Source organism: Nocardioides potassii (assembly GCF_021648885.1).
GTDB classification, from domain to species: Bacteria; Actinomycetota; Actinomycetes; order Propionibacteriales; family Nocardioidaceae; genus Nocardioides; species Nocardioides potassii.
The window spans coordinates 396556-454226 of record NZ_JAKJHZ010000009.1 but is presented as its reverse complement, the minus strand read 5'-3'; the positions used below and the strand labels follow the sequence as shown (position 1 = coordinate 454226).

Sequence of the window (57671 nt, the reverse complement as noted above, 5' to 3'; positions counted from 1 at the left end):
CCTCGATCAACGGGATGATCTTCCAGCGCGGCAACCCGATGGACTACGAGCGCTGGGCCGCCGACCCGGGCATGGAGGCGTGGGACTACCGCCACTGCCTGCCGTACTTCAAGCGGATGGAGTCGCTGATCCTCCCCGACGGGATGATCGGCGCCGACCCGTGGCGCGGTGGGTCCGGTCCCCTCAAGCTGGAGCGCAGCCCCGCCACCAACCCGCTCTTCAGCGCGTTCTTCGAGTCCGCCCAGCAGGCCGGCTACCCGCTGACCGACGACGTCAACGGCTACCGCCAGGAGGGGTTCGGGCGCTTCGACCGCAACATCGTCAAGGGCGTGCGGATGTCCGCCGCACGCGCCTACCTCCACCCGGTGATGAACCGCAAGAACCTCACCGTCGAGACGTTCGCGCAGGCGACGAAGGTCCGGTTCGACGGCACCCGCGCGGTGGGCGTCGACTACCTCCGCGCGGGCCGGCGGCACCACAGCGTCGGGGCCGGGGAGGTGATCCTCTGCGGCGGTGCCATCAACACCCCGCAGCTGCTCCAGCTCTCGGGCATCGGCAACCTCGAGCACCTGCAGCCGCTCGGGGTGGACATGGTGCACGACCTGCCGGGCGTGGGGGAGAACCTCCAGGACCACCTCGAGGTCTACATCCAGTACGCCTCGCTGCAGCCGGTCTCGATCGTCGAGGGCCTCAAGTGGCGCAACCGCCCGCTGGTCGGCCTCGAGTGGCTGCTCAAGCGCACCGGGACCGCTGCGTCCAACCACTTCGAGGGCGGTGGCTTCTGCCGGTCCAACGAGGACGTCGACTGGCCCAACCTGATGTTCCACTTCCTGCCGATCGCGATCCGCTACGACGGCTCCGCGCCGGCCGGGCAGGACAAGTACGCCCACGGCTACCAGGTGCACATCGGCCCGATGTACGCCGACACCCGCGGGTGGGTGCGCATCGCCTCGACCGACCCTCGGCAGAAGCCGAAGATGCTCTTCAACTACCTTTCCACCCCCAACGACCGGCGCGAGTGGGTCGAGGCGGTGCGGGTGGCACGCGACATCCTCAACCAGCCGGCGTTCGCCCCGTTCAACGGCGGCGAGATCTCGCCCGGGCCAGCGGTCGAGACCGACGAGGAGATCCTCGAGTGGGTCCGCAAGGACGCCGAGACCGCGCTGCACCCGTCGTGCACCGCCAAGATGGGCATCGACGAGATGTCCGTCGTCGACCCGTCGAGCATGAAGGTCCACGGCACCGACGGCCTGCGGGTCGTCGACGCCTCGGTCTTCCCCTACGTCACCAACGGCAACATCTACGCCCCCGTGATGATGGTCGCCGAGAAGGCCGCCGACCTCATCGCAGGTCGTACGCCGCTCCCCGCGGCCGACGTGCCCTACTACCGCCACCGTGGCGGCACGCCGCTCCACCCACCCGGCGACCCGCGCAACCAGGAGACGGCATGAGCGACGCAGCCTTGAAGGTGAACAACCTCTGGAAGATCTTCGGCAAGGGCTCCGACAGGATCATCGGCTCTCCGGACGCGGACCTCTCGCGGGCCGAGCTGAAGGAGAAGACCGGCTGCGTCGTCGGCGTGAAGGACGTGTCCTTCGAGGTGGCTCCGGGCGAGGTGTTCGTCGTCATGGGGCTCTCGGGCTCGGGCAAGTCGACGCTCATCCGGATGCTCACCCGGCTCATCGAGCCGACCGCGGGGGAGATCGTGATGGGCGGTCGCGACGTGGTCAAGGCCAGCGAGGCCGAGCTGCGCGACCTGCGTCGTACGCACACCTCGATGGTGTTCCAGCACTTCGGCCTGCTGCCCCACCGCCAGGTGATCGACAACGTCGCCTACGGCCTCGAGGTGCGCGGCGTCGGGAAGAAGGAGCGTCGCGAGAAGGCGATGGAGATCGTCGAGCTCGTCGGCCTCAAGGGCTACGACAAGTCCTACCCCGACCAGCTCTCCGGCGGCATGCAGCAGCGCGTCGGCCTCGCCCGCGCGCTGGCCAACGACCCCGAGATGCTGCTGTTCGACGAGCCGTTCTCGGCCCTCGACCCCCTGATCCGCCGCGACATGCAGAACGAGGTCATCCGCCTGCACCGCGAGCTCGGCAAGACGATGGTCTTCATCACCCACGACCTCGCCGAGGCCCTCAAGCTCGGCGACCGCATCCTCATCCTGCGCGACGGCGAGATCATCCAGGTCGGCACGCCCGACGAGGTCGTCGCCCGCCCGGCCGACGACTACGTCAAGGACTTCGTCTCCGAGGTGCCCAAGTCGCACGTGCTGACCCTGAAGTGGGTGATGCGCGAGCCGAGGCCGGGGGAGTCGCTCGACGGGCCGGCGCTCCCGGTCGACACGATCGTGCGCCAGGCCGCCCGTACGGCGATCGCCTCCGAGCACCCGATCCGCGTGATGGACGGCGAGACGATGCTCGGCGTCGTCGACGAGGAGGACATCATGCGCGTGGTCGTCGCCGAGGAAGAGGCGCACGCATGACCACCACGGCACCCGCGCCGCCACGCCCCGTGGAGCCGGGCGCCGCCCCGCCGGTGGTCCCCGACTCCGGCATGAGTCGCTGGATCCCCGCCGCCGCGGTCGTCGTCCTGTGGGTCGTCGTGTGGGCCCTCACCAAGGGCAGCGACACCCTCGACCTCCCGGCGCTGTCCCGCACCGGCCTGCACGACCGGCTGACCGAGATCCAGAACGGGCTGCTGGAAGGCCGCGCCACCAACCCGGTCATGCAGTTCACCAACGCGATCGCCGACGCGTTCCGGGCCACCGTCGCCTGGTTGCAGGAGCTGGTCTCCAAGCCCGCCTTCCCCCGGCCCGTCCCGCAGATCGGCTGGCTGGGCGTCACGGCGATCGCGACCTACGTCGCCCTGGTCGTCGCGAGCTGGCGGATCGCCCTGCTCGTGCTGGCGTCGTTCCTCTCCTTCGGTGTCCTGGGCTTCTGGGACGAGTCGATGGACACGCTCATCGTCGTCGGCATCTCGGTGCTGCTGGCGGTCCTCATCGGGATGCCGCTCGCCGTCTGGATCGGCACCAACGCCCGCGCCAACGCCGTGGTGACGGTCTTCCTCGACCTCATGCAGACGATGCCGACGTTCGTCTACCTGCTGCCGATCGTGCTGTTCTTCGGCATCGGCACCAGCGCCGCGGTCGTCGCGACCCTCATCTACGCCCTGCCGCCGATCATCCGCATCGCCGGCTTCGGGATCCGTGAGGTGTCCACCACGACGATCGAGGCCACCGACTCGGCCGGCCAGACCTACTGGCAGCGGCTCACGAAGGTGCAGCTGCCGATGGCGCGCAAGACGATCATCGTGGGCCTCAACCAGACGACGCTGGCCGCCCTGTCGATGGCCACGCTCGCCTCGTTCGTCGATGGTCCCGGGCTCGGCAAGCCCGTGCTGCAGGGCCTGCGCGTCAACGACGTCGGCACGGCGTTCGTCCCGGGCGTGCTGATCGTCGTGATGGCCGTGATGCTCGACCGCACGACCACCGCCGCCAGCGAGCGCTCCGAGCGCGTCGCCCGCGGTGGCGACCGGAACCCGCTCCGGCGACGCATCGAGGTCGTCGGCGGCGCGGTCGTGGCGCTCGTCGCGGTCTACCTCTCGCGCACCTACGTCAGCCTCGCCGACTTCCCGACCTACTCGATCGGGAGCAGCATCAGCCAGGCCGTGAGCGATGCGGTCGAGTGGGTGACCACCACCTTCGGCGGCGTCACCGGCGGCCTCAAGGACTTCGTCTCCACCTACCTGCTCAACCCCGTCCAGTCCGTCCTGGCCGAGTCCCCGTGGTACGTGTCGTTCGCGGCGATCGCGCTGCTGGCCCTGGTGTTCGGGGGCGTCCGCGCGCTGGTCATCACCGTCGTGTGCCTGCTCGGCATCCTCTGGCTGGACCTGTGGAACGACGCCATGGTCACCCTCAACATGACCCTCGTCGCCACCGTGCTCGTGATGGCGCTCGCGCTGGTGTTCGGTGTCTGGATGGCCCGCGACCGGCGGGTCGACCTCGGCATCCGCCCCCTGCTCGACGCGGGCCAGACGATCCCGCCGTTCGTCTACCTGATCCCCGTCCTCGCGCTCTTCGGACCCGGCCGCTTCACCGCCATCGTGGCCGGCATCGTGTACGCCGCCCCCGCAGCGATCAAGCTCGTCGCGGACGGCGTGAAGGGGGTGTCGCCGACGACCATCGAGGCGGGTCGCTCGACGGGCCAGACGACGTGGCAGGAGATCACCAAGGTCCAGCTGCCGATGGCCAAGGGCTCGATCGTGCTCGCCACCAACCAGGGCCTGCTCTACGTCCTGTCGATGACCGTGATCGGCGGCCTCGTCGGCGCCGGGGCGCTCGGCTTCGACGTCGTGTACGGCTTCTCCCGCAGCGAGGCGTGGGGCAAGGGCGCGGCCGCGGGACTCACCATCGTGCTGCTCGGCGTGATGCTCGACCGGATCACCCGTGCCGCGGCGGACCGGCGACGCGACGACGGCCCCGGGACCCGCCGCGCCTTCAACATCCGGCTGCCGATCGGGCCACCCGGCAGTTGAGCCACCACGACGTCGTACGACCAGCAAGGACGAACCGACAGCACCACCAGGAACCCACGAAGGAAGAGGAGAAGCACCATGCGCACGACCACACGCCGAGGAGCCCGACTGGGAGTCCTCGCCACCGCCGCCGTCCTGGTGCTGTCCGCCTGCGGCGGGGGCTCCATCGACGAGCAGACCAAGGCCAACGAGGAGCAGGCCGCCGACAGCGGCGGCGAGTGCGGCGAGCTCAACATGGCCGTCAACCCGTGGGTCGGCTACGAGGCCAGCGCCTACGTCGTCGGCACGGTCGCCCAGGAGCAGCTCGGCTGCACGGTGAACTACAAGGAGCTCAAGGAGGACGTCTCCTGGCAGGGCTTCGGCACCGGTGAGGTCGACGTCGTCATCGAGGACTGGGGACACCCCGACCTGGAGAAGAAGTTCTTCGCCGACCAGGGCGACGGCAGTGCCGAGGACTTCGGGCCGCAGGGCAACGTGGGCATCATCGGCTGGTTCGTCCCGCCGTGGCTCGCCGAGGAGCACCCGGACATCCTCGAGTGGTCCAACCTCAACAAGTACGCCAAGGAGTTCGCCACCTCGGAGTCCGACGGCAAGGGCCAGTTCCTCGGCGCCGACCCGTCCTACGTCCAGTTCGACGAGGCGATCGTGAACAACCTCGACCTCGACTTCAAGGTCGTCTACTCCGGCTCCGAGGCCGCCTCGATCGAGGCGTTCCGCAAGGCCGAGGAGAACAAGGAGTGGGTCATCGGCTACTGGTACGAGCCGCAGTACTTCAACGCCGAGGTGCCGATGCAGCGGGTCTCGCTCCCGGCCTACGAGGACGGCTGCCAGGACGACCCGCAGAAGGTGGCCTGTGACTACCCGGAGACGGAGCTGAAGAAGATCGTCGGCACGGACTGGGCGGCCAGCGACTCGACCGCGGTCAACCTGGTGAAGAACTTCGAGTGGACCAACGACGACCAGAACGTCGTCGCGGGCTACATCGCCGCCGACGGCATGTCCCCGGAGGACGCCGCGAGCAAGTGGATCGAGGAGAACCAGGACAAGGTCGACGCCTGGCTGCAGCAGTGATCCGACCGGTCGCCGTGCGGTGACCGGCACTGATCGGTAGTACCGTTCCCGCCCCCGGGTGAGCCTTGACTCTCGCCCGGGGGCGGAGCAGTATCCGCCACGTTGCAAGACACGCACTTCGTTGCGCACAACGCAACGGGATCGGGAGAGCACCATGGCGATCAAGGAACCGGTCGGCGAGTCCGTCGTCCCACCGCACGAGCCGCACAGGCACGACTTCCCGCTCGACAAGGTGACCTTCGGGGTCGCCGCCGGGGTGGCCGTGGCCTTCCTGGTGTGGGGCACCCTCGACTCCACCGGCATGGGCGAGACCACCGGCACGATCCTGGGCAAGCTCACCGAGCTGTTCGGCTGGCTGTTCATCCTCGTCAGCGCCCTGTTCCTGCTGTTCTCGGGCTACCTCGCCCTGTCCCGCTACGGCAACATCAAGCTCGGCCCCGACGACTCCGAGCCCGAGTTCTCGACCTTCTCGTGGGTCTCGATGATGTTCGCCACCGGCATGGGCATCGGCCTGATGTTCTGGGGGGTCGCCGAGCCGCTGACGTACCTGACCGCCGAGAGCGCCGCCAGCACCCCGCCCGGTCGCGGCGACCCGAACACCCCGGACAGCGCCCGCGTCGCGATGGAGTACGCCTTCTTCCACTGGGGCTTCCACCCCTGGGCCATGTACGCCGTCATCGGCCTGGCCATCGGCTACTTCGCCTACCGCAAGGGCGCCGGCAACCTGGTCTCCGGCGCGTTCGGACCGCTCCTGGGGCGGCACGCCACGGGCGGCCCGGGCAAGGCCATCGACGTCGTCGCGATCTTCGCCACCCTCTTCGGCTCGGCGACCTCGCTCGGCCTCGGCGCCCTCCAGATCACCGGCGGTCTCGACGACGTCTTCGGGACCGGCAAGTCGAAGTGGCTCACGGTCGTCGTCATCGCGGTGCTGACGCTCTGCTTCGTCCTCTCGGCCGTCACCGGCATCGAGAAGGGCGTCCAGCTGCTCTCCAACGCGAACGCGATCGCCGCGGTGCTGCTCGTGTTCTTCCTCTTCGTCGTCGGTCCGACGGTGTTCATCCTCAGCACCTTCACCGAGTCGCTCGGCGGCTACCTCACGCACCTGCCCACGATGGCGTTCCGCACCGGCGCCTTCGGCGACAGCGAGTTCCTCAACACCTGGACGATCTTCTACTGGGCCTGGTGGATCTCGTGGACGCCGTTCGTCGGCATGTTCATCGCTCGCATCTCCAAGGGCCGCACGATCCGCCAGTTCGTCGTCTACGTGATCCTCGTGCCGAGCGTCGTGTCGTTCGCGTGGTTCTCGATCCTCGGCGGCGCCGCCTTCGACCTGCAGCTCTCCGGGGCCAAGGACTTCACCTCCGACCTCGCGGCCGGCAGCGAAGGCGCGCTCTTCTCGATGCTCCGCCAGTACCCGCTCGCGAGCATCACCGTCGTCCTGGCCGTCTTCCTGGTCGCGATCTTCTTCATCACCGGCGCCGACTCGGCCTCGATCGTGATGGGGATGCTCAGCCAGAACGGCAAGGAGGAGCCGATGCGGTGGCTCGTCATCTTCTGGGGCGTCGCCCAGGGTGCGGTGGCCGCGGTGCTGCTCTTCTCCGGCGGGCTGAGCGCGCTGCAGACGCTCGTGATCATCGTGGCCGGGCCGTTCATGCTCGTCATCTGCGCCATGTGCGTCTCGCTGATGAAGGCACTGCGTGCCGAGCCGTTCGAGTCGACCCTGCCGCCGCGCGTACGGCGTGCCGTGCAGCACGCGCAGCAGTACGACTCGATGGAGCACCACACGGTCGCCCTGGCGGCGTACGGCGCCGAGCCCGAGGAGGTCGCCGAGTCGGGCGACACCCCGCCGGACCGGCCGACCTGACGCCTGGCCGCCGACGGCCGTCCCGCCGCCCCCGAGCCTCCTTGACAGTGCTTGGGGGCGGCGGCGTACATTTGGCGCGTCGCACATAGCGCAACGTGTTGCGCGATGTGCAACTTCCAGAACTCACCGCTCCGCCCAGGAGGCACCCCCATGGCAGAGGTCCCCGCGACCGCCGACGTCGTCGTCATCGGAGCCGGCATCGTCGGCAACAGCCTCGTGCACCACCTCACCCGCCTCGGGTGGAAGAACGTGGTGCAGATCGACAAGGGAGCACTGCCCAACCCGGGCGGCTCGACCGGTCACGCGTCCAACTTCATCTTCACCGTCGACCACTCCCGCGAGATCACCGACATCACGCTCGACTCGGTCGCGCAGTACAAGGAGATGGGTGTCTTCACCGAGTCCGGCGGCTTCGAGATCGCCCGGACCGAGGAGCGCATGGAGGAGCTGCGCCGGCGCATGTCGAGCGCGCGCGCCTGGGGCATCGAGGCCGAGCTGGTCTCGCCCGCCTTCGTGAAGGAGAAGGTCCCCTTCATCGAGGAGGACCAGTTCATCGGCGCCTTCTGGACCCCCGGCGTCGGCGTCGTCGACTCTCTGCGCGCCGGCACGATCATGCGCGAGCGTGCCCAGGCGACCGGTGAGCTCACCGTCGTACCCACCGTCGAGGTCATCGGCCTCGACACCGAGGACGGCCCCCACGGCACCCGCCGGATCACCCGCGTCCGCACGACGGGCGGCGACATCGAGGCGAAGACCGTGGTGATCGCCGCGGGGGTGTGGAGCCCGAAGCTCGGCGACATGGCCGGCATCAGCATCCCGCTGACCCCGGCGGTGCACCAGATGATCAGCGTGGGCCCCTGCCCCCAGCTGACCGAGAAGGAGGGAGAGATCTCCTTCCCGATCATCCGCGACATGGACACCTTCTGCTACGAGCGCCAGCACGGCGCCGACATGGAGGTCGGCTCCTACGCCCACCGCGCGATCCTCCACGAGCCGGAGGACATCCCCTCGATCGAGCAGGCCAAGCTGTCGCCGACCGAGATGCCGTTCACCGAGGACGACTTCGACCCGCAGCTCGAGCAGGCCTACGAGCTGATGCCCGAGCTCCTCGGGGCCGAGGGTGCCGAGATCCGCTACGCCATCAACGGCCTGCTGTCGCTGACCTGCGACGGCAACCCGATCCTCGGCGAGAGCGAGGTCGCGGGCCTCTGGACCGCCGCCGCCGTGTGGATCAAGGAGGGCCCCGGCGTCGGTCGCGCGGTGGCGGAGTGGATGACCCACGGGCACTCCGAGATCGACCTGCACCACAGCGACATCGCTCGCTTCCACCAGCACCAGAAGCGCCGCGAGCACACCCGGCTGCGCACCACCGAGTCGTTCATCAAGACCTACGGCATCGTCCACCCGGCCGAGCAGTACGAGTCCGACCGCGACCAGCGGCTCTCCCCGATGCACGACTCGCAGGCCAAGCTCGGCGCCGTCTTCTTCGAGACCGCCGGCTGGGAGCGGCCCTTCTGGTACGAGTCCAACGCCGACCTCCTCGAGCAGTACGGCGACGCCGTGATGCCGCGCGAGCACGAGTGGGACTCGCGGTGGTGGAGCCCGATCATCAACGCCGAGCACCTCCGGATGCGCGAGGCCGCCGCCGTCATCGACCTGTCGGCCTTCTGCATCTTCGACATCGAGGGCCCCGAGGCGCTCGACGTCGTCCAGCGCACCTGCGTCGCGCAGTGCGACGTCGCCGTCGGCAAGGTGATCTACACGCCGGTGCTCGACGCGAAGGGCGGCTTCCGGTCCGACCTGACCGTGATGCGACTCGGCGACGACCACTTCCGCGTGGTCACCGGCGGCGCCCACGGCATGGCCGACCGCGCCTGGTTCGCAGGCCACCTGCCCGAGGGCGGTACGACGACGCTGACGGACCGCACCGACGACGTCTCGACCATCGGCATCTGGGGTCCCCGCGCCCGCGACATCGTCTCCTCGCTCACCTCCGACGACGTGTCCGACGAGGGATTCGGCTTCCTCACCTGCCGCGAGATCACGTTGTCCCCACCGTCTGGGGCCGGCATCACCGTCCTCGCCTCGCGCATCTCCTACGTCGGCGAGCTCGGCTGGGAGCTCTACGTCCCGATGTCGCAGGCGGCCGACCTGTGGGAGGCGCTGCTCGAGGCCGGTGCACCCCATGGCGCCCGCCCCGCCGGCATCGGGGTCTACGGCACGACCGGTCGCATCGAGAAGGGCTACCGCGCCTACGGCGCCGAGCTCGACGGCGAGCGCAGCATCGTCGAGGCCGGCATGCAGCGCCCGAAGGTCAAGGCGGCCGACTTCGTCGGCAAGGAGGCCTACCTGGCCCAGCGGGAGGCGGAGCCGAAGGCGGTGCTCTGCACCTTGACCGTCGACGACCACACCTCGGCGTCCGGCATGAAGCGCTACATGCTCGGCGGCGAGCCGATCCTGACCCGCGACGGCGGGGCGCTGGCCGACGGCCACGGCCACCACCCCTACGTCACCAGCGCCGGCTCCGCGCCGTCGCTCGGCAAGCACGTGCTGCTCGCCTACCTGCCGCCCGAGCAGGCGACGATCGGCAACGAGCTCGCGGTGTCCTACATGGAGGAGCTCTACCCGGTGACCGTCGGCTCGATCGACGCCACCCCGCTCCTCGACCCCACCAACGAGCGCATCCGATGACGAATCCACTGGTCTGCGTGAAGCGGGTCGTCGACTCGTCGGGCGAGGTCGTCCTCACCGAGGACGGCCAGGGCGTCGACGGCCGCTACGCCGGCTTCACGATGAGCGCCCACGAGGAGTGCGCGGTCGAGCTCGCCGTCCAGGTCGCCGGCGCCACGGACGGCTCCGCCACCGTGATGACGCTCGGCGACGCCGACGCGGTCGAGCAGCTGCGCACGGCGCTCGCGGTCGGCTGCACCGCGGCGACCCACGTCGTCGCTGACGCCCAGGCCTACGGCCCGGCCGACGTCGCGCGCGAGATCGCGGCCGTCGTACGGGACCACGAGGCGGCGGGCACGCCCCACGAGCTGGTCCTCCTCGGCAACGATGCCGCCGACAGCGGGGACTTCCAGGTCGGGATCCGGCTGGCCTACGAGCTGGGCTGGCCCGTCGTCAACGGCGTCAGCACGGTGTCCGTCGCCGACGGCGAGGTGACCGCGAGCGGCGCCGGACCCGACGGCCACGAGACCTACCGGCTGCCGCTCCCCGCGGTGGTCACGATCCTCGAGGGCGGTGTCGAGCCTCGCTACCCGACGGTGCCGGGCCGGATGAAGGCCAAGAAGGCGCCGGTCGAGGAGCGTGAGCCGGTCGCCGCGCCCACCGGCACGGGCCGGTTGCGGCTCGTGCTGCCACCACCGACGCCGTCCAGCGTCGAGATCCTCGGCGAGGGCGCCTCGGCGGCGCCCGCTGTCGTCGACCTGTTCGAGCGGTTGGGGGTGCTGGCGCGATGATCCTCGTCCTGGTGGAGGTCTCGCCCGCGGGCGAGGCCGTCGAGACGTCTCTGGAGGCCGTGACGTTCGCGCGCGACCTCGCGGCGGCGGGTGGCGGCATCCCGATCGACGCGGTCGCGGTCGGCACGCCGGGCGACGACGTCGTCAAGGCGCTGGCCGCCCACGGCGTGCGCCGGATCCACGCCCTCACCGGTGCGGCGTACGACGCCTACTCGGGCGCCGCGTGGGCCGCCGGCGTGATGGGCGTGCGGGAGAAGACGGGCTCGGTCGTCGTGATGGCCTCGGGCACGCCGCGAGGCATGGAGGTGCTCGCGCACGTCGGCGCGCGCACCGGGCTGCCGATGGCGGCCAACGTGGTCTCCTTCAGCAGCCTCTCGCCGTTCACCGTGACCCGGCAGGTCGTCGGCGGACAGGCGCGCGAGGAGATGCAGCTGTCCCAGCGCCCCGCCCTCTTCACCGTCGCCGGCCACGCCGTCCAGGCAGAGGCGGCCGACACCCCGGGCGTCGGCGAGCTGGTCATCGAGACCCCGGACGTCGCCGAGGCCGACCTGGTCGCCCGCGTGGTCTCGACCGAGGAGCCCGAGCCCGACCTCTCCGGCAACCTCAAGTCGGCGCGCGTCGTCGTGGGCGCCGGTCGCGGGGCAGGCTCGGCGGACGGCTTCGGCGACCTGCTCGAGCTCGCCGACCTCCTCGACGCCTCGCTCGGCGTCTCGCGAGTCGTCACCTCCCTCGGCTGGCGCCCGCACCACGAGCAGGTCGGCCAGACCGGCAGCCGGATCTCGCCCGACCTCTACATCCCGTGCGGCATCAGCGGCGCCATCCAGCACTGGGCCGGGTGCAGCAGCGCGAAGAACATCCTCGCGATCAACACCGACCCCGACGCACCGATGGTCACCAAGGCCTCGCACGCCGTCATCGGCGACCTGCACGAGGTGATCCCCGCGATCAACGAGGAGATCAGGCGCCGCCGGGGCTGACAACCTCCGGCGCTGCTCATGCGGGTCAGACCGAGCCCGGCGCGCCACCCTCGACCAGCAGGGCAGCGCCGCAGCCGAGGACGACGTCGGGCTCGGGTCGAGGAACCGCCGAACCAGCGACGCGGGTCGCACGAGGCCGTCCTCGATGGGCGCCTCGTGCCGCAAGTCGAGGGCCATCTCGCGGACACGTGTGGCGGTGGTGGTCCTCGGAACGGCTGACGGAGGGCCACCTCGCGGACACGTGTGGCGGTGGTGGTCCGAGCGGCACCCCTTCACTTCGCGCTGGTGCGCGAGCTCGTCCCCGGCACGCTCCCCGCGAACGGGCCCACGACCGAGCCGGCGATCTCGTCGCGAGCTGTCGCGCGATCGCCGCCGCCATCCGGCCGGAGGGCGCCTGGGTGCCGTCCGGCGGGTGAGCCGGGCGCGCGGCACCGTCAAGGGTGAGTGACGACCATCTCTCCAAGGCGTAACCTCTCGCTCGCATGTCCGTTGGTACTCAGCAGTAGGACGGCGAGGAGGGTCGGCGTACATGGGTGTCGAGATCGTGGTCAACGACCTCTCGAAGTCGTTCGGGAAGCAGTTGATCTGGGGTGACGTCACCCTGACCATCCCGGCGGGCGAGATCTGCGTCATGCTCGGTCCCTCAGGAACGGGCAAGTCGGTCTTCCTCAAGACCCTGATCGGCCTGCTCAAGCCCGACAAGGGCTCGATCATCATCGAGGGCACCGACATCGCGAGCTGCTCGGAGCGCGAGCTCTACGAGATCCGCAAGCTCTTCGGCGTGCTGTTCCAGGACGGCGCGATGTTCGGCTCGATGAACCTCTACGACAACGTGGCCTTCCCGCTGCGCGAGCACACGAGGAAGTCCGAGTCCGAGATCCGCTCGATCGTCATGGAGAAGATGGACCTCGTCGGCCTGCTCGGCGCCGAGGACAAGCTGCCCGGCGAGATCTCCGGCGGCATGCGCAAGCGCGCCGGCCTCGCCCGTGCCCTGGTCCTCGACCCCGAGATCGTGCTCTTCGACGAGCCGGACTCCGGCCTCGACCCCGTGCGTACGGCGTTCCTCAACCAGCTGATCGTCGACCTCAACGCCCAGATCGACGCGACCTTCCTGATCGTCACCCACGACATCAACACCGCGCGGACGGTGCCCGACAACATCGGGCTGCTCTACCACAAGCACCTCGCGATGTTCGGCCCGCGCGAGCAGCTGCTCAGCTCCGAGGAGCCGGTGGTGCGCCAGTTCCTCAACGCGCAGAAGGTCGGCCCGATCGGCATGTCGGAGGAGAAGGACGCCGACGAGCTCGCGGCCGAGGCCGACCAGGAGCTGCCGGCCCTCCCGCCGATCCCGCTGCAGCTCGACCCGTCCAACGGCATCCCGCGTCGCAGCCAGCGTCCCGCGGGGGAGTGGTGCAGGGAGCACGGCGTCACCCCGCCGCCCGGATCCTTCGAGACGGCCAACGCCGGCCTCGCGCCGGGGGCCTGACGACCCGTGTCCACCTCGATGTCCTCGCGGGCGCTTGCCCCCGTCGCGGTCGCTGGCAACCTCTTCGCCTTCGCCCTCGACGTGCTGCGCGCGCTCTTCCGGCGCCCGTTCCAGCTGCGCGAGTTCATCCAGCAGGCCTGGTTCATCGCCTCGGTCACGATCGTCCCGACGGCGCTGGTCGCCATCCCGTTCGGTGCGGTCATCGCCCTGCAGGTCGGCGGGCTGATCAAGCAGTTCGGCGCCCAGTCGTTCACCGGCTCCGCGTCCGTGCTCGCCGTGATCCAGCAGGCGGCGCCGATCGGCACCGCGCTGCTCATCGCCGGCGCGGGCGGCTCCGCGATCGCCGCCGACCTCGGCGCCCGCAAGATCCGCGAGGAGCTCGACGCGATGATGGTGCTGGGCATCGACCCCATCCAGCGCCTCGTCGTCCCGCGCGTGCTGGCCTGCATGCTCGTCGCGTTCTTCCTCAACGGCATGGTCAGCGTGGTCGGCGTGACCGGCGGCTACGTCTTCAACGTGATCCTCCAGGACGGCACGCCCGGCGCCTACCTCGCCAGCTTCACCGCGCTCGCCCAGCTGCCCGACCTCTGGATCGGCCTGATCAAGGCACTCGTCTTCGGCGTCATCGCGGCGATCGTGGCGTCCTACAAGGGCATGAACGCCAACGGCGGTCCGAAGGGCGTCGGCGACGCGGTCAATGAGTCGGTGGTCATCACCTTCCTCCTGCTCTTCGTCGCCAACTTCGTGCTGAGCCTGATCTACCTCCAGATCATCCCGCCGAAGGGAGGATGACCGTGGCCATCAAGCCCCTCGCCTCCCTCGAGACCCTCGGTGGCCAGCTCGCCTTCCACCTCGGCGTGCTCAAGGCCATCCCGCGCTCGGTCACCCGCTACCCCCGCGAGATCATGCGGATCCTCGCCGAGGTCACCCTCGGCACCGGTGCCCTCGCGGTCATCGGCGGCACGGTCGGCGTCATCATCGGCATGACCTTCTTCACCGGCGCCCAGGTCGGTCTGTCCGGCTTCGCGGCCCTCGACCAGCTCGGCACGGCGGCGTTCTCCGGCTTCGTGTCCGCCTACTTCAACACTCGCGAGATCGCGCCGCTCGTGGCCGGCATCGCCCTGGCCGCCACCGTCGGGTGTGGCTTCACCGCCCAGCTCGGCGCGATGCGCATCTCGGAGGAGGTGGACGCCCTCGAGGTGATGGCGATCCCCTCGATGCCGTTCCTCGTCGCCACCCGCGTGGTCGGCGGCCTGATCGCGATCATCCCGCTGTACGTCGTCGGGCTGCTGTCGTCGTACTTCGCGAGCCGGCTGGTGGTGACCCAGTTCTACGGGCAGTCCGCCGGCACCTACGACCACTACTTCAACGCGTTCCTGCCGCCCGGCGACGTGCTGTGGTCCTTCGGCAAGGTCCTGGTCTTCGCGGTCACGGTCATCCTGATCCACTGCTACCACGGCTACAACGCCTCCGGCGGCCCCGCCGGGGTGGGTGTCGCCGTGGGCCGCGCCGTCCGCTCGAGCATCGTGGCCATCAACGTGCTCGACCTGCTGCTCTCCATGGCCATCTGGGGCGCCTCGACCACCGTGCGGCTGGCGGGGTGAGCGGTCGATGAAGCTCAAGGCACTCGGCGTCGTCTTCGTCGCCCTCATGCTCGCTGCGGTGTGGGTCACCTACGGGGTGTTCACCGACAAGTTCTCCGACTACGACGAGGTGACGGTCAAGGCGTCCAAGATCGGGCTGCAGCTGCCCAAGCGGGCAGACGTCAAGATCCGCGGCGTCATCGTCGGCGAGGTGCTCGACTACGAGCCCACCCAGGACGGCGCCGACATCACGCTGGGGCTCTACCCGGACCGCACCGCCGAGATTCCCGAGGACGTCACCGCCTCGATCCTGCCCAAGACGCTGTTCGGCGAGAAGTTCGTCTCGCTCATCCCGCCCCAGGGCGGGTCGTCCGCCCGCCCGATCCGGGCCGGCGACGTCATCCAGCGGACCGACCTGTCGATCGAGGTCGAGAAGGTCCTCAGCGACCTCTACCCGCTGCTCCGCGCGGTGCAGCCCGCCGACCTCAACACCACGCTCAACGCGGTCGCCACCGCCCTCGAGGGCCGCGGCGAGCAGGTCGGGCAGACCATCGAGACGTTGGACGACTACCTGACCCGCTTCAACCCCGAGCTGCCCGGCCTCGTGGAGGACCTGCGGCTCACCGCCCGGGTGTCCGACACCTACGCCGACGTGCTGCCCGAGGTCGCGACCATCCTCCGCAACACGATCACCACCACGACGACGCTGGAGGACCGCGAGGAGAAGCTCCAGGCGCTCTTCAACGACGTCTCGAAGTTCTCCGCCGTCGCCGAGCGGTTCACCCGCGCCAACGGCGACAACCTCGTCCGGCTCGGCCAGCTGGGGGCCGCCCAGCTCGCCGTCCTCGCGAAGTACGCGCCGGAGTACCCCTGCCTGCTGGGCGGCATCGTCGGCGCGGGCAAGCTCCAGGCCGAGGCGTTCCGCGGCTTCACGTTGCACATCGTGCTCGAGACGCTCCCCAACCAACCGCGTGGCTACGGCCCGCAGGACGTCCCGGTCTACGGCGCGAAGAACGACCCCTACTGCGGCACCCTGCCCAACCCGCCGTGGACGCAGGCCAACCCGTTCCGCAACCAGCCCGACTTCGTCGACGGCGTTAACTCGCCGACCGGCAAGGGCACCAGCCGCGTCGCTCCCGGCTGGTCCGGGACTGCGGCGGGCTACGCCGGTGGCCGCGACGAGTCGGCGCTGCTCAAGGGGCTGCTCGCACCCGGCCTCGGCGTCGGCGCGGACGACGTACCCGACCTCGGCGTGCTGCTCGTCGCCCCGATGGCGCGTGGGGCGGAGGTGTCGCTGCGATGAGCCCCGTGCTGGACAAGAAGACCTCCGTCGACCTGGTCAAGCTCCTCGTCTTCGTCGTCGTCACCTCGCTCGCGACCGCCGTCCTCGTGGTCACGATCGGCAACCTGAGCTTCGCCGACTCGCGCGAGTACAAGGCCGAGTTCACCGACGCGACGGGGGTCAACAAGGGCGACGACATCCGGGTCGCCGGCGTGCGCGTCGGCTCCGTCGACAAGGTCGAGATCATCGACCGCAGTCGCGCGCTCATCAGCTTCACCGTGGACCAGCGCACGTCGGTCAACGGCGGCACCTTCGCCTCCATCCGCTACCGCAACCTCGTCGGGCAGCGCTACATCTCCCTGACCCAGGAAGTCGGCGACACCCAGCGGCTTCCCGCCGGTACGACGATCCCCGTGTCCCGCACGCGACCCGCGCTCGACCTCACCATCCTGTTCAACGGCTTCAAGCCGCTCTTCCAGGCCCTGTCGCCCGACGACGTCAACAAGCTCTCCTTCGAGCTCATCCAGGTCTTCCAGGGCGAGGGCGGCACCTTGGAGGGTCTGCTGGCGCACACCGCATCGGTCACCAACACGCTCGCCGACCGCGACGAGGTCATCGGTGACCTGATCGACAACCTCTCGCTCGTGCTCGACCACGTGGCCGACCGCGACAAGCAGCTGACCCGGCTGATCCAGTCCTTCCGCACCCTGGTCGGCGGCCTCAAGCAGGACCGCAACGCGATCCTCGGCTCGCTCGACGACGTGTCGGCCCTCTCGGTCGAGACCGCCTCGCTGGTCGACGGCATCCGCGAGCCGTTCGTCAAGGACATCAAGGAGCTGCGGACCGTCGCGGGCAACATCGACAAGAACAAGGCCGAGCTCGACCGCGCCCTGCAGGTCCTGCCCATCAAGCTCAACAAGATCGGCCGCACCGCGATCTACGGCTCGTTCTTCAACTTCTACCTCTGCGAGTTCCAGGGCCGGGTCAACCTGCCCAACAACGTCTCGCTCCCGGTCAAGTACCAGACCGGCTCCGACAGGTGTGATCTCGGATGAAGTCACCCCACGCCGTTCTACTCCTCCGCTCCGCTCCCCCGAACAACGCCGAGGGGACCCCGACATGAAGCCGTTCCGGGAGCGCAACCCGATCCTCGTGGGCGCCGTGAGCATCGTCGTGATGGCGATGCTGCTGGTGGCCGCGCTGCGCGCCGACGACCTGCCGATCATCGGTGGCGGGGACACCTACCACGCCATGTTCAGCGAGGCGGGCGGCCTGAAGGCCGGCGACGAGGTCCGGATCGCCGGCGTGCGCGTCGGCAAGGTCGACGACATCGCCCTCGACGACGGCCAGGTCAACGTGACCTTCAAGGTCGACGAGTCCGCCGACTTCGGGTCCGAGACCCGGGCCGCCATCAAGGTCAAGACGATCCTCGGCGCCATGTTCCTCGCCCTCGAGCCCGCCGGCAGCGGTCAGCTCAAGGAGGACGGGACCATCCCCGCCTCCCGGACCTCCTCGCCGTTCGACGTGGTCGAGGCGTTCGAGGGCCTCGCGTCCACCTCGGAGAAGATCGACACCGACCAGCTCGCCGAGTCCCTCACGACCCTCGCCGACCTGACCCGCAACACCCCCGAGGAGTTCCGTGGGGCGCTGTCGGGCCTGAGCCGTCTCTCGGCCAACATCGCCGAGAAGGACGAGCAGCTCAACACGCTGCTGGTGAACCTCGAGCGGGTCTCGACCGTCCTCGACGAGCGCGACGACGACATCATCAAGCTGATGGAGGACAGCGACGTGCTGTTCCGCGCGCTGGTCGCCCGCCGCGACGCCGTCCACCAGCTCCTGGTCTCGACCACGAGGCTGTCCAAGGAGCTGTCCGCGCTGATCGCGGACTCCCGAGAGGACCTCGCGCCCGCGCTCGCGCACCTGGAGAACGTCGTGGCCGTGCTCAACAAGAACGAGGACAACCTCGACAGCAGCCTGCGGCTGATGGCGCCGTTCTACCGCGTCTTCGCCAACACGCTCGGCAACGGCCCGTGGTTCGACACGTGGATCTCCAACTTCCCTCCCGTCCCGCAGGTGGGCTGACCCATGGACCTCGTGAAGCGCCTCCTCGTCCCCCTCGTCGTGCTCGCCTTCGTCGTGGCGGCCGCCGTCAGCGTCTTCGGTGGCGACACCGGCCGGACGGTCGTCGCCCACTTCCCGCGGGCGATCTCGGTCTACGAGGGCAGCGACGTCCGCGTGCTCGGCGTACCGGTGGGCACCGTGACGAAGGTCGAGCCCACCGGCACCGACGTGACGGTCACGATGACGTACGACGACAGCGTCAGGCTGCCGGCCGACGCCCGGGCGGTGATCATCGCGCCTGCGGTGGTGGGCGACCGCTACGTCCAGCTCACGCCTGCCTACTCCGGCAGCGGCGACGTGCTGGCCGACGGGGCGGAGCTGAGCGTCGACCAGACCTCGCAGCCGCTCGAGCTCGACCAGATCTACGACAGTCTCGACCGGCTCAACGTGGCGCTCGGTCCCAACGGCGCCAACAAGGACGGCGCGCTGTCCGACCTGCTGTCCGTGACGGCCGACAACTTCGGGGGCCAGGGCACCACGTTCCGTCAGACGATCAAGGACTTCTCCCGCCTCAGCGCAACGCTCTCGGGCAACAAGGAGGAGCTCTTCGGGTCGGTCCGGGCCCTCGAGGGCTTCATGAAGACCCTGGCGGACAACGACCAGACGGTCCGCCGGTTCAACCAGTCCCTCGCCGACGTCTCGACGATGCTCGCGGGGGAGCGCCAGGAGCTGGTGGCGGCGACGAAGAACCTCTCGACGGCGCTCACGGACGTGAAGACGTTCGTCGAGGACAACAAGGACTCGCTCAGCCGCAACATCACCGGACTCAACCGGGTCTCCAAGGTGCTGGTGCGCCAGCGCGACTCCCTCGACGAGATCCTCCACGTGGCGCCCGGGGCGCTCAACAACCTCGGGCTGACCTACAACCCGCAGGCCGGGACCCTCGACACCCGCGCGAACCTCGGTGAGGCCATCAACCAGATCCAGTACGACCCCGCCGCGCTGCTCTGCGGCTTCGTCAGCCAGGTGGAGCGGTCCGGCCAGGTCTGCAACACGATCACCCAGCTCCTCCCCAAGAACCGGCCCGCCGCGCTCGGCAAGCCCGACACGCTCCCCGCCCAGGACGTCTTCGACCCGACGCTCGGCGGCCTCGTCGCCCCGGAGGTGGACCGATGACGCGGATGGTGCGCTGGAAGGCGCTGGTCTGCGCGGTGCTCGCGGCCATGTTCATGTCGGCCTGCGACGCCAGCGTCTACTCGCTGCCGCTCCCGGGTGGCCCGGACGTCGGCGACGACCCGATGACCATCAAGATCGAGTTCGCCGACGTGCTCGACCTCGTGCCCCAGTCCACGGTCAAGGTCAACGACGTCAGCGTCGGCAAGGTGACCGCGATCGACCTGAAGGGCTACCAGGCGCTCGTCACGGTCCAGGTCCGGGGCGATGTCGACCTGCCCGGCAACGCCGTCGCCGAGCTGCGCCAGACCAGCCTGCTCGGTGAGAAGTTCGTCGAGCTGCGGGCCCCCGACGAGGGAGCGATCGCGACCCGGATGAAGGACGGTGCCGTCATCCCGATCGACCGCTCCGGCCGCAACCCGGAGGTCGAGGAGGTCCTGGGTGCGCTGAGCCTGCTCCTCAACGGCGGTGGGGTCGCGCAGCTCAAGACCATTACCCAGGAGCTCAACAAGGCTCTCGACGGACGGGAGGACTCCGCCCGCTCGGTCCTTGAGCAGCTGCGGGTGTTCACCGGTCAGCTCGACGAGAACAAGCAGGACATCGTCGAGGCGATCGAGTCGCTCAACCGGCTCGCCCTCGCCGCCGAGAAGCAGCTGCCGACGATCGACAAGGCCCTCGAGGAGCTGCCCAGCGCCCTCGACTCGATCAATCGGCAGCGCGACGACCTCGTGGAGATGCTGAAGGCGCTCGACCGGCTGTCCTCGGTCGCGGTCGACGTCATCGCCGAGTCCAAGGACGCCACGATCACCTCGCTGCAGCGGCTCGACCCGGTCCTGACGCAGCTCGCCGCGTCGGGTGACGACTTCACCAACGCCTTCAACGTCTTCCTGACCTACCCCTTCGTCGACGAGTCGGTCGGCCGCGACCCGCAGGTGGCGCGCAACCTGCACATGGGTGACTACACGAACCTCTCGATCACCCTCGACATCGACCTGACCGCGCTGCCCTCGGAGCTCCCGACCAAGCTGCCGACCAGCCTGCCCACGGAGGCGTGCATCCCGCTGAGCCAGCTCCCGCAGGACGGCCCGCTGCCCGACACCAGCAAGCTGTGCCAGGACGCGGTCACCGCGATCAACAAGTGCCTCGAGGGCCTCCAGCGCGGTGACGTCACCGCCTGCCTCGGCCTGCCCGGGTCGGTCATCTCGGCGGTCTGCCAGCAGTACCCCGTGCCCGGTCTCTGCGGCGGTGACACGGCCCTGCCGACCCCATCCATCCCGACCAGCCTCCCGCCGCTGCCGACCATCACCCTTCCCACCGGCCTCCCGAGCGTCCCGGTCCTCGGCGGGTTGAACAGACCAGGGGCAGGGAGGACCTCGCCGCCCGACGCGCGACGCGGACCCACGGTGCGCGAGCTGACCGAGCTCTACGACCCCGCACTCGTCAGCCTCCTCGTCCCCGGGATGGTGCAGCGATGATCACCCGTCGGACCAAGCTCCAGCTGCTCGTCTTCGCGCTCATCACCCTGGTCGGCGTGAGCTTCGTCGGCGCCCGCTACGCACGGCTCGACCGCGTGTTCCTCGACCAGAGCTACACCGTCGTGGCGCACTTCGCCGACTCCGGTGGAGCGTTCGCCGGTGCCGAGGTGTCCTACCGGGGCGTGCGGGTCGGCCAGGTCGACCGGCTCGACCTGACGAAGGACGGCGTCGACATCGTCCTCGACATCGACAACGACCACGCCGACATCCCCGCCGACGCGACGGCCCTGGTCGGCAACCGGTCGGCGGTCGGTGAGCAGTACGTCGAGCTGCAGCCGCAGAGCGACAAGGGTCCCTACCTGCGCGACGGCTCCGAGATCGCCCGTGACCGTACGGCGGTCCCGATCGCGACCGACACCCTCCTCACCCACCTCGACGAGACGGTGCGCAGCGTCGACCAGGACGACCTCCGCACGGTCACCTCGGAGTTCGGGCTGGCCTTCAACGGGGCCGGCGAGGACCTACAGACGATCCTCGACAGCAGCAGCTCGTTCATCACCACCGCCCAGCAGAACTTCGACGTGACCGTCGACCTGATCCGTGACAGCAACACCGTGCTCAACGGGCAGATCGACTCCGAACGGGCGTTCCGCCGCTTCGCGCGCGACCTGTCGACGTTCTCCACGACGGTCGCCGACCACGACAAGGACCTGCGCCGGCTCATCGACAACGGATCGCTCGGCGCCAACGAGCTCCGCGTCTTCCTCGAGGACAACGAGGTCGAGCTCGGCGAGCTCATCAACAACCTGGTCACCACCGGCGAGGTCGTCGTCAAGCACCTCGACGGCATCCAGCAGCTGCTCGTGATCTACCCCTACGTGGTGGAGGGCGGCTACACCGTCGTGGCCAAGTCGCCGGGCACGGGCCTCTACGACGCCCACTTCGGGATGATCCTCACGCAGGACCCCCCGGTGTGCCACGGGGGCTACGAGGGCACCGACCGTCGCTCGCCGCTCGACGGCAGCAACCGGCCGATGAAGGAGGACACGCGCTGCACCGAGCCGGCGTCGAAGTCCAACGCGCGCGGCGCCCAGAACATCCAGTCGCCGCGACCGGCCACCGGCTGGGGCACCGCCGACTTCGCCTACGACCCCCAGAGCGGCGCCCTGACCTCCGACCCCGCCGAGGTGGCCCGGCTGGAGCGCGCCGGTAGCGTGGCCCCGCCCAGCCTCGGAGAGGAGACGTGGAAGTGGCTCTACCTCCAGCCCCTGCTGGCTCGCGACTGACGCAGACCCTGACTCCGCGGGTCCGGGTCTTGATCGCCTCCGCGCTGGCGCTGGTGGTGGTCGTCTGCGTCGCGCTCCTCGTCTGGCTGTCCGTCTCCGACCGCGCGTCGGCCGACGGAGGCCTCGACCTGCCCGCCGAGCGCGAGGAGGCGATGAGCCTCACCGACCAGTTCGTGAAGCGGCTCGGCACCTACAGCCCCGACATGGTCGACGACTCCGGGCAGATGCCGGCCTACCGCGACCAGGTGCGCGAGGTGATCACGCCGAAGTTCGCGGCCGACTTCGAGAAGGAGGTCGGCACCGCCGAGCAGCTCGTCGCGCAGGGTGGCATCACCCGCACCGCCGACGTCTTCGCGACCGCCGTGTCGTCCATCGACGACGACTCCGCCCGCGTCCTGGTCGCCGGCGCGTTCACCGACAGCTACGAGCAAGGCACCGGCAAGAAGGCGACCACCGTCGACCAGGAGCCGCTGCCGTTCCGCTTCCTCGTGGACCTCGTGGTGATCGACGGGAAGTGGCTCGTCGACGACTTCTCGCCGGTCACGAGCGCCGACGACGAGGGCGGCACCATCACGCCGCAGGGCGACCCGACCGAGGGGAGCACGCCGTGAGCGACGCCCCCACCTGGTACGACGTCCTCGGCGTCCCCCGCGACGCCTCCGCCGACGAGATCCGTGCGGCCTGGAAGTTCCAGATCGCCGACCTCGACCCGGGCGAGCGCCGCTTCGATGCCCTCAACCGGGCCGCGAAGGTCCTCCTCGACCCCGCCGCGCGGGCGTCGTACGACGTCGAGCACCCGGCACGCGAGGACGAGGAGGGCGAGGCCGCGGCCGAGACCACCGCCCCGCTGGTCGAGGACGGCGCCCCGGCGCCCGTCACGAGGCCACGACCGGAGAAGTCCGGCGTGCCCGGCTGGCTGCTCATCGGGCTCGGGCTCCTGGCGGCGGGCCTGGTCGTGGCCACCGTCTGGACGTGGGTCGCCCGCGACGGCGGAGGAGACGACTCCGCCGCGCGCGCGGCGCAGGTGGCGGCCGAGCGAGCCGTCGTGCCGGTGCTGTCCTACGACTACGAGCACCTCGACGAGGACCAGAAGGCCGCCCAGGCGCTGATGACGGGCAGCTACCGCCAGGAGTACGACAAGCTCTTCACGGTCCTGGAGGAGAACGCGCCCGAGACGCAGACCAAGGTGACCGCCTCCGTGGTCGCCTCGGGGATCGTCCGTGCCTCCGACGACCGGGTGCAGGTGCTGGTCTTCGTGGACCGCCCGACCACCAACAAGCTCAACCCCGAGCCGGTCGTCTACAAGGACCAGGTGACGCTCTCGATGCAGCTCGTCGACGGCACGTGGCTGGTCGACGACATGGCCACCTCGCCCGTCCAGGGCTGAGCCCGCACCACCCGGACGCGTGCCGGTCGCCCACCCCGATCGGCGCGTTCTGCTTGACCCGGGGGCCCGGGGAGTTCATAGTCATCGGCAACGCGTGGCGTTCCCTCCGGGAGCTTGACCCCGCGTTTGAGGTGCGCCCGCATGTGCGCTATCGTGTCTCTTTGCGCCTGCCCTCAGATGCCCGACGCCCTCCGGACGGCGTTAGCGGTGGTCGGCCGGCGCCGATCATTGCTCATTTGTGAGGACACCTCTTGGCCGCGCGCAGCTCCGCTGGTAACCACCGTCGCACCTCTTTCGCAAAGATCACCGAACCTCTCGAGGTTCCCCCCCTCATCTCGCTCCAGACGAGCAGCTTCGACTGGCTGGTCGGCGGAGAGCGCTGGGAGGCGGAGGTGGCAGCCCGTCGGGCCGCCGGTGAGGACGTCTCCGAGAAGACCGGTCTGCAGGAGATCTTCGAGGAGATCTCCCCGATCGAGGACTTCTCCGAGACGATGATGCTCTCCTTCGACAACCCGGTCTTCCTCGACGAGAAGTACACCGAGGAGGAGTGCAAGGAGAAGGACTTCACCTACTCCCGGCCCCTCTACGTCTCGGCCGAGTTCATGAACCACGAGACCGGTGAGATCAAGGGCCAGACGGTCTTCATGGGCGACTTCCCCATGATGACCCGCAAGGGCACCTTCATCATCAACGGCACCGAGCGCGTCGTCGTCTCGCAGCTCGTGCGCTCGCCCGGCGTCTACTTCGAGTCGACCCCGGACAAGACCTCGGACAAGGACATCTACACCGCCAAGCTCATCCCGAGCCGTGGCGCGTGGCTGGAGTTCGAGATCGACAAGCGCGACCTGGTCGGCGTCCGCCTCGACCGCAAGCGCAAGCAGAACGTCACCGTGCTCCTCAAGGCGCTCGGCTGGACCACCGAGCAGATCCGCGAGGAGTTCGGCCAGTACGAGTCGATGATGCTGACGCTCGAGAAGGACAGCGTCCGCTACGAGGTCGTGCAGGAGGACCTGCAGAAGAAGGCGCGGGGCGAGGCCCCGACCGCCGAGCAGATCAACGACGAGGTCACCCGCCTCGCGCTGCTCGACATCTACCGCAAGCTCCGCCCGGGCGAGCCGCCGACGGCCGAGGCCGCGCAGACGCTGCTGAACAACTACTACTTCAACGGCAAGCGCTACGACCTCGCGAAGGTCGGCCGCTACAAGATCAACAAGAAGCTCGGCCTCCACGAGGCGTTCGACCAGCAGACGCTGACCATCGACGACATCGTGGCCGCCATCCGCTACGTCGTGCAGCTGCACGCCGCGGGTGACGTGGTCGAGGCGCCCGACCTGGTCGACGCCTCCGGTGCCGTCGTCGAGGGCCCCGACGGTGCCCCCGTCAAGGTGCAGGCCGACGACATCGACCACTTCGGCAACCGCCGCATGCGCACGGTCGGCGAGCTCATCCAGAACCAGCTCCGCACGGGCCTGGCCCGCATGGAGCGCGTGGTCCGCGAGCGGATGACGACCCAGGACGTCGAGGCGATCACGCCGCAGTCCCTGATCAACATCCGTCCCGTCGTGGCGGCGCTGAAGGAGTTCTTCGGCACCTCGCAGCTCTCGCAGTTCATGGACCAGACCAACCCGATCGCGGGCCTGACGCACAAGCGTCGCCTCTCCGCGCTCGGTCCCGGTGGTCTGTCCCGTGACCGCGCCGGCATGGAGGTCCGTGACGTCCACCCGTCGCACTACGGCCGCATGTGCCCGATCGAGACCCCGGAAGGCCCCAACATCGGCCTGATCGGCTCGCTCGCGTCCTACGGACGGATCAACCCGTTCGGCTTCGTCGAGACCCCCTACCGCAAGGTCGAGGGTGGCGTGGTCACCGACCAGATCGACTACCTGACCGCCGACGACGAGGACCGCTACGTCATCGCGCAGGCCAACGCGCCGCTCGACGCCAAGATGCGCTTCGTCGAGGAGCGCGTCCTGGTCCGCCAGAAGAACGGCGAGGTCGACGCGATCCTGCGCGACGAGGTCGACTACATGGACGTCTCCCCGCGCCAGATGGTGTCGGTCGCGACGGCCCTGATCCCGTTCCTCGAGCACGACGACGCCAACCGCGCGCTCATGGGCGCCAACATGCAGCGCCAGGCCGTGCCGCTCATCACGAGCGACAGCCCGCTGGTCGGTACCGGCATGGAGTACCGCGCCGCCGTCGACGCCGGTGACGTGGTCGTCGCCGACAACGCCGGAGTGGTGAAGGAGGTCTCCGCCGACGCCATCGAGACGATGAACGACGACGGCACCTACCAGACCTACCGCCTGGCCAAGTTCCGTCGTTCCAACCAGGGCACCTGCATCAACCAGCGCCCGCTGGTGAAGGCCGGCGACCGCCTCGAGGTCGGTACGCCGATCGCCGACGGCCCCTGCACCGACGACGCCGAGATGGCGCTGGGCACCAACCTGCTCGTCGCCTTCATGCCGTGGCAGGGTCACAACTACGAGGACGCGATCATCCTCAGCCAGCGCCTGGTGCAGGAGGACGTCCTCACCTCGATCCACATCGAGGAGCACGAGGTCGACGCCCGCGACACCAAGCTCGGCCCCGAGGAGATCACGCGGGACATCCCCAACGTCTCCGAGGAGGGCCTGGCCGACCTCGACGAGCGCGGCATCATCCGCATCGGCGCCGAGGTCACCACCGGTGACATCCTGGTCGGCAAGGTCACGCCCAAGGGCGAGACCGAGCTCACCCCCGAGGAGCGCCTGCTCCGCGCGATCTTCGGCGAGAAGGCGCGCGAGGTGCGCGACACCTCGATGAAGGTGCCGCACGGTGAGTCCGGCACGGTCATCGGCGTGCGGGTCTTCGACCGCGAGGAGGGCGACGACCTTCCTCCGGGCGTCAACCAGCTCGTCCGGGTCTACGTCGCCCAGAAGCGCAAGATCTCGGTCGGCGACAAGCTCGCCGGACGCCACGGCAACAAGGGCGTCATCGCCAAGATCCTGCCCGTCGAGGACATGCCGTTCATGGAGGACGGCACCCCGGTCGACGTCGTGCTCAACCCGCTGGGTGTGCCGCGACGCATGAACATCGGCCAGATCCTCGAGCTCCACCTCGGCTGGCTCGCCAAGCAGGGTTGGGACCTCAACCTGTCGGGCGAGAAGGGTGAGTCGGACTGGAAGAAGCGCCTCATCGCGATCGGCGCCGACAAGGCCGACCCCGACACCAAGGTCGCCACCCCGGTGTTCGACGGTGCACGCGAGGACGAGATCACCGGTCTCCTCGGCTCCACCCTGCCCAACCGTGACGGTGAGCGGATGGTCAAGGAGGACGGCAAGGCCAACCTCTTCGACGGTCGCTCAGGTGAGCCGTTCCCGGAGCCGGTGGCCGTGGGCTACATGTACATCCTCAAGCTGCACCACCTCGTCGACGACAAGATCCACGCTCGCTCGACCGGCCCCTACTCGATGATCACGCAGCAGCCCCTGGGTGGTAAGGCCCAGTTCGGTGGCCAGCGGTTCGGCGAGATGGAGGTCTGGGCGATGGAGGCCTACGGAGCGGCCTACGCCCTCCAGGAGCTCCTGACGATCAAGTCCGACGACGTGCCGGGTCGCGTGAAGGTCTACGAGGCCATCGTCAAGGGCGAGAACATCCCCGACTCGGGCATCCCGGAGTCGTTCAAGGTGCTCGTCAAGGAGATGCAGTCCCTCTGCCTCAACGTGGAGGTGCTGTCGCAGGACGGCACGGCCATCGCGTTGAAGGACGCGGAGGAGGACGTCTTCCGCGCGGCCGAGGAGCTCGGCATCGACCTGTCGCGGCGCGAGCCGAGCAGCGTCGAAGAAGTCTGAGGTGAGTCCCGGGCGGCGTCCGCGTCGCCCGGGTCCCCCCGGTCCCTCCCCCTACGGGCAAGCCACCCAGTGGCGTACTGACTCAAACAGCAACCAAAGGAACACACCTTGCTGGACGTGAACTTCTTCGAGCAGATCCAGATCGGCCTGGCCACCGCGGAGGAAATCCGCGCGTGGAGCCACGGCGAGGTCAAGAAGCCGGAGACCATCAACTACCGCACGCTCAAGCCCGAGCGCGACGGACTCTTCTGCGAGAAGATCTTCGGTCCCACCCGGGACTGGGAGTGCTACTGCGGCAAGTACAAGCGCGTGCGCTTCAAGGGCATCATCTGCGAGCGCTGTGGCGTCGAGGTCACCCGCTCCAAGGTGCGTCGCGAGCGGATGGGCCACATCGAGCTCGCCGCACCCGTGACCCACATCTGGTACTTCAAGGGCGTCCCGTCGCGCCTGGGCTACCTGCTCGACCTGGCGCCGAAGGACCTCGAGAAGGTCATCTACTTCGCCGCCTACATGATCACCTCGGTCGACGAGGACGCCCGGCACCGCGACCAGGAGTCCCTCGAGAACAAGGTCGGCCTGGAGCGCGAGCGCCTCGAGAAGCGCCGCGACACCTCCGTCGAGGACCGTGCCAAGAAGCTCGAGGAGGACCTCGCCACCCTCGAGGCAGAGGGCGCGAAGGCCGACGCCAAGCGCAAGGTGCGTGACGGTGCCGACCGCGAGATGAACCAGCTCCGTGACCGCGCCAACCGCGAGATCGCGCGGCTGGAGGAGGTCTGGGACACGTTCAAGAACCTCAAGGTGCAGGACCTGCTCGGCGACGAGCTCCTCTACCGCGAGATGAAGAACTGGTTCGGCAAGTACTTCGAGGGCCACATGGGCGCCACGGCGATCCAGAAGCGCCTTCAGGACTTCGACATCGAGGCCGAGGTCGAGTCGCTGCGCGACACGATCGAGAACGGCAAGGGCCAGCGCAAGGTCCGCGCCCTCAAGCGCCTCAAGGTCGTCGACGCCTTCCGCAAGACCGGCAACCAGCCCATCGGCATGGTGCTCGACGCCGTCCCGGTGATCCCGCCGGACCTGCGTCCGATGGTCCAGCTCGACGGTGGCCGCTTCGCCACCTCCGACCTCAACGACCTCTACCGCCGCGTCATCAACCGCAACAACCGCCTCAAGCGACTGCTCGACCTCGGTGCGCCCGAGATCATCGTCAACAACGAGAAGCGGATGCTGCAGGAGGCCGTCGACAGCCTCTTCGACAACGGCCGTCGTGGTCGCCCGGTCACGGGTCCCGGTAACCGTCCGCTCAAGTCGCTGTCCGACATGCTCAAGGGCAAGCAGGGTCGCTTCCGCCAGAACCTGCTCGGCAAGCGCGTCGACTACTCGGGCCGCTCGGTCATCGTGTCGGGCCCGCAGCTCAAGCTGCACCAGTGCGGTCTGCCCAAGCAGATGGCGCTCGAGCTGTTCAAGCCGTTCGTGATGAAGCGCCTCGTCGACCTGTCGCACGCGCAGAACATCAAGTCCGCCAAGCGGATGGTCGAGCGCGCCCGCCCGGTCGTGTGGGACGTCCTCGAAGAGGTCATCACCGAGCACCCCGTGCTGCTCAACCGCGCGCCCACCCTGCACCGCCTCGGCATCCAGGCCTTCGAGCCGCAGCTGATCGAGGGCAAGGCCATCCAGATCCACCCGCTCGTCTGCGGCGCGTTCAACGCCGACTTCGACGGTGACCAGATGGCCGTCCACCTCCCGCTGTCCGCGGAGGCGCAGGCCGAGGCCCGCATCCTGATGCTGTCGACCAACAACATCCTCAAGCCGTCGGACGGCCGTCCGGTGACCATGCCCTCGCAGGACATGATCATCGGCCTGTTCTGGCTCACCGCCGAGCGTGACGGCGAGCTCGGCGAGGGTCGCGTCTTCTCGTCGCCGGCCGAGGCGATCATGGCCTACGACCGTGGCGAGATCGGCATGCAGAGCAAGATCAAGATCCGTCTCGACGACATCGTCCCGCCGCTCGACCTCGAGGTCGGGGCGGACTGGGAGGAGCGGACCGCGATCCTGCTCGACACGACCCTGGGTCGCGTCTACTTCAACGACACGCTCCCGGCGGACTACCCGTTCGTCAACGAGGAGGTCGGCAAGAAGCGCCTCGGCGCGATCGTGAACGACCTGGCCGAGCGCTACACCAAGGTCCAGGTCGCCGCCTCGCTCGACGCCCTCAAGGACGCCGGCTTCCACTGGGCCACGCGCTCGGGTGTGACCGTCTCGATCGACGACGTCACCACGCCCGACAGCAAGGTCGAGATCCTGGGCCGCTACGAGGCGCAGGCCGAGAAGGTCCAGAAGAACTACGAGCGCGGCGTGATGACCGACGACGAGCGTCGTCAGGAGCTCATCGAGCTGTGGACCCAGGCTGCTGCCGAGGTCGGTCGTGCGATGGAGACCAACTTCGACCGCAAGAACCCGATCTACATGATGGTCGACTCGGGTGCCTCCGGAAACATGAACCAGATCCGGCAGGTCGCGGCCATGCGTGGTCTGGTGGCCAACCCGAAGGGCGAGATCATCCCGCGCCCGATCAAGGCCAACTTCCGCGAGGGCCTGTCGGTGCTCGAGTACTTCATCTCGACCCACGGTGCCCGCAAGGGTCTCGCCGACACCGCGCTGCGCACCGCCGACTCGGGCTACCTGACCCGTCGTCTGGTGGACGTCTCGCAGGACGTCATCATCCGTGAGGACGACTGCGGCACCGAGCGTGGTCTGCCCAAGCGCATCGACGACGAGCACGTGGAGACCTCGGCCTACGCCCGGGCCTCCGCCGTCGAGATCACCCACCCGGAGACCGGCGAGGTACTCGCCGCCGCGGGTGAGGACCTCGGCGACGTGAAGATCGGTGAGCTCGTCGCGGCCGGCATCAGCGAGGTCAAGGTCCGCTCGGTCCTGACCTGCGACGCCCGCACCGGCACCTGCGCCAAGTGCTACGGCCGCTCGCTGGCCACCGGCCAGCTGGTCGACATCGGTGAGGCGGTCGGCATCATCGCCGCCCAGTCCATCGGTGAGCCCGGCACGCAGCTGACCATGCGTACGTTCCACACCGGTGGTGTGGCCTCCGCGGACGACATCACGCAGGGTCTGCCTCGCGTGGTCGAGCTCTTCGAGGCCCGCTCGCCCAAGGGTCGTACGCCGATCTCGGAGTCGGCCGGTCGCGTGAAGATCGAGGAGACCGACAAGGCCCGCGTCGTCATCGTGACGCCGGACGACGGCTCCGAGCCCCAGGAGATCCCGGTCTCCAAGCGCTCGCGCCTCAACGTGGAGGAGGGCCAGCACATCGAGGTCGGCCACCACATCACGTCCGGTACGCCCGACCCGCAGGACGTCCTGCGCGTGCTGGGTGTCCGCAAGGCGCAGGAGCACCTCGTGGACGAGGTCCAGGAGGTCTACCGCTCCCAGGGCGTGTCGATCCACGACAAGCACATCGAGATCATCATCCGGCAGATGCTGCGCCGGGTGACCGTGATCGAGTCCGGTGACACCAACCTGCTCCCGTCCGACCTGGTCGACCGGGTGCGGTTCGAGGAGGAGAACCGTCGCGTGGTCTCCGAGGGCGGCAAGCCGGCCTCGGGTCGCCCGGTCCTCATGGGCATCACGAAGGCCTCGCTCGCGACCGAGTCGTGGCTCTCGGCGGCCTCCTTCCAGGAGACCACCCGCGTGCTCACCGACGCCGCGATCAACGGCCGCTCCGACAGCCTCCGTGGCCTGAAGGAGAACGTGATCATCGGAAAGCTCATCCCGGCCGGCACCGGCCTCGAGCGCTACCGCAACATCCGCGTGGAGCCGACCGAGGAGGCCCGCGCCGCGGCCTACTCGGTCACCGGCTACGACTCCTACGACTACGACTTCGGTCCGTCGTCGCAGGCGGTCGCGCTGGACGACTTCGACTTCGGCTCGTACCAGAACTGATCGCGGTCACCCCGAGCCCCGGTCTCCTGAGGGAGGCCGGGGCTCGGCCCATTTCCCACCCCCTTGGGTGGCCCCGCACCTCGACGCACACTGGACGCATGGTCCGATCCGTCTGGCACCGCTCACTGTTCCTCATGCTCGGCGCGTGCGCCCTCGCGGTGGTCGCGACGCTGCACCTGCACCCGGGTGCGCCTCAGGCGCAGGCCGGGGCTCCCGCCGGACCGTCGTCCTCAGCCGCCACCGGCGCGTCAACCAGGGCCGTCGCCACAGCGGTCCCCGAGTGCGGCGACGCCGACCTCACCGCCAGCTACCGCGCGCGCGACGCGGCCGCGGGCCATCGCTACGGCGTCATCCGGCTGACGGACACCGGCGACCGGACGTGCGTCCTGCAGGGGTACGGCGGCCTGTCCTACGTCGGCGGCGGCAACGGCGCCCAGGTGGGTGCTCCGGCGGACCGCGACCCGGGCACGGCGCCGCGCGTGGTCCTCCACCCCGGGGACCGGGCCCGCAGCCTCGTCTCCGAGGCCGTGGCGCAGGACTACCCGCGCGCGACATGTCGCCCGGCGCCCGTCGACGGCTTCCGCGTCTACCTCCCGGACTCGACGAGGTCGCAGCTCGTCGCGCACGCCACGACGGGCTGCCGCAACAGCAGCGTGCACCTGCTCTCGCACGAGCCCTTCCGCGGCTGAGTCCCAGCCGTGGTCGGGAGCGGGACGCTGGGAGCGGTCTGAGAGAATCCGCGCGTGACCCAGCCCGCCTCGCGCCCCACCTCGACCGACGTGCTCGTCGTCGGCGCCGGCCCCGCCGGATCGGCGGCCGCTGCGTGGGCCGCGCGGTCAGGGCTCGACGTCGTCCTGGCCGATGCCGCGACCTTCCCGCGCGACAAGACCTGCGGCGACGGGCTGACCCCACGGGCGATCGGCGAGATGCAGAGGCTCGGTCTCGAGGACTGGCTGCGCTCCCACACCGTCAACCAGGGCCTGCGCGCCCACGGCTTCGGGCAGACACTGCTCCTGCCGTGGCCGGGCGGCTCCCTGCCCGACTGGGGTTCGGCGGTCGCCCGCACCGAGCTGGACGACCACCTGCGGACGGTGGCGATCGAGAGCGGGGCCACGGCTGTCGACGACGCTCGCGCGGTCGCCGTACGGCGTCAGGGGGAGCGGGTGGCTGCGATCGAGTTCCGCGGCGCCGACGGCCCCTTCGAGATCGCGTGCCAGTGGCTCGTCGTGGCCGACGGCGTCCGGTCCCCGCTCGGCAAGCTGCTGGGCCGTGAGTGGCACCGCGACACCGTGTACGCCGTGGCCGGGCGCTCCTACGTCGACTCCGACATGTCCGACGACCCGTGGATCAGCTCCCACCTCGAGCTGCGCGACGAGCAGGGCGATCTGGTCCCGGGCTACGGCTGGATCTTCCCGCTGGGCGACGGATCTGTGAACCTCGGGGCCGGCACGCTGGCCACGAGCCGCAGGCCGGCCGAGGTGGCGATCAAGCCGCTCATGCAGACCTACGCCAACGCGATCGGCAAGGACTTCGGGCTGTCCGGGGAGCTGCGGATGCCCACGTCGGCGCTGCTGCCGATGGGTGGCGCCGTCAGCAACGTCGCGGGCCCCAACTGGGCGCTGATCGGCGACGCGGCGGCGTGCGTGAACCCGCTGAACGGCGAGGGCATCGACTACGGCCTCGAGACGGGTCGGTTCGTCGCCGAGCACATCGCGAGCGGCGCCGGCCTCGGCGAGGCGTGGCGCGCGACGCTGGTGGAGCACTACGGCGAGGCGTTCTCGATCGCCCGGCGGCTCGCCGGGATCGCCACGCAGCCCAAGGTCGTCGCAGCACTCGGCCCGGCGGGGATGCGCTCGGACTGGCTGATGACGCTGGCGCTGCGCTGGATGGGCAACCTCGTGGACGACGCCGACCGCGACCGTGCCGCGCGGGTGTGGCGCTGGGCGGGTCGGCGGTCGATGGCGCGCGACGCCCGTCCACCCTTCGCCTGAGCCGGTCGTGCCGGCGCCCGATCCGTCGCCGCGCTCGCGACGAACCACCGGCATGGGAGAGGGCGTCTACCGGGTCACCAACCGGATCGGCCGCGGGGTCATCAGGCTGCTGGGGATCGACACCCAGTGGACCGGGCTCGAGCACCTCCCGGAGCACGGTCCTGTGATCATCGCGGCCAACCACGTCAGCTACCCCGACTTCGTCCTGCTCGAGCAGGTGGCCGTCGAGCGGGGTCGCTACGTCCGCTTCCTGTGCCGCCACGACGTGTGGGACGTGCCGCTCGTCCGCACGGCGATGGACCGGATGCAGCACGTCCCCGTCGACCGCCAGGCGCCTGCGGCGGCGTACCTGCGGGCGCGCCGCCTGCTGCAGCAGGGCGAGGCGGTGGGTGTCTTCCCGGAGGCGGGGATCAGCTGGTCCTGGACCGTCCGCGCGCTCATGCCCGGCGTCGCGAGCCTGGCGCGGGAGACCGGTGCCCCGGTCGTGCCGGTGGCGGTCTGGGGATCGCAGCGGCTCTGGTCGGTCGGGATCCCCGACGCCCGCGGGAGGAAGCCACGCCCGAGCCTGCGCCGCGGCCGGCGGGTCGACGTGTCCGTCGGCGAGCCGATGGTTTTCGGACCGGACGACGACCTGACCTCGTTCACCCGCCGGCTCGGCGGCCGGCTGACCGACCGGCTCGAGCAGCTGCAGCGGCTGCCGCACCACGTGCCGCGGCCGGGGGAGCGGGCGCCGTGGTACCCCGCCCACCTCGGCGGGCACGGGCCGACCCGCGCCGAGGCGGCGCCGTACGACGTGGTGCCGCGCGCGGCGCTCAGCCCGACGTGGGGGCCGCCTCCGGACGGCGTGCCGCCCAGCGCCTCTCGATCGTCCCCAGCGGGTTCGTGAGCGGCTCCAGCACCTTGCGCACGGGCGGGCTCGCCAGCAGGAGCGCGAGCGCGACCGCGCCGACGATGGTCAGCACCAGCCCGAGCACCGGGTGGGCGGCCGTGAAGTCCATGTAGCCGAGACCCTTGAACGACTTGATGACGAAGCCGTGGAAGAGGTAGACGACCATGGTCGCGGTGCCCATCGTGGTGAACCAGCCGAGCGAGCGCCGCGGGACCAGCGACATCGCCGCGAAGGCACCCAGCAGGCCGACCATCATCACGGTGAGGCGGGTCTGGAAGACGACCTGGTCGGGGATCGGGATCTCGCTGTAGCCGGTGTCGTACCAGAGCAGCGCGGCGTCGGCCCAGGTGTCGGTGTAGGCGGCCATCACGCCGATCCCGATCAGCGTCGGCACCGCGGCGACGCGCACCCACACGTCGTCGAGGCGGGCGAGGTGGCGCGGCTTGAGGTGCAGGCCGAGCACGAAGAACGGGAGCAGTCCGAGGAAGCGCGGGATCATCAGCGCCTCGGTGTCCCACAGGCCACCGGCCAGGCTGATGATCACCGACAGCGGCAGGAACAGCCAGTGCCGCTTGAGGATCGGCGTGATCAGGCGCCACATCAGCAGCACGATCAGGTACCACATCGTCCAGTGCGGCTCGATCCACAACGGGTACTCGACGCCCTCGCCGACGATGTCGCGGCGGAAGTAGAAGAGGGCCGGCTCGAAGATGAGGTAGGGGATGGCCAGGGTGTAGAGCAGGCTCTTCATCCGGCGCCGGTCCCACTCGAACGACTTCGACAGGTAGCCGCTGACGAAGACGAACGCGGGGATGTGCCAGAGGTAGATGAAGTCGTAGACCCAGTGGCTGCCCGCGGTGGCCTCCACCAGCCCGATGGCGTGCCCGATCACGACGAGGGTGACGAGCACCATCTTGACGTTGTCGAGCCACGGATCACGGGACGCGGGGGACACGGCGCTCACGGTACTTCAAGGATGAACGATCGAGTGCCTCCTCTAGGTTGGGGGCATGGCATCCCTTCCGCAGCGCCAGCGCGTGGGGGCGTACGCCGTCATCCTGCGCGAGCACGGTGGTCGTGTCGAGGTGCTCCTCAGCCGGCTCGCGCCGAAGGTGTCCGGCGCCGAGCTGTGGACGCTGCCCGGAGGCGGCGTCGACCACGGCGAGGACCCGCGCCGGGCCGTGGTGCGCGAGATCCACGAGGAGACCGGCCTCGCCGCGACGGTCAGCGAGACCGCCCACGTCTACAGCTCCCACCTGCCGCGTGCCTCGCGGGACGGGCAGCTCGTCAACGCGCACGCGATCCGCATCGTGTACGCCGGATGGGTGGCACCCGACGCGCCCGAGCCGCGCGTGCTCGAGGTCGACGGCTCGACCGTCGACGCGGCCTGGAAGCCGTTCGACGACATCGTCTCGGGCGCCGTGCCGACGGCCGGCCTGGTCGGTGAGGCGCTCGCGGACAACCTGCCCTTCCGGCTCCAGCGGGTGGCGGCGTACGCCGTCGTGCTGCGCGGCTCCGGCGACGACCGGCAGGTCCTGCTGACGCGGCTCTCCGCGCGCGCCGCGCACCCCGGCCGCTGGACGCTCCCGGGCGGCGGCATCGACCACGGCGAGCACCCGTCCGTCGCGCTCGCGCGTGAGGTCGAGGAGGAGTGCGGGCTGTCGTGCGAGGTGGGGCCGCTCCTCGGTGTGCACGACACGCACTTCGCCGGCACCGCTCCGTCCGGGCGTCTCGAGGACTACCACGGGGTGCACCTGATCTTCGGCGCTGGCGTCGGCGACGACGACCCGGTGGTCAGGGAGGTCGACGGCACGACCGAGTCCGCGGCATGGGTCCCGATCGCCGACGTCCGCGACGGCCGGGTCGATGTGCTCGACGTGGTGACCTACGCACTGGGGGTGGTGTCGTGACCGAGTCGGTGTTCACCTATGCCGCGCCGGGCCTGAAGTTCGGCCGCGGTGCCAGCGCGGAGATCGGCTGGGACGTCCAGCAGCTGTGCGCGGGCGGGGCGAGCCGGGTGCTGCTGGTGACCGACCCGGGAGTCGCCGCGACCGGGCACCCGGACAGGGTCGCGGAGGGCATCCGCGAGCGCGGGCTCGACGTCATGGTCTTCGCGGGTGCACGGGTGGAGCCGACGGACGCCTCGATGGAGGAGGCGATCGCGTTCGCGCGCGGAGCCGGTCCTTTCGACGCCGTCGTCGCGGTCGGCGGCGGCTCGGCGATCGACACCGCCAAGGCGGTCGACCTGCTGCTGACCAACGACGGCGAGCTGATGGACTACGTCAACGCTCCGGTCGGCGGCGGACGCGCTCCGGACCGGCCGCTGCTCCCGCTGGTCGCCGTACCGACGACCACCGGCACCGGCGCCGAGTCCACCACGATCTGCGTCCTCGACGTGCTCGCGTTCAAGGTGAAGACCGGCATCTCGCACGCCCGGTTGCGGCCCACGCTCGCCGTGGTCGACCCCGACCTCACGATGACCCAGCCGGCGATGGTGACCGCGTCGTGCGGGATGGACATCCTCTGCCACGCGCTCGAGAGCTGGACGGCCCGCTGGTTCGGCGACTTCGACGCCAAGCGGCCCGAGCAGCGCGTGCCCTACTGCGGCGCCAACCCGGTCGCCGACATGTGGGCGGAGAAGTCGCTGTCCCTGTTGGCCGGCGCCTTCCGAGCGGCCGTGCGCGACGGGACCGACAGCGAGGCCCGCGAGCAGATGGCCCTCGCCGCCACCTTTGCCGGCCTCGGCTTCGGCAACGCCGGCGTCCACGTCCCGCACGCCTGCGCGTACCCCGTCGCCGGCCGGGTCCGCGACTTCCGCCCGGCCGGCTACCCCGACGACGAGCCGATCGTCCCCCACGGGATGGCTGTGGTGATGACGGCACCGGCCGCCTTCGGCCTGCTCTTCGAGGCCTCGCCGGAGCGCCACCTCCGCGCGGCGTCGCTGCTCGGCGGCGAGACCACCTCGGGCGGCCCAGAGACGCTGCCGGGCGTGCTGCGCGGGCTGATGCGCGACGTCGGCCTCCCCAGCGGTCTTGCCGAGATCGGGTACGCCGACGCCGACGTTGACGACCTGGTCGAGGGCGCGCTGAAGCAGCAGCGCCTGCTCGCCACCGCCCCGATCGAGGTCACCGCCGACGACCTCGCCACCGTCTTCCGGGGCTCCCTGCACCACTGGTGACGGGTCAGCGGGAGAACATCCCCCGGTTCGCCTCGATCCACGCGATCTCGGCCTGTCGCTCGCGCTCGACGCTCCCCTCCTCGAGCCAGGTCCGCTGCGGCTCCTGCCCCTGGGCTGCGAGGAACCGGACGTGGTCGCTCGTCCGGTGGATGCGCTCGACGACCGCGTCGACCACGTCGAAGTCCGCCACCATGTCGTACGCCTCGAGGAACACCTCGACACGGGTGCGCCGGTCAGGGACCTCCGGGAAGTGGTGCCACTCGAGCGCCGCCCTGTCGTCCCGCAGCGGGGCGAACCAGTGGAGTGCGTACGCCACGTCGCTGAGCCTCGGCGCCGGGTGGAGGAAGTCCCAGTCGATGAGCGCGACCGCCTCCCCGTCCCGCCAGACGAAGTTCCAGGGGCCGGGGTCGCCGTTGACGAAGGTGTCGCCTCCCTCGACGGGCGGAACGGCGAAGACCGCGTCCTTGGGTGGGTCCCAGCCGACCGACGCGTCGTGGATGCGGCGCAGGAGCCGCGCTGCCGAGCGCAGCCCCCGCTCGTCGTGCTGGTGCCTCCAGCCGTCCCCGCCGCTCTCGCCCTCGATGAAGCGGAGCGTCTCGGTCCGGCCGCCCAGCGACAGCGGCTCCGGGACGCAGTCCAGGCCCTGGTCGCGGAGGTGGCGCAGGAACGCGTGGACGGTCGGGGTGTGGGTCCCAGCAGGTCGGGTGACCGTCTCGGCGCTCAGCTCGATCGGCCGGAACTGCTCGTTGACCTCGGCCGCCCGGTTGAGCACCTCGTCGTCGGCCATGGCCGCACCCTCACACGGGGGCCTAGCCGGTGGCGAGCGGGTTTCGGTCTTCCTAGCGGCGGTGGCGGTCGAGATCTGCGAGCGCGTCGTCGATGCGCGGGTGCCGGAACTCAAACCCGCTCGCGAGGAGGCGGGCCGGGACGGCTCGCCGGCCGGTCAGCGCGAGAGCCGGGTCGGTGCGCAGGAAGGCCGCGCCGAGACGGACGAGCGCCGCAGGAGTGGGTGGCGCCGGGGGCCGGCCCGCGCTGCGGCGCAGCGCACGCATCAGGTCGACGTTGCGGACCGGCTCGGGACCGGTCGCGTGCACCACTCCCTCGAGGGTGGAGCCCTCCGCGAGGGCCGTCCGGACCATGGCGAGCCAGTCGTCGATGTGCACCCAGTTGATCCACTGCGTGCCGGGACCCACGCGACCGCCGAGGCCCCATCGGGTGAGGGAGCGGAGCCGGTCGAGCGCGGGGGTGTCGTTGTCCAGGACGATCCCGGTCCGCAGCACGACGCTGCGGGCGGCGTTCGCCCCGTCGAGCGCGGCCTCCCACGCGCGGGCGACGCCGGCCATCTGAGGCGGGCCGTCCGCCGGTGGCGACGTCTCGTCGAGGACGACGTCGCCGGCATCGCCGTAGATCGCCAGGGTGCTGGCCTGGACCCATACGGGGACGGGGGAATCGAGCGTGCGGCTGGCCCCGACCAGCGCGCGGGTCGGGGCGACGCGCGAGCTGGTGAGGAGCGAGATGTTGGCGGCCGTCGGTCGCTGGTCCACCAGCTCGCCGGCGAGGTTGATCACGGCACTGCCCGAGAGCTCGGCGCTCCACGATCCGACGGTCTGCCCGTCCCAAGGCACCTGCCGGTGCGGTCCCGGCCGCGGCGTGCGCGACAGCACCACGACGTCGTACCCGGCGGAGGCGAGGTCGTCGCACAGCCGGCGTCCCAGCGCCCCCGACCCACCCGCCACCACGACAGGTCTAGCGACCTTGAGAGCGAGCTCAAGCGACCCGCTGCGTGTTCAGGTGCGCTGACGCTGGATGCTGACTGTCCCAGTCTGCCGCGATGAGCGTCCGGATCTGCCGATGAGCGCGCTCACCGCGACCCAACGAAGACGACAGCCAGGTCGTGGTGGCGGAACGTCCACTGTTCGTAAGTCGTGTCGTCCGGGAGCGCCGAGAGCGAACTGCCGTCGGAGAGCCTGAAGGAGACCGCGGGTTCCGCCGTCCCCGGCACGACACCTAGGACGTCCATGCCGCAGAGGTCCCAAACCCTGTGCTCCGCATCGTCGTCGCGCCAGTCAACCTCGACTGTGCTTGCCCGCGTCCACGCCCAGGGCCCGAGGAGAGCCAGCGACCATCTTTCGCCCATCACCACCACCATCGGGTCTTGGAACTCGACCGCTCGTATGCGCAATGGCAACAGGGGCTGTGCGGCCGCCGCCAGCTCCACTGCCACACCCACGTGCACATCGTGCCGGTGGAACGTCCGGATCTGCCGCGAGCAGTGCGCCAAGGGTGTGTCCGGACAGGCTCACGCCCCCGCCATCAGGACGACCGGCGGGTGCGGGGCGGGGTCATCGTCGGCGTGGGCGAGGGATGCCGGGCGGGCCGTCGTGCGTCCTGTCGGGTCCGTCCTCGAGCTCGATCGGGGTGGTGCCGGTGTGGTCGCGTCGGTAGCGGTGGCCGTGGGGGCTGGTCCATTCGAAGACGCCGTTGGCGGTCATGTCGTAGCGCCAGGCGGTGTGGGTCTTGAGGCGGTGGTGGTGCCGGCACAGGGGCGCGAGGTTCCAGGTGGCGGTGGGGCCGGGTTGTGGTCGGCCTTCTGCTTCGGCGTCGTGGTCGTAGGCGATGACGTGGTCGATGTCGCAGCGTCGGGCTGGTCGGGTGCACCACGGGAACACGCAGGTCTGGTCGCGGAGGATGACCTGTTCGCGGATCCGGTCCGGGATGTCGTACCCGGGCGCGGTGAGGTTGGCGTTGAGGTCGGTGACGGGCTTGACGGTGATCGTCGTGCGGGAGTCGCCGCACCAGGACGTGAGCTGGTCGAGCAGCAGGAGCTTGTGTCGTTCTTCCAGGCGGCCGGTGGGACCAAAGACGGTCTGCTCGCCCACCACTACGGCGTCGAAATGGACGTGCAGCACCACCTGACGCGCTGCTGGAAGGTCGGGTCTCGATACGCCGGCTCGTTCCTCACCGGCTACTCGACCATCCATGTCGGTGGTTGAGGTGCGAGCGGAGCGAGCCTCGAAACCACCACCGCTACGCGCGAAGGCGAGGTCGAGGGCGGTCTGGGTGCGGGCGAGGTCCCCGAGGGCCTCGGCACGACGGACGTCCAACGAGGCGGTCGATCCCATGGCCTTGCGGAGCTCGGCGCCGTGGGCGACAGCCCGGTCGAGGTCGAGGGAGTCGGCGATGCCGAGCTCTGCCTCCCACCGCATGGTGCCGGCGAAGTGGACGTCGTCGTCGTGCAGCGTGACGTGGCGCGGATCGACATGGAGGTAGCCGTCCTCGGGATCGGCGGCCGCGTCCGGTGTCGCGAGGTCGAACCGCTTGATGGTCTCGGCGACGAGGCGCTCGAGCTGCACGGCACCGATCCGTCCGGCGACGGCGGCGACCTGACCGTCCACATGTGCTGCGGCTTCGGGGGTCAGGGTCGGTGTGGTGTGGATGGTGGTCTCGGCGACGAGCCGGGCCCGCCACGCGGGCACCACACCGGACTGGACTTGTGTCCAGAGTCGTGGGAGGCGGTGGCGGAGCTCGAGGGCGTGGCCGATGAGCTTCTTCGCCGCTGTGGTGGAGATGCCGAGGACGGTGCCGAGCTCGGCGACACAGAACTCCGCCACCAGCGGGCAGCCGTCACCGGCGATGGGTTCCTCGTGCTCCGACCCGCGGACCTCGAACGCCGCAGCAGCGTGGATGGACTCGGGTGGGTGGAGGTCGGCCCACCGTGCGGCCAGGTCGAGGAGGTCCGCAGCTGCGCGGTCCTCGGCAGTCTTGCGATCGCGGATTAGCGCGAGCAGGTCGGAGGCGGTGAGGGCGTCTGCCTCACCTGCTCCGGGTCCTGCGAGCGCGTCGATCATGTGTTCGATTCTAGATGAAAGCACCGACAGTCGGACCGGTCGTCAACAGGGTGGTTTCGAGGCTCGCTGCGCTCGCACCTCAACCACCGAGGACAGAGCTGGTTTCGAGGCTCGCTGCGCTCGCACCTCAACCACCGAGGACAGAGCTGGTTTCGAGGCTCGCTGCGCTCGCACCTCAACCACCGGGGACAGAGCAGGGCTCGTCCCTCGCGGGCTGCTCGACCAATCGGTTGAGCGCGCGCCACCTAGGATGGAGCCCATGAACCCCCGCCACCGCCGACTCGTGATCCCGGTGGCGCTGGGGGCGCTGATCCTCATCGTCGTCCTCGCCGCCGTGTTGTGAGCGCGCCACCGATGAGCGACGAGTGGTCCGCCCTCCGGGCGGCCGTCCTGGACGCCGACCGCTTGGTGCGGGCGCTGGCGAGCGGGCGGCGCAAGGGGCAGCCGGTGCCCGTCGTGGCGGGTCGTGAGGTGAAACGGATCGAGCTGCGCGTCGTCGACCTCAAGGCGGGTCGCCACCTGCAGGTGGTGTCGTACGACGACACGCAGGCGCACACCTCCAACCACGCGCTCGGTGACGAGGCCGCCGCAGCGGTGGACGCGCTGGTCGCGCAGCCGTTCGCCAGCTGGCACGTCGACACCACCGAGTCGACGCATCAGCTCCGCGTGACCAAGAAGGGTGCGCCGCTGCTGCACACGAAGGCGCGCAGCGATGCGGTCACGGTGTCGCACGACCACGACCGTGCCAAGGACCGGCTGCTCGCCGAGGACGACCCGGTGCTGGTCGCGCTCGGCATCAGCGACGCACACGGTCGGGTCAAGCCCACGCGACAGGCGAAGTACCGCCAGGTCGAGGAGTTCGTCCGGCTGCTCGACGCGAGCCTCACCGAGGCGATGGAGCAGGGCCAGGTGCGCACGCCGACCGAGGACGACCCCCTGCGCGTCGTCGACCTCGGCTGCGGCAACGCCTACCTCACCTTCGCCGCCCACGCCCACCTCAGCCGTCGCCTCCCGGTGAGGATGACCGGCGTCGACGTGAAGCAGCAGTCGGCCGACCACAACTCGCAGGTCGCGGCGACCCTCGGCATCGATGCCGACTTCGTGGTCGGCTCGATCGGCGACGCCGCTCTCGACCGGGCGCCGGACGTCGTGCTGGCGCTGCACGCGTGCGACACCGCGACCGACGACGCGCTCGCCCGGGCGCTGGACTGGCACGCCTCGCTGGTGCTCGCCGCGCCGTGCTGCCACCACGACATCGCCGCCCAGCTGCGCACCACCGAGGCCCCCGAGCCCTACGCCATGCTCACGCGCTACGGCATCCTGCGCGAGCGCTTCGCCGACACCCTCACCGACGCACTGCGCGCGGCGCTGCTGCGGCGCGAGGGCTACCGGGTCGACGTCGTCGAGTTCGTCGAGAGCGCGCACACCCCGCGCAACACCCTGCTGCGCGCGGTCCGGCTGCGCGGCGACGCGGGGTCGCACCGCCGCGCCAGCGAGGCCGAGGAGTCCGCCGCCCAGGAGTACGACGACCTGCTGGCGGCGTGGGGCGTCCGTCCGAGGCTGGGCGAGCTGCTGGAGGAGTCGGGGCTCAGCCGGTGAACAGGGCCGACGCCTTGACCAGCGTCTGCCACAGCCCGTAGGCGAGCGGGAGCCCGACCAGGGCCCAGGCCCCCGCCACCAGTGCCGGGCTGGTCGTGGTGTGGTCGTCGTTCGTGCTCATCGCACTGCCTCCTCGGGTGCGCGGTCCTCGTGGGCCGCGTGTGCGTGGTCGTCGAAGTGGGACTCGTCCACGGGGCGGATCAGCAGGTTGGCGACGAAGCCGACCGCGAGCACGCCGACCATCGTCAGGAGCGCGGGACGGTAGTCGGCCGCGACCAGGTTGCCCGGCTCCCCGACGGTGTCGAGGATCCCGTTGACGATGAGAGGGCCCGCGACACCTGCCGCGGCCCACGCCGTGAGCAGGCGACCGTGGATGGCGCCGACCTCGAGGGTGCCGAAGAGGTCCTTGAGGTAGGCCGGGACGGTCGCGAAGCCCCCGCCGTAGTAGGAGATGATCACCACGGCCAGCGCGACGAAGACGACCGTCGAGCTGTCGCCGAACAGCGCGAGCAGCAGGTACATCACGAGCCCGACGCCGAGGTACATGACGTAGGTCGGCTTGCGGCCGATCCGGTCCGAGAGGCTCGACCAGACGAAGCGGCCCAGCATGTTGGCGAGCGAGAGCACGCCGACGAACCCGCCGGCCGCCGCCGCGGACACGGTGCTGTCGCCGTTCTCGCGGAAGAAGTCCTGGATCATCGGGGCGGCCTGCTCGAGGATGCCGATGCCGGCCGTGACGTTGCAGAACAGCACGACCCACAGGAACCAGAACTGCGGAGTGCGGATGGCCCGCGAGGCCCGCACCAGCGCGCCGTTGGTGCCGGGGGAGTGCTCCGCCGTCGCGTCGTCACCATGGCCCGGGGGAACGCGGACCAGGGTGGCCCCGATGAGCATGAAGACGGTGTAGACGATCCCGAGGGTCAGGAACGTCTGCGCCAGCGCCGAGCTCGAGGCCACCGCGGTGGGCTCGGTGGACACGAAGTCGGCGTCGTACAGCGCCATCAGCCGGTTCGACAGCGGCGAGGCGATCAGCGCGCCGCCGCCGAAGCCCATGATCGCCATGCCCGTCGCCAGCCCGGGGCGGTCCGGGAACCACTTGATCAGCGTCGACACGGGAGAGATGTAGCCGATGCCCAGGCCGATGCCGCCGATGACGCCGTAGCCGAGGTAGAGCAGCCAGAGCTGCCCGGTCGCGATGCCGGCGGAGCCGACCAGGAATCCGGTGCCCCAGCAGAGCGCGGCGACGACCATCGCCTTGCGGGGACCGGACCGCTCGACCCAGGTCCCCAGCACGGCGGCGGAGAGGCCGAGCATCACGATCGCCAGCGAGAAGACCCAGCCGATCGCGGTCAGGCTGGTGTCGAAGCTCTCCACGAGCGAGTTCTTGAAGACCGAGAACGCGTAGACCTGCCCGATGGACAGGTGCACGGCGAGCGCGGCCGGTGGGATCAGCCAGCGGCTGTAGCCAGGACCGGCGACGATCGCCGACTTGTCGAGACGTGACATGGGACGTCCTTTCCCGAGGGTGACGACCGCCACGCTGTCCCGCGGTTGATTGAGGTGTCAACGACCGAAGGGGTGAGGGTTCGACGAACGGTGGACGGGCCGCGACGAACGGCCCGCGACTACCGTGGCGGCGTGAGGGGACGGCACGGCGTGGTGGGCATCGTGGTCGCGCTGCCGTTCCTGGCGGGTGCGGCCTCCGGGGGCCCCGCCTCCGCCGACCGCGAGGTCTTCCGCTTCTCCGATCCCGACATCGTCGAGTCGAGCGGACTGGTGGCGCAGGACGGGCTGGTGTTCACCACCAACGACTCCGGCGACTCCGGGCGCATCTTCACGGTCGACCCCGCCACCGGTGGCACCGTCGGCGTCACCACGTGGCCCACGGCCCCGGTCGACGTGGAGGCGCTCGCGCCCGCCGGGCCGGGCCACGTGTGGGTCGGCGACATCGGGGACAATCGCGCCGTGCGGGACTCGGTCGAGGTCTTCCGGGTGCCGTTCGGCCGAGGCGACGTCGACGCCACGCCGACGTCGTACGAGCTGGTCTACCCCGACGGCCCTCGTGACGCCGAGGCCCTCCTGCGGCACCCGGTGACCGGTCGGCTCTTCGTGATCTCCAAGGGCATCTTCGGCGGTACGGTCTACGCCGCGCCGGCGACGCTGCGGGCCGACCGTCCCAACCGCCTGGTCGAGGTCGGTGAGGCGCCCGGGATCGTCACCGACGCCACCTTCCTGCCGGGCGGGGGCGGGGTCGTCATGCGCACCTACTCACAGGCGTACGTCGCCGACTTCCCGTCGTGGCAGGCCGTCACGTCGTGGGCGCTGCCCGCGCAGGACCAGGGTGAGGGGATCGCAGTCGCCGCGGGCGGACTGCTGGTCAGCTCGGAGGGGGCCCGCTCGAAGGTCCTCTCGGTGCGCCTGCCGGCCGCGGCGAAGGCGACCGACCTGCGCGGTCCCGCCTGGACGGCGCTGCGCTGGCTCGCGACCGCGCGGGGACTTCCGCTCACCGCTGGTTGAGGAGGTCGCGCAGCGACCGTCACGAAACCCGTTGGCGGTGGTCTCGTGACAGGGCTTCGCCCTTCCTCGACCAGCGGGGGTCAGGCGAGGGCGGCGTCGAGCGCGGCCTGCACGTGGAGCGTCGTGCAGGGGAACACCGGGAGCTCGACGTCAGCCTGCTTCACCAGCAGCTCGAGCTCGGTGCACCCGAGCAGCACGCCACCGGCGCCGGCGTCCCACAGCTCCTCGATGATCGAGACCACGCGGCTGCGGGTGCGGGGGAGCACGACCCCGTGGACGAGCTCCTCGTAGATCGCGTCGTTGAGGAAGTCGTGGTGCGACTCGTCGGGGACGATCACCGACAGCCCGTGGCCGGCGAGCCGGTCGACGAAGAACGACTCCGACATCGCGACCTTCGTGCCGATGAGGCCGACGGTCTCGATGCCCGAGGCGCGCACGGCGGCCGCGACGACGTCGGCGAGGTGGAGGACCGGGACGTCGACGGCGTCCTCCACCTGGTCGGCGACCTTGTGGAAGGTCGTGGTGCAGAGCAGCAGGAAGTCCGCGCCCGCGCGCTCGACGCCCCGCGCGGCCTCGGCCAGCAGCGTGCCGATCTGGTCCCAGCGCTCGTCGTCCTCGAGGTGGGTGATCTCGGCGAAGTCGACGGTCGTCATCGCGAGCCGCGGGCTGGCGAGGCCGCCGAGCCGCTCGCGCATCCCGAGGTTGAGGTCGCGGTAGTAGGCCGCGCTGCTCTCCCAGCTCATCCCGCCGACGAGTCCGATGGTCTTCACGCGCGGCAGTCTCGCACGTCTCAGGAGCGGTGCACCTTGTGTGCCGCGGCTTGGGCACGGGGCTTGATGACCAGCTCGTCGATGTCGACGTGGGAGGGGCGGGTGGCCACCCACGCGACCGCGTCCGCGACGTCCTCGGCGAGCAGCGGCTGGTCCACGCCGGCGTACACCGCGTCCGCCTTCTCCTGGTCACCGCGGAAGCGGTTCACCGAGAACTCCTCGGTGCGGACCATGCCGGGAGCGACCTCGCAGATCCGGATCGGCTCGCCGTTGAGCTCGAGCCGCAGCGTCTCGGAGACCACCTTCACCCCGTGCTTGGAGGCCGTGTAGCCGGCGCCGCCCTCGTAGGCCCAGCGCCCTGCCGTCGAGCCGATGTTGACGATCACGGCGTCACCGCTGGCGCGCAGGGACGGCAGCAGCGCCTGGGTGACGCGGACGAGCCCGAGGACGTTGACCTCGTACATCCACCGCCAGTCCTCGATGTCGGCGTCCTCGACGCGGTCGGTGCCCACGGCGCCGCCGGCGTTGTTGACCAGCACGTGGCACACCGGGACCGCGGCGGCGAGGGCGGCGACCGAGTCCGCGTCGTTCACGTCGCAGGTCACCGCGGTGCCGCCGATCTCCGCGGCGAGCTCCTCGATCCGGTCGGTGCGCCGGGCCGCGCACACGACGTGGAAGCCCTGGGCGGCGAGCGCACGGGCGCTCGCGGCGCCGATGCCGCTGGACGCTCCGGTGACGACGGCGGTGCGGGACGGGGTCGGGTCGGATGGCATGCCCCCATCCTGCCAAGGCACTGTGCTGGGAGGATGGGCAGGTGATCATTGCGGCGGCTGACGGCTCGGCACTCGGCAACCCCGGACCGGCCGGTTGGGCGTGGTACGTCGACGACGGCTGCTGGGCCTCGGGCGGCTGGCCGCGCGGCACCAACAACATGGGCGAGCTGATGGCCGTCCTCGACCTGCTCCAGCAGACCGCGCACGTCGACGACGAGCTGCACGTCTTCTGCGACAGCAAGTACGTCATCGACTCGGTCACGAAGTGGATGCCGGGCTGGAAGCGCAAGGGCTGGAAGAAGAGCGACGGCAAGCCGGTGCTCAACGTCGAGCTGATGAAGGCGCTCGACGCCGCCATGGAGGGCCGCCGCGACCGCGTCCGCTTCGAGTGGGTGAAGGGCCACGCGGGCCACGAGCTCAACGAGGCGGCCGACCAGCGCGCCAACGCCGCCGCGTCGGCGTACCAGCGGGGGACCGAGCCGGACCCCGGACCCGGCTTCGTCGGGGGCAGCTCCTCCCACCCGGCCGCCGAGGTCGGCCAGGTCGAGGAGGAGCCGGACCTGTTCAGCGGCCTCGACGGCGCCCCGGAGCCGACCGACGAGGAGCACGTCGCCTCCCTGGAGCGGTCGATGCTCACCGACGAGGTCCGCACGGACCGCGCGGCGATGGCGGCCCTGCTCCACCCCGACTGGCAGGAGGTCGGCCGCTCGGGGCGGCTCTGGACGCGCGAGGAGGTCCTCGACGAGATCGGGCCGATCGAGCCCGTGGGCTTCGAGGTGGTCTCCGCCGACCGGGTGGGGCCAGACACCATCCTGCTGCTGTGGCGTACGTCGACCGCCGAACGGTCCACGCTCCGCAGCACCCTCTGGCTCCGCGCCGGCGGTCGGTGGCAGGCGCGCTTCCACCAGGGCACCGACGAGCCGTGAGCCCGCATGGGGCTGCGTGGGACACTCTCCCGATGAATCCCGCCAGGCTCTCCGCTGCGGCCGCCCTCCTCGGCGGCCTGCTCTGGATCGCGCACGCGCTGCTCGGCGGTGGCAGCGACCCCCTCCCCGCCACGCTGCACTTCGTCGGGCTCGCGCTCATCGTCGTCGCGGCCGCGGTCTTCGGGTCGACCCTGGTCAGGAGCGACGCCTCGGGGATGCGGGTCGTGGTCGGCCTCGCGTCCGGGCTGCTGGCGATGGCGATGATCGAGGCGTTCCGGGGCACCGACAGCGGGTGGTACGACGGCTTCTGGGGCGTGGTCGCGGCCCTGATCGGTGGGATCGCGCTGCTCCGTGGCCGTCGCGCCGAGCCGCAGGCCCCCCGTCCGGGTGGAGCGCACTCCCGCTGAGCCACCCACCCCGGGGATGCTGGTCGGGAATCCCGTGCACCCGTGCGAGGTTGCACCGGAGGTGCACCCCGACGGGGCACTCCGGACGGGGACGGACCAGCTGACGAAGGAGACGCGCGTGGGCGAGCGGGTGGCGATGATCAGCCTCCACACCTCCCCCCTGGACCAGCCCGGGACGGGCGACGCCGGGGGCATGAACGTCTACGTCATCGAGCTCGCCAGGCGGCTGGGTGCGCAGGGCGTCGACGTCGACGTGTTCACCCGCGCGACCTCCTCGGCGCTGCCCCAGGTCGTGGAGGCCGCGGACAACGTGCTGGTGCGCCACATCTCCGCAGGCCCGTTCGAGGGACTGACCAAGGGGGAGCTGCCCGGACAGCTGTGCACGTTCGCCCGCGAGGTGCTGCGGGCCGAGGCGCTGCAGCCGCTCGGTCACTACGACGCCGTGCACTCGCACTACTGGCTCTCCGGACAGGTCGGTGCCCTCGCGCGCGACCGCTGGAACGTGCCGCTCGTGCACTCGATGCACACGATGGCCAAGGTCAAGAACGAGGCGCTCGCCGTCGGGGACACCCCTGAGCCGGTGTCGCGGGTGATCGGGGAGGAGCAGGTCGTCGAGGCCGCCGACCTCCTCGTCGCCAACACCGAGACCGAGGCGCGCCAGCTCGTCGACCTCTACGGGGCCAGCCCTGACGCGGTCGAGGTGATCCATCCCGGCGTCGACCTCACCGTCTTCGCGCCGCACGACCGGGCCGAGGCGCGGCGCCGGCTCGACCTGCCGCAGGACGCGGCGGTGCTGATGTTCGCCGGCCGGATCCAGCCCCTCAAGGCGCCGGACGTGCTGCTGCGCGCGGTCGAGGTGATGCTCGCCGAGGACCCGTCGCTGCGGCACCGTCTCGTCGTACCCGTCGTCGGTGGACCGTCCGGGTCGGGCCTGGAGCACCCCACCGCGCTCGCCGACCTGGCCGCGGACCTCGGCATCAGCGACGTCGTACGCTTCGTGCCCCCCGTCGCGCAGGCCGAGCTCGCCGTGTGGGCGTCCGCGGCCACCGCGGTCGCGGTGCCGTCCTACAACGAGTCGTTCGGGCTCGTCGCCGTCGAGGCCCAGGCCACCGGTACGCCGGTGGTGGCCGCCGCGGTCGGGGGACTGACCACCGTCGTGCGCGACGGGGTGAGCGGCCTGCTCGTCGACACCCACGAGCCGCGTGACTGGGCAGCCGCGCTGCGCCGCCTCGTCGACGACCCGGTCCTGGTCGAGCGGCTCGGCGCGGGCGCTGTCGAGCACGCGCAGGAGTTCAGCTGGGAGCGCACCGCCGAGCGCACCCTCGCCGCCTACGAGCGCGCCGCCGGCCGGATGCGTGCTGAGATGGTGTCGTGAAGGAGATCGAGGTCGTCCGTGCCTATCTCGCCGACAACGAGATCGAGCACGAGGAGACCGCGCGCGAGGGCGTCGCGGGCGCGAGCTTCTCGCTGAGCCTGCCGGGGGAGAAGAAGCTCCAGGTGCCGGTCCGGCTCGACGTCGGCCCGCACGCGCTCGGCGTGCACGCCTTCGTCTGCCGCAACCCCGACGAGAACCACGCCCGCGTCCACCGCTGGCTGCTGGAGCGCAACCTGCGGATGTACGCCGTCTCCTTCGCCGTCGACCGGCACGGGGACGTCTACCTCGAGGCGCGGCTGCCGCTGGCGTCGGTGTCGCCCGACGAGCTCGACCGTGTCCTGGGCTCCGTGCTCGCCAACGCCGACGAGTCCTTCAACGCGATCCTCGAGCTGGGCTTCGCCTCGTCGATCCGCAAGGAGTGGGAGTGGCGGATCTCGCGGGGCGAGTCGACCCGCAACCTCGAGGCCTTCCGCGGCTGGCTCGAGCAGGCCTAGGCCGCGTCCCTCGGCCTCCGCCGGGTCATCAGCACGCCGATGATCGCGAGCGCGCCGCCGACGAACGTCAGTGACGGCGGCACCTCGTCGATGGTCAGCCACGCGATCAGCGTCGCGATGCCCGGCACGAGGAACGTCGTCAGCGACAGCGCTCCCGCGTCGGTGTGGGTCAGGGCGAAGGCCCACGTCGTGAAGGCGACCGCCGTCGGCAGCACGCCGAGGTAGACGATCCACCACAGCTCGGCGCCGCCGTCCGCGACGATGCCCGGGAGGTCCCGGGAGAAGGGCAGGCAGATCACCGCTCCCATGACGAACGAGACGAAGACGACCTGGACGGACGGCAGTCGGCGCAGCAGCACCTTCTGGGTCAGGACGCCGACGGCGTACATCGCGGCGGCGACGAGCACCAGCACCACGCCCAGCAGGCTCGCGTCGGCGTCCGTCGTCGAGCCGCGCGCGATCACCGCGACGCCGGCGAAGCCGATCACCATGCCGCCGATCAACCACCGGTGGAGGCGCTCACCGAAGAGCGGGACGGCGAGGAGCGCGACGATGACCGGTCCGATCTGGATGATCATCGCCGCGGTGCCCGCGTCCACGTGGCGCTCGCCGGCGTTGAGGGCGAGGTTGTAGACGCCGAACCAGCCGATGCCGCCTAGGGCGAGCAGCGTCCACTCGCGACGGGTGGGAGCCACCCAGCCGCGCCGCAGCACCAGCGGCAGGACCACCAGCGCGGCGACGAGCAGCCGCCCGGCCCCGAGCGAGCCGGGGCTGATGTCGTCGGCGACGTGCCGGATCACCACGAACGCCGAGGCCCACATCACCAGCGTGATCGCACCCGCCGCGACCGGCAGCCACGTGGGCGGTGCCGAGGTGGCGGGGGCTGGGCTCTCGGTCGTCGTCGTCACGGGTCAAGCCTAGGAACGGTCATGACGGGTCGCCAGCGCATTTCGGACGTCGTACGACGACATCCCGCCGCAGCGTGTCAGAGGTCCAGCTTGTAACCCAGGCCGCGGACCGTGACGAGGTAGCGCGGGTCGCTCGGGTCGGGCTCGAGCTTGGCGCGCAGCCGCTTGACGTGGACGTCGAGGGTCTTGGTGTCGCCGACGTAGTCGGAGCCCCAGACGCGGTCGATGAGCTGGCCGCGGGTGAGCACGCGCCCCGGGTTGCGGAGGAACATCTCGAGCAGCTCGAACTCCTTGAGGGGCAGGCGCTGCTCGCTGCCGTCGACGGTGACGACGTGCCGCTCGACGTCCATGCGCACCGGACCGGCCTCGAGCGTGTCCGGCATCAGCTCGGGCTCCTGGCCGCGGCGGAGCACGGCACGGATCCGGGCGACCAGCTCGCGCGGGGAGTATGGCTTGGTGACGTAGTCGTCCGCACCGAGCTCGAGCCCGACGACCTTGTCGACCTCGTCGTCCTTCGCGCTGACCATGATCACCGGCACCGACGACGTCTGGCGGATCTGGCGGCACACCTCGGTGCCGGGGATGCCCGGCAGCATGAGGTCGAGCAGGACGATGTCGGGGCCGAAGCGGTCGAACTCGGTGAGCGCGGTGGTGCCGTCGGCGGCGATCGCCACCTCGTAGCCCTCCTTGCGCAGCATGTAGGCGAGGGCGTCGCTGTAGCTCTCCTCGTCCTCGACGACGAGTACGCGTGTCATCTATCGATCTCCTGCTGTGATCTGGAAGGGGTGACCGGCGAGGTCTCCGGATCGGCCGGTACGACGACCTCGACGGGCGAGGTGTTCGTCGCGCGCTCGGGGCCGGGGTTGCGGGGGAGCGTCAGGGTGAAGGTGGAGCCCTGCCCCTGCACGGACCACACGGAGATGTCGCCGCCGTGGGTCGCGGCGACGTGCTTGACGATGGCGAGGCCCAGGCCGGTGCCGCCCGTGGACCGGTGTCGGGCGGGGTCGACGCGGTAGAACCGCTCGAAGATCCGGTCGATGTCCTGAGGGGGGATGCCGATGCCCTGGTCGACCACGCTGACCTGGACGTGGTCGCCCTCTGAGCGGGTCGTGACGACGACGCGCGAGCCGTTGCCGGAGTAGGCCACGGCGTTCGCGACGAGGTTGCTCACCGCGGCGCCGATCAGCTCCTGGGAGCCGAAGACCTCCAGGCCGTGCTCGCCGTGGGACTCGACGGTGATCTCCTTGGCCGCCGCCTCGATGGCGCTCGTGTCGACGGCCGTCGCGACGGCCGCGTCCAGGTCGACCATCACCGGCTTCTCGAGCGGGTCGTGGGCCTGGAGTCGCGACAGCTCGATGATCTGCTGGACGAGCTTGGACAGGCGGTCGCTCTCGGTGCGCATCCGGCCGGCGAACCGCTGCACGGCCTCCGGGTCGTCCGAGGCGTCGTCCACCGCCTCGGCGAGCAGCCGGATGGCGCCGACGGGGGTCTTGAGCTCGTGGCTGACGTTGGCGACGAAGTCGCGGCGGACCTCCTCGACCCGCTTCTCCCGCGTCCGGTCCTCGACCAGCGCGAGCACGAGCCGGGCGCCGAGGGGGGCGACGCGGGCGGTGAGGGTGCGGGCGGTACCGCCGTCGGGCGCAGAAAGGTCGAGCTCGCTCTCGCGGATCTGGCCGTCGCGCCTGACCTGCGCGACGAGGTCGAGGAGCTCGGGCACGACGAGGGTGTTGCCGCGCACCAGCCCGAAGGCGTACGCCGGTGCGGAGGCCTTGAGCACGTGGTCGGACTCGTCGACCACCACGGCGCTCGACCGCAGGATGCTGAGCACCGCCGCCACGCCGGCCTGGACGACCGGTTGCTCGACCTCGGGAAGGGTGTGTCGCTGGCGGTCGCTGATGTGCCACGCCAGCACCGCGCCGCCTGCCATGACTGCTCCGACGATCGCGGCCAGACCAGCCTGCATCGTCGGATCCACGCTCACATCGTACGCATCGGGGCCGTGCCGAAGTCCTCGATGGACGTCCGGCGCCGAGTGTTCACGCGCCGTTCATCGCACACCGTCATCTGTTCGCCTGGGCTGCCTAGGGTCCGGCCCATGCGTGAGGCTTTCCATGACCAGCTCGACGGCATCTTCGCCGACCTCTCCGACATCTGCGGGATGGTCGAGGTCGCCGTGCACGAGGCCACCAAGGCCCTGATGACCGGCGACATCCACACCGCCGACCAGGTGATCAGCGGCGACAAGGCGATCGACGACGCCCGGGAGCGGGTCGACGACACGTCGTTCCAGCTGCTGTCCCTGCAGCAGCCCGTCGCCGGCGACCTGCGGATGATCGTCTCCGCGCTGCGGATGGTCAGCGAGCTCGAGCGGATGGGCGACCTCTCGGTGCACGTCGCCAAGATCGCCCGGCTGCGGGTGCCGCAGGTGGCGGTTCCCGAGGAGCTGCGCCCGACGATGGAGCGGATGGCCGAGACCGCCGAGGACATGGTCCGGCGGGTGCGCGGCATCATCGTCGACCGCGACGTCGAGGCCGCGATCGAGCTCGGCCGCGACGACGAGGTGATGGACCAGCTCCGGCGCCGCAGCTTCACCGAGCTGCTCTCGACCGACTGGCAGCACGGCGTCGAGGCCGCGGTCGACATCGCCCTGCTCGGCCGCTACTACGAGCGGATCGCCGACCATTCCGTGTCGGTCGCCAACCGCGTGGTCTTCGTCGTCACCGGCGAGCGGCCCGAGCGCGCCTGACGTGCGCCTCCCGCCCGAGCGATGCGTGAGGAGGTTCCGCAGCGTCGGGATCCTCGCCTCCCACCGCTCAACCGCATGTCGTATGACGACGCACCGGCCGGCGGTGCGTGAGGAGGGTTCCGCGGGCCCCGAACCCCCTCATTCACCGCTGCGCGCCGTGCAGCGGTGGTGGAGCCACATTCCCCGGGTCGGGAATGTGGCTGGACCACCTCTCAGCGGCGTGTCGTACGACGGCGCGCCCGCGAGCGGTGGCGGAGCCACATTCGCTCGGTCGGGAATGTGGCTGGACCACCGCTCGAACAGGACTAGCGGCCCTGGTTGGCGACCGCGGCGGCGGCCTCGGCGGCCGCCTCGGGGTCGAGGTACTCGCCGCCGGCGACGGTCGGCTCCATCGACTCGTCGAGGCGGTAGAGCAGGGGCATGCCGGTCGGGATGTTGAGGCCGGCGATGTCCTCGTCGCTGATCCCGTCGAGGTGCTTGACGAGCGCGCGCAGGCTGTTGCCGTGGGCGGCGACCAGCACGGTCCTCCCGGCCCGGAGGTCGGGCACGATCTCGCCCTCCCAGTAGGGCAGGAACCGCGCGATGACGTCCTTGAGGCACTCGGTGCGGGGCATCTCGTCGCCGAGGTCGGCGTAGCGCGGGTCGTCGGCCTGGGACCACTCGTCGGAGTCGTCGAGCGGCGGCGGGGGGACGTCGAACGAGCGGCGCCAGAGCATGAACTGCTCCTCGCCGTACTGCTCGAGCGTCTGCTTCTTGTCCTTGCCCTGCAGGGCGCCGTAGTGGCGCTCGTTGAGCCGCCACGAGCGCTTGACGGGGATCCAGTGGCGATCGGCCGCGTCGAGCGAGAGGGCCGCGGTGTTGATCGCGCGACGCTGGAGCGAGGTGTGCACGACGTCGGGCAGGACGCCGGCCTCCTTCATCAGCTCTCCGCCGCGGACGGCCTCGGCGCGGCCCTTGTCGGTGAGGGCCACGTCGACCCAGCCGGTGAACAGGTTCTTGGCGTTCCACTCGCTCTCGCCGTGGCGGAGCAGCACGAGGGTGTGGGTCATGACGCGTCGAGTCCCTTCCAGTAGCCGGTCTCGTCCGACACGACCGGCACGTTGAGCGAGACGCGCTCGCCGGTGCCGAAGTCGAACGTCAGGGGTACGACGTCGCCCGCCTCGAAGTCGCCGGTCAGCACGATGTCGGCGGGCGGGTCGGCCAGGTTGACCAGGCCGCCGGCCGGGATGGTGATCGGGTCGAACTCAGCCGCGGTCACCGTGGCGTCCTGGCCCGCGACGGCGGTGAAGGTCTGCTCGGAGTCGTCGCTGTTGTTGGACAGCGAGGCCACGAAGGTGCCGGAGCCCCGGGCAGCGGACACGACGACGGCGGAGAGCACGTCGACCTGTCCCTCGCGGGTGTTGGCGCCGCTGCCCGGCGTGTAGTCGCGGTCCGTGGCGTAGTCGAAGCCGCACGAGGACAACGGAGCGGCGAGAGCGACGACCAAGGCGGAGCTCACGAGGAGTCGATGCTGCATGGCCGACAGCCTAGCGTCGTCGGGCGCCGTCGCCGCGCCCGGCTCAGGTGAGCCCGACGGTGCGCCCGGCGACGAAGATCCCGACGACGACGAGCGCGGTGAAGACACCCGCGACGAGCAGCAACCGCGGGGTCCCGATGCGCAGCGCCAGCAGCATCGGCAGCGAGCGCTCGCCCTCCTCGTGGTCCTGCACGAGGCCCGGCAGCGCGGTGAGCACGTGGACGCCGAGGCCGAGCGCGGCGGCGAGCGCGGTCATCGCCACGGTGGGTGGCGTCGAGGTGCCGGCGCCGTTCCAGCCGCCGTACGCCAGGAACGCGGGGTACAGCGCGAAGCTCACCACCCAGGGCAGGAACGACAGCGGGCGGGCGTGGAGGAAGCGGTCGCCGACTGCCGAGACGACGACGACGGCGAGGTAGGCGAGGCCCGCCCGCCTGCCGTGCGCCACGGAGAGGGGTACGACGAGCAGCACCGCGCAGGTCAGCGCGAACCAGACCGTCCCGGGGTCGAGACCCCGCACCAGGGGCTTGGTGGGCTGGTGCCGCTCGTCGCGGCGCCGGTCGGTCAGGTCGTCGGACCAGCCGATGATGCCCTGGCCCACGAGCACGGTGGCCGCGACGAGCCCCACCTCCCGCAGCGGTCGCCCGCTCACCGCGGCCGCCGCTCCGAGCCCGATCGCGGCGGTGATCGCGTGTCGCGGCTGCGCCGCCTGCAGCAGGAGCACGGCGGGTGGCGTGGGCATGCGCGAAGCATGCCAGAGGCCTCCGGGCCGGGGGCGCCAGCACGGCCACGGCCGTTCTGTCAAGCCCGGATGTGGCCTCTGACCTGCACAAACGCGTCGGGAGCCGGTTCGCACACGTGTTAGAATGGTCACCTAGGAAAGGGAACTGAACATATGACTTTCACCGTCGGCGAAACGGTCGTCTATCCCAATCACGGGGCCGCAGTCATCGAGGACATCGAGATGCGGAAGATCAAGGGAGAGGACCGGCAGTACCTCGTCCTCAGGATCGTCGCCCAGCAGGACCTGGTCGTCCGGGTGCCGGCGTGCAACCTCGACCTGGTCGGTGTCCGCGACGTCGTCGACAAGGAGGGGCTCGACCGCGTCTTCGACGTGCTGCGGGCCGCTCACGTCGAGGAGCCGACCAACTGGTCGCGTCGCTACAAGGCCAACCTCGAGAAGCTGCACTCCGGTGACGTCATGAAGGTGTCGGAGGTCGTGCGCGACCTGTGGCGCCGGGAGCGCGACCGCGGCCTGTCGGCCGGCGAGAAGCGCATGCTGGCCAAGGCCCGCCAGATCCTGGTCTCCGAGCTCGCGCTCGCGGAGAAGACCAACGAGGACAAGGCCGAGACCATGCTCGACGAGGTGCTCGCCTCCTGAGCCTGCACGACGCCGACCGAGGCCCCTGGGACGACCGTCCCCGGGGCCTCGGTCTCGTCCTGGACGACGAGCGTGGCTCGCTGCCCTACGAGCTCGTCCGCGGGGAGGCGCTCGTCGCGTGCGCCGCGTGGGCGCTGGGGGAGTCGGGCGTCGACCTCGTCGACGCGACCGTGACCTGGGAGGGCCTGGCCGCCTCCGGCGAGGACGTCGTCCTGCACGACGCACTGTGTCCGATGACGCCACCCGAGTTCATCGCCGCGTGCCTCGACGAGGCGCGCGCGACGGGCGACGTGGTGGTGGGCTGCCGCCCGGTCACCGACACCGTCAAGGTGGTCACCGGGGCCCGCGTCGGCGAGACCCTCGATCGTGACGACCTCGTCGCGATCACCTCACCGCTCGTCCTCCCGGCAGCCGTCGCCTCCCAGCTGGACCGACAGCCCGCGACCGACCTCGCCCGGGCCGTGGCCGACCTCGCGGCCGCCGGTCACCCGATCCGCCTGCTCCCCGCGCCGTCCGATGGCCGACGCGTCTCGTCGGTCGAGGACGTCCGGCTCCTCGATGCCCTCACCGGGGGGCCCGCGACGCGCTGAGCCCGGCCGCGAGCGCCACGTCCTCGGGGAAGGTGACCTTGAGGTTGAGCGAGGTGCTCGGCACCGCGGCGACCGCCACACCGGCGTACGTCGTCACGCAGGCCGCGGTGTCCGTGCCCTCGAAGCCGTCGGCGGCCGCCGCGCGGTAGGAGCTCAGCAGGTCGTCGGCGCGGAACGCCTGGGGCGTCTGCACCGCCCCGACCTCGTCGGTGACCGGGGTCAGGTCGCCGTGCACCAGTCCCTCGACGCGCACGACCGGGATCGCGCCGCCGGTCCCGCGAGCCGCGTCGACGACCGAGCGCCACAGGCGGGTGCCGGCGAGCGGGCGGGCGCCGTCGTG

At 70.5% G+C, this 57671-nt stretch carries 51 protein-coding genes (2 of these 51 only partly in view); 35 read left to right on the top strand and 16 right to left on the bottom strand.

All coding sequences use genetic code 11. The features are described from left to right. From betA to L2K70_RS15775, 24 genes are all read left to right on the top strand, one after another. On the top strand, positions 1 to 1451 hold the 3' portion of the coding sequence (gene betA / locus L2K70_RS15890) for a choline dehydrogenase (RefSeq protein WP_236403379.1). The gene continues 271 nt to the left of window position 1, outside the view; only the last 1451 of its 1722 coding nucleotides appear in the window; the start codon falls outside the window, past its left edge; its stop codon occupies positions 1449 to 1451. Beyond that, complete coding sequence (locus L2K70_RS15885; protein ID WP_236403374.1) at positions 1448 to 2482, top strand: quaternary amine ABC transporter ATP-binding protein; 1035 nt, start codon at positions 1448 to 1450, stop codon at positions 2480 to 2482. Before betA ends, L2K70_RS15885 begins: the two co-directional genes overlap by 4 nt. Next, positions 2479 to 4533: an ABC transporter permease gene (locus tag L2K70_RS15880; RefSeq protein WP_236403371.1), complete on the top strand. Its 2055-nt coding sequence runs from the start codon at positions 2479 to 2481 to the stop codon at positions 4531 to 4533. The genes L2K70_RS15885 and L2K70_RS15880 overlap by 4 nt, the downstream gene beginning before the upstream one ends. Before the next feature lie 78 nt (positions 4534 to 4611). Further along, positions 4612 to 5604: an ABC transporter substrate-binding protein gene (locus tag L2K70_RS15875; RefSeq protein ID WP_236403369.1), complete on the top strand. Its 993-nt coding sequence runs from the start codon at positions 4612 to 4614 to the stop codon at positions 5602 to 5604. Between the two features lie 154 nt (positions 5605 to 5758). Beyond that, positions 5759 to 7468 carry a BCCT family transporter gene (locus tag L2K70_RS15870; RefSeq protein WP_236403367.1) on the top strand — a complete coding sequence of 570 codons (1710 nt, stop codon included), beginning with the start codon at positions 5759 to 5761 and terminating at the stop codon, positions 7466 to 7468. Positions 7469 to 7618: 150 nt separating this feature from the next. After that, on the top strand, positions 7619 to 10159 hold the full coding sequence (locus L2K70_RS15865) for a GcvT family protein (protein ID WP_236403364.1): 2541 nt from the start codon (positions 7619 to 7621) through the stop codon (positions 10157 to 10159). After that, positions 10156 to 10929, top strand: a complete 774-nt coding sequence (locus L2K70_RS15860) for an electron transfer flavoprotein subunit beta/FixA family protein (RefSeq protein ID WP_236403362.1) — start codon at positions 10156 to 10158, stop codon at positions 10927 to 10929. The genes L2K70_RS15865 and L2K70_RS15860 overlap by 4 nt, the downstream gene beginning before the upstream one ends. Next, positions 10926 to 11906, top strand: coding sequence for an electron transfer flavoprotein subunit alpha/FixB family protein (locus L2K70_RS15855; protein WP_236403360.1), 981 nt, complete (start codon positions 10926 to 10928; stop codon positions 11904 to 11906). Before L2K70_RS15860 ends, L2K70_RS15855 begins: the two co-directional genes overlap by 4 nt. Positions 11907 to 12435: 529 nt before the next feature. Beyond that, positions 12436 to 13392: an ABC transporter ATP-binding protein gene (locus L2K70_RS15850; RefSeq protein ID WP_236403358.1), complete on the top strand. Its 957-nt coding sequence runs from the start codon at positions 12436 to 12438 to the stop codon at positions 13390 to 13392. Positions 13393 to 13410: 18 nt separating this feature from the next. After that, on the top strand, positions 13411 to 14184 hold the full coding sequence (locus L2K70_RS15845) for an MlaE family ABC transporter permease (RefSeq protein WP_236403524.1): 774 nt from the start codon (positions 13411 to 13413) through the stop codon (positions 14182 to 14184). Next, positions 14181 to 14996, top strand: a complete 816-nt coding sequence (locus L2K70_RS15840) for an MlaE family ABC transporter permease (protein ID WP_236403354.1) — start codon at positions 14181 to 14183, stop codon at positions 14994 to 14996. The genes L2K70_RS15845 and L2K70_RS15840 overlap by 4 nt, the downstream gene beginning before the upstream one ends. A gap of 7 nt (positions 14997 to 15003) precedes the next feature. Then, positions 15004 to 16278, top strand: coding sequence for an MCE family protein (locus tag L2K70_RS15835; protein ID WP_236403352.1), 1275 nt, complete (start codon positions 15004 to 15006; stop codon positions 16276 to 16278). After that, positions 16275 to 17312, top strand: coding sequence for an MCE family protein (locus tag L2K70_RS15830; protein ID WP_236403350.1), 1038 nt, complete (start codon positions 16275 to 16277; stop codon positions 17310 to 17312). Before L2K70_RS15835 ends, L2K70_RS15830 begins: the two co-directional genes overlap by 4 nt. Positions 17313 to 17376: 64 nt before the next feature. Further along, entirely contained in the window at positions 17377 to 18339 is a 963-nt protein-coding gene (locus L2K70_RS15825; protein WP_236403347.1) for an MCE family protein, read from the top strand. A gap of 3 nt (positions 18340 to 18342) precedes the next feature. After that, a complete protein-coding gene (locus L2K70_RS15820; RefSeq protein ID WP_236403344.1) occupies positions 18343 to 19494 on the top strand; it encodes an MCE family protein in 1152 nt (383 codons plus the stop codon). Continuing rightward, positions 19491 to 20966 carry an MCE family protein gene (locus L2K70_RS15815; protein WP_236403342.1) on the top strand — a complete coding sequence of 492 codons (1476 nt, stop codon included), beginning with the start codon at positions 19491 to 19493 and terminating at the stop codon, positions 20964 to 20966. The genes L2K70_RS15820 and L2K70_RS15815 overlap by 4 nt, the downstream gene beginning before the upstream one ends. Then, complete coding sequence (locus L2K70_RS15810; RefSeq protein ID WP_236403339.1) at positions 20963 to 22252, top strand: MCE family protein; 1290 nt, start codon at positions 20963 to 20965, stop codon at positions 22250 to 22252. The genes L2K70_RS15815 and L2K70_RS15810 overlap by 4 nt, the downstream gene beginning before the upstream one ends. A 29-nt stretch (positions 22253 to 22281) precedes the next feature. Next, the gene (locus L2K70_RS15805) at positions 22282 to 22863 is read left to right on the top strand and encodes a hypothetical protein (protein ID WP_236403338.1); all 582 of its coding nucleotides are present in this window, start codon (positions 22282 to 22284) and stop codon (positions 22861 to 22863) included. After that, the gene (locus L2K70_RS15800; RefSeq protein WP_236403335.1) at positions 22860 to 23639 is read left to right on the top strand and encodes a J domain-containing protein; all 780 of its coding nucleotides are present in this window, start codon (positions 22860 to 22862) and stop codon (positions 23637 to 23639) included. Before L2K70_RS15805 ends, L2K70_RS15800 begins: the two co-directional genes overlap by 4 nt. Positions 23640 to 23890: 251 nt before the next feature. Then, positions 23891 to 27472, top strand: coding sequence for a DNA-directed RNA polymerase subunit beta (gene rpoB / locus L2K70_RS15795; RefSeq protein ID WP_236403332.1), 3582 nt, complete (start codon positions 23891 to 23893; stop codon positions 27470 to 27472). Positions 27473 to 27580: 108 nt separating this feature from the next. Continuing rightward, positions 27581 to 31426: a DNA-directed RNA polymerase subunit beta' gene (locus L2K70_RS15790; protein WP_303645867.1), complete on the top strand. Its 3846-nt coding sequence runs from the start codon at positions 27581 to 27583 to the stop codon at positions 31424 to 31426. 98 nt (positions 31427 to 31524) lie between these two features. Continuing rightward, positions 31525 to 32115 (top strand): DUF4232 domain-containing protein, encoded by a 591-nt coding sequence (locus L2K70_RS15785; RefSeq protein WP_236403327.1) that lies wholly within the window; start codon positions 31525 to 31527, stop codon positions 32113 to 32115. Positions 32116 to 32169: 54 nt separating this feature from the next. Then, the gene (locus L2K70_RS15780; protein WP_236403326.1) at positions 32170 to 33417 is read left to right on the top strand and encodes a geranylgeranyl reductase family protein; all 1248 of its coding nucleotides are present in this window, start codon (positions 32170 to 32172) and stop codon (positions 33415 to 33417) included. A 52-nt stretch (positions 33418 to 33469) separates the two neighbouring features. Beyond that, a complete protein-coding gene (locus L2K70_RS15775) occupies positions 33470 to 34303 on the top strand; it encodes a lysophospholipid acyltransferase family protein (protein WP_236403319.1) in 834 nt (277 codons plus the stop codon). Here L2K70_RS15775 and L2K70_RS15770 read toward each other — a convergent pair. Next, positions 34230 to 35261 carry an acyltransferase family protein gene (locus L2K70_RS15770; RefSeq protein WP_236403316.1) on the bottom strand — a complete coding sequence of 344 codons (1032 nt, stop codon included), beginning with the start codon at positions 35259 to 35261 and terminating at the stop codon, positions 34230 to 34232. The genes L2K70_RS15775 and L2K70_RS15770 overlap by 74 nt on opposite strands. 55 nt (positions 35262 to 35316) lie before the next feature. On the opposite strand from L2K70_RS15770, the gene L2K70_RS15765 reads away from it, so the two are divergent. Together L2K70_RS15765 and L2K70_RS15760 are read left to right on the top strand one after the other, a co-directional pair. Next, complete coding sequence (locus L2K70_RS15765; protein ID WP_236403308.1) at positions 35317 to 36216, top strand: NUDIX domain-containing protein; 900 nt, start codon at positions 35317 to 35319, stop codon at positions 36214 to 36216. Next, positions 36213 to 37484 carry a hydroxyacid-oxoacid transhydrogenase gene (locus tag L2K70_RS15760; protein ID WP_236403306.1) on the top strand — a complete coding sequence of 424 codons (1272 nt, stop codon included), beginning with the start codon at positions 36213 to 36215 and terminating at the stop codon, positions 37482 to 37484. The genes L2K70_RS15765 and L2K70_RS15760 overlap by 4 nt, the downstream gene beginning before the upstream one ends. Before the next feature lie 4 nt (positions 37485 to 37488). Here L2K70_RS15760 and L2K70_RS15755 read toward each other — a convergent pair whose 3' ends face one another. The 4 genes from L2K70_RS15755 to L2K70_RS15740 all read right to left on the bottom strand — a co-directional run bounded on the left by L2K70_RS15755 (position 37489) and on the right by L2K70_RS15740 (position 41332). Then, entirely contained in the window at positions 37489 to 38271 is a 783-nt protein-coding gene (locus tag L2K70_RS15755) for a phosphotransferase enzyme family protein (RefSeq protein WP_236403304.1), read from the bottom strand. Positions 38272 to 38323: 52 nt separating this feature from the next. Next, the gene (locus tag L2K70_RS21745) at positions 38324 to 39220 is read right to left on the bottom strand and encodes an epimerase (RefSeq protein ID WP_236403302.1); all 897 of its coding nucleotides are present in this window, start codon (positions 39218 to 39220) and stop codon (positions 38324 to 38326) included. Between the two features lie 125 nt (positions 39221 to 39345). Then, positions 39346 to 39714: a hypothetical protein gene (locus L2K70_RS15745; RefSeq protein WP_236403299.1), complete on the bottom strand. Its 369-nt coding sequence runs from the start codon at positions 39712 to 39714 to the stop codon at positions 39346 to 39348. 112 nt (positions 39715 to 39826) lie between these two features. Further along, positions 39827 to 41332: an HNH endonuclease signature motif containing protein gene (locus L2K70_RS15740; RefSeq protein WP_236403298.1), complete on the bottom strand. Its 1506-nt coding sequence runs from the start codon at positions 41330 to 41332 to the stop codon at positions 39827 to 39829. A 354-nt stretch (positions 41333 to 41686) separates the two neighbouring features. Here L2K70_RS15740 and L2K70_RS15735 point away from each other — a divergent pair, with 354 nt between their 5' ends. Continuing rightward, entirely contained in the window at positions 41687 to 42931 is a 1245-nt protein-coding gene (locus tag L2K70_RS15735; protein WP_236403297.1) for a class I SAM-dependent methyltransferase, read from the top strand. Here L2K70_RS15735 and L2K70_RS21275 read toward each other — a convergent pair. Together L2K70_RS21275 and L2K70_RS15730 are read right to left on the bottom strand one after the other, a co-directional pair. Then, on the bottom strand, positions 42921 to 43052 hold the full coding sequence (locus L2K70_RS21275; RefSeq protein ID WP_268930629.1) for an MFS transporter small subunit: 132 nt from the start codon (positions 43050 to 43052) through the stop codon (positions 42921 to 42923). The two genes, L2K70_RS15735 and L2K70_RS21275, sit on opposite strands and share 11 nt — an antisense overlap. Next, a complete protein-coding gene (locus L2K70_RS15730) occupies positions 43049 to 44437 on the bottom strand; it encodes an OFA family MFS transporter (protein ID WP_236403295.1) in 1389 nt (462 codons plus the stop codon). Before L2K70_RS15730 ends, L2K70_RS21275 begins: the two co-directional genes overlap by 4 nt. 132 nt (positions 44438 to 44569) lie before the next feature. On the opposite strand from L2K70_RS15730, the gene L2K70_RS15725 reads away from it, so the two are divergent. After that, a complete protein-coding gene (locus tag L2K70_RS15725; RefSeq protein ID WP_236403293.1) occupies positions 44570 to 45448 on the top strand; it encodes a hypothetical protein in 879 nt (292 codons plus the stop codon). Between the two features lie 80 nt (positions 45449 to 45528). Here L2K70_RS15725 and L2K70_RS15720 read toward each other — a convergent pair whose 3' ends face one another. Both L2K70_RS15720 and L2K70_RS15715 read right to left on the bottom strand, forming a co-directional pair. Beyond that, the gene (locus L2K70_RS15720) at positions 45529 to 46218 is read right to left on the bottom strand and encodes an aspartate/glutamate racemase family protein (RefSeq protein ID WP_236403291.1); all 690 of its coding nucleotides are present in this window, start codon (positions 46216 to 46218) and stop codon (positions 45529 to 45531) included. Positions 46219 to 46238: 20 nt separating this feature from the next. After that, positions 46239 to 46991 (bottom strand): SDR family NAD(P)-dependent oxidoreductase, encoded by a 753-nt coding sequence (locus L2K70_RS15715; RefSeq protein WP_236403289.1) that lies wholly within the window; start codon positions 46989 to 46991, stop codon positions 46239 to 46241. Positions 46992 to 47032: 41 nt separating this feature from the next. On the opposite strand from L2K70_RS15715, the gene L2K70_RS15710 reads away from it, so the two are divergent. The 4 genes from L2K70_RS15710 to L2K70_RS15695 all read left to right on the top strand — a co-directional run bounded on the left by L2K70_RS15710 (position 47033) and on the right by L2K70_RS15695 (position 50193). After that, positions 47033 to 47917 carry an RNase H family protein gene (locus L2K70_RS15710; RefSeq protein ID WP_236403287.1) on the top strand — a complete coding sequence of 295 codons (885 nt, stop codon included), beginning with the start codon at positions 47033 to 47035 and terminating at the stop codon, positions 47915 to 47917. 32 nt (positions 47918 to 47949) lie between these two features. After that, positions 47950 to 48324, top strand: a complete 375-nt coding sequence (locus L2K70_RS15705; RefSeq protein WP_236403279.1) for a hypothetical protein — start codon at positions 47950 to 47952, stop codon at positions 48322 to 48324. A 118-nt stretch (positions 48325 to 48442) separates the two neighbouring features. Continuing rightward, a complete protein-coding gene (gene mshA / locus L2K70_RS15700; RefSeq protein ID WP_236403277.1) occupies positions 48443 to 49699 on the top strand; it encodes a D-inositol-3-phosphate glycosyltransferase in 1257 nt (418 codons plus the stop codon). Next, positions 49696 to 50193, top strand: a complete 498-nt coding sequence (locus L2K70_RS15695; protein WP_236403273.1) for a type III secretion system chaperone family protein — start codon at positions 49696 to 49698, stop codon at positions 50191 to 50193. Before mshA ends, L2K70_RS15695 begins: the two co-directional genes overlap by 4 nt. On the opposite strand, the gene L2K70_RS15690 is transcribed toward L2K70_RS15695, so the two are convergent. From L2K70_RS15690 to L2K70_RS15680, 3 genes are all read right to left on the bottom strand, one after another. Next, complete coding sequence (locus tag L2K70_RS15690; protein WP_236403272.1) at positions 50190 to 51101, bottom strand: DMT family transporter; 912 nt, start codon at positions 51099 to 51101, stop codon at positions 50190 to 50192. The genes L2K70_RS15695 and L2K70_RS15690 overlap by 4 nt on opposite strands. 77 nt (positions 51102 to 51178) lie before the next feature. Then, on the bottom strand, positions 51179 to 51856 hold the full coding sequence (locus tag L2K70_RS15685; protein WP_236403271.1) for a response regulator: 678 nt from the start codon (positions 51854 to 51856) through the stop codon (positions 51179 to 51181). Then, positions 51853 to 53076 carry a sensor histidine kinase gene (locus L2K70_RS15680; RefSeq protein ID WP_236403270.1) on the bottom strand — a complete coding sequence of 408 codons (1224 nt, stop codon included), beginning with the start codon at positions 53074 to 53076 and terminating at the stop codon, positions 51853 to 51855. Before L2K70_RS15680 ends, L2K70_RS15685 begins: the two co-directional genes overlap by 4 nt. Positions 53077 to 53196: 120 nt before the next feature. Between L2K70_RS15680 and phoU the strand changes: the two genes are divergently transcribed. Continuing rightward, positions 53197 to 53847: a phosphate signaling complex protein PhoU gene (phoU, locus tag L2K70_RS15675; RefSeq protein ID WP_236403264.1), complete on the top strand. Its 651-nt coding sequence runs from the start codon at positions 53197 to 53199 to the stop codon at positions 53845 to 53847. 305 nt (positions 53848 to 54152) lie between these two features. Here phoU and L2K70_RS15670 read toward each other — a convergent pair whose 3' ends face one another. From L2K70_RS15670 to L2K70_RS15660, 3 genes are read right to left on the bottom strand one after another with little or no spacing between them, the layout of a single operon-like run. After that, entirely contained in the window at positions 54153 to 54896 is a 744-nt protein-coding gene (locus tag L2K70_RS15670; RefSeq protein ID WP_236403261.1) for a phosphoglyceromutase, read from the bottom strand. Further along, positions 54893 to 55363: a copper chaperone PCu(A)C gene (locus L2K70_RS15665; RefSeq protein WP_236403260.1), complete on the bottom strand. Its 471-nt coding sequence runs from the start codon at positions 55361 to 55363 to the stop codon at positions 54893 to 54895. The genes L2K70_RS15670 and L2K70_RS15665 overlap by 4 nt, the downstream gene beginning before the upstream one ends. A gap of 43 nt (positions 55364 to 55406) precedes the next feature. Further along, entirely contained in the window at positions 55407 to 56102 is a 696-nt protein-coding gene (locus tag L2K70_RS15660) for a UbiA family prenyltransferase (RefSeq protein ID WP_236403258.1), read from the bottom strand. A 153-nt stretch (positions 56103 to 56255) separates the two neighbouring features. Here L2K70_RS15660 and L2K70_RS15655 point away from each other — a divergent pair, with 153 nt between their 5' ends. Beyond that, positions 56256 to 56741, top strand: a complete 486-nt coding sequence (locus L2K70_RS15655; protein ID WP_236403256.1) for a CarD family transcriptional regulator — start codon at positions 56256 to 56258, stop codon at positions 56739 to 56741. A gap of 170 nt (positions 56742 to 56911) precedes the next feature. After that, the gene (locus L2K70_RS15650; RefSeq protein WP_236403253.1) at positions 56912 to 57331 is read left to right on the top strand and encodes a 2-C-methyl-D-erythritol 4-phosphate cytidylyltransferase; all 420 of its coding nucleotides are present in this window, start codon (positions 56912 to 56914) and stop codon (positions 57329 to 57331) included. Here L2K70_RS15650 and L2K70_RS15645 read toward each other — a convergent pair. Next, positions 57306 to 57671, bottom strand: partial view of an IspD/TarI family cytidylyltransferase gene (locus L2K70_RS15645; RefSeq protein ID WP_236403250.1) — the 3' portion only. 327 nt of this gene lie beyond the right edge of the window; 366 of the gene's 693 nt are visible here — the last part of the coding sequence; its start codon lies off the right edge, out of view; the stop codon is at positions 57306 to 57308. The genes L2K70_RS15650 and L2K70_RS15645 overlap by 26 nt on opposite strands.

Coding starts and splice junctions, on each gene's coding strand:
- L2K70_RS15885 (WP_236403374.1), top strand. CDS start 1,448: ATGAGCGACGCAGCCTTGAAGGTGAACAACCTCTGGAAGATCTTCGGC.
- L2K70_RS15880 (WP_236403371.1), top strand. CDS start 2,479: ATGACCACCACGGCACCCGCGCCGCCACGCCCCGTGGAGCCGGGCGCC.
- L2K70_RS15875 (WP_236403369.1), top strand. CDS start 4,612: ATGCGCACGACCACACGCCGAGGAGCCCGACTGGGAGTCCTCGCCACC.
- L2K70_RS15870 (WP_236403367.1), top strand. CDS start 5,759: ATGGCGATCAAGGAACCGGTCGGCGAGTCCGTCGTCCCACCGCACGAG.
- L2K70_RS15865 (WP_236403364.1), top strand. CDS start 7,619: ATGGCAGAGGTCCCCGCGACCGCCGACGTCGTCGTCATCGGAGCCGGC.
- L2K70_RS15860 (WP_236403362.1), top strand. CDS start 10,156: ATGACGAATCCACTGGTCTGCGTGAAGCGGGTCGTCGACTCGTCGGGC.
- L2K70_RS15855 (WP_236403360.1), top strand. CDS start 10,926: ATGATCCTCGTCCTGGTGGAGGTCTCGCCCGCGGGCGAGGCCGTCGAG.
- L2K70_RS15850 (WP_236403358.1), top strand. CDS start 12,436: ATGGGTGTCGAGATCGTGGTCAACGACCTCTCGAAGTCGTTCGGGAAG.
- L2K70_RS15845 (WP_236403524.1), top strand. CDS start 13,411: ATGTCCTCGCGGGCGCTTGCCCCCGTCGCGGTCGCTGGCAACCTCTTC.
- L2K70_RS15840 (WP_236403354.1), top strand. CDS start 14,181: ATGACCGTGGCCATCAAGCCCCTCGCCTCCCTCGAGACCCTCGGTGGC.
- L2K70_RS15835 (WP_236403352.1), top strand. CDS start 15,004: ATGAAGCTCAAGGCACTCGGCGTCGTCTTCGTCGCCCTCATGCTCGCT.
- L2K70_RS15830 (WP_236403350.1), top strand. CDS start 16,275: ATGAGCCCCGTGCTGGACAAGAAGACCTCCGTCGACCTGGTCAAGCTC.
- L2K70_RS15825 (WP_236403347.1), top strand. CDS start 17,377: ATGAAGCCGTTCCGGGAGCGCAACCCGATCCTCGTGGGCGCCGTGAGC.
- L2K70_RS15820 (WP_236403344.1), top strand. CDS start 18,343: ATGGACCTCGTGAAGCGCCTCCTCGTCCCCCTCGTCGTGCTCGCCTTC.
- L2K70_RS15815 (WP_236403342.1), top strand. CDS start 19,491: ATGACGCGGATGGTGCGCTGGAAGGCGCTGGTCTGCGCGGTGCTCGCG.
- L2K70_RS15810 (WP_236403339.1), top strand. CDS start 20,963: ATGATCACCCGTCGGACCAAGCTCCAGCTGCTCGTCTTCGCGCTCATC.
- L2K70_RS15785 (WP_236403327.1), top strand. CDS start 31,525: ATGGTCCGATCCGTCTGGCACCGCTCACTGTTCCTCATGCTCGGCGCG.
- L2K70_RS15775 (WP_236403319.1), top strand. CDS start 33,470: ATGGGAGAGGGCGTCTACCGGGTCACCAACCGGATCGGCCGCGGGGTC.
- L2K70_RS15765 (WP_236403308.1), top strand. CDS start 35,317: ATGGCATCCCTTCCGCAGCGCCAGCGCGTGGGGGCGTACGCCGTCATC.
- L2K70_RS15755 (WP_236403304.1), bottom strand. CDS start 38,271: ATGGCCGACGACGAGGTGCTCAACCGGGCGGCCGAGGTCAACGAGCAG.
- L2K70_RS15740 (WP_236403298.1), bottom strand. CDS start 41,332: ATGATCGACGCGCTCGCAGGACCCGGAGCAGGTGAGGCAGACGCCCTC.
- L2K70_RS15735 (WP_236403297.1), top strand. CDS start 41,687: ATGAGCGACGAGTGGTCCGCCCTCCGGGCGGCCGTCCTGGACGCCGAC.
- L2K70_RS21275 (WP_268930629.1), bottom strand. CDS start 43,052: ATGAGCACGAACGACGACCACACCACGACCAGCCCGGCACTGGTGGCG.
- L2K70_RS15730 (WP_236403295.1), bottom strand. CDS start 44,437: ATGTCACGTCTCGACAAGTCGGCGATCGTCGCCGGTCCTGGCTACAGC.
- L2K70_RS15715 (WP_236403289.1), bottom strand. CDS start 46,991: ATGCCATCCGACCCGACCCCGTCCCGCACCGCCGTCGTCACCGGAGCG.
- L2K70_RS15705 (WP_236403279.1), top strand. CDS start 47,950: ATGAATCCCGCCAGGCTCTCCGCTGCGGCCGCCCTCCTCGGCGGCCTG.
- L2K70_RS15685 (WP_236403271.1), bottom strand. CDS start 51,856: ATGACACGCGTACTCGTCGTCGAGGACGAGGAGAGCTACAGCGACGCC.
- phoU (WP_236403264.1), top strand. CDS start 53,197: ATGCGTGAGGCTTTCCATGACCAGCTCGACGGCATCTTCGCCGACCTC.
- L2K70_RS15670 (WP_236403261.1), bottom strand. CDS start 54,896: ATGACCCACACCCTCGTGCTGCTCCGCCACGGCGAGAGCGAGTGGAAC.
- L2K70_RS15665 (WP_236403260.1), bottom strand. CDS start 55,363: ATGCAGCATCGACTCCTCGTGAGCTCCGCCTTGGTCGTCGCTCTCGCC.
- L2K70_RS15660 (WP_236403258.1), bottom strand. CDS start 56,102: ATGCCCACGCCACCCGCCGTGCTCCTGCTGCAGGCGGCGCAGCCGCGA.
- L2K70_RS15655 (WP_236403256.1), top strand. CDS start 56,256: ATGACTTTCACCGTCGGCGAAACGGTCGTCTATCCCAATCACGGGGCC.